53 protein-coding genes, 3 tRNA genes and 1 pseudogene (1 of these 57 cut by a window edge) are annotated in these 55,675 nt (G+C 66.3%); 44 read left to right on the forward strand and 13 right to left on the reverse strand.

Annotated features, from left to right (window positions below; genetic code table 11):
* Positions 1-248 (forward strand): annotated as a pseudogene (locus tag RTW82_RS28920) (hypothetical protein); the annotation flags it as partial.
* A complete protein-coding gene (locus RTW82_RS28925) occupies positions 202-492 on the forward strand; it encodes a transposase (protein ID WP_316927323.1) in 291 nt (96 codons plus the stop codon). The pseudogene RTW82_RS28920 and the gene RTW82_RS28925, both read left to right, overlap by 47 nt.
* A gap of 479 nt (positions 493-971) precedes the next feature.
* On the opposite strand, the gene RTW82_RS28930 is transcribed toward RTW82_RS28925, so the two are convergent.
* A complete protein-coding gene (locus tag RTW82_RS28930) occupies positions 972-1,178 on the reverse strand; it encodes a DUF6316 family protein (RefSeq protein ID WP_184487874.1) in 207 nt (68 codons plus the stop codon).
* Positions 1,179-1,458: 280 nt separating this feature from the next.
* Here RTW82_RS28930 and RTW82_RS28935 point away from each other — a divergent pair, with 280 nt between their 5' ends.
* Complete coding sequence (locus RTW82_RS28935) at positions 1,459-2,412, forward strand: DMT family transporter (protein WP_316927253.1); 954 nt, start codon at positions 1,459-1,461, stop codon at positions 2,410-2,412.
* Between the two features lie 110 nt (positions 2,413-2,522).
* Here RTW82_RS28935 and RTW82_RS28940 read toward each other — a convergent pair whose 3' ends face one another.
* The 3 genes from RTW82_RS28940 to RTW82_RS28950 form a co-directional block, all read right to left on the reverse strand.
* A complete protein-coding gene (locus tag RTW82_RS28940) occupies positions 2,523-3,140 on the reverse strand; it encodes an NAD(P)H-dependent oxidoreductase (RefSeq protein ID WP_021218431.1) in 618 nt (205 codons plus the stop codon).
* On the reverse strand, positions 3,133-4,527 hold the full coding sequence (locus RTW82_RS28945) for a class II fumarate hydratase (RefSeq protein WP_021218432.1): 1,395 nt from the start codon (positions 4,525-4,527) through the stop codon (positions 3,133-3,135). Before RTW82_RS28945 ends, RTW82_RS28940 begins: the two co-directional genes overlap by 8 nt.
* A gap of 72 nt (positions 4,528-4,599) precedes the next feature.
* Positions 4,600-5,613, reverse strand: a complete 1,014-nt coding sequence (locus RTW82_RS28950; protein WP_021218433.1) for a DUF2804 domain-containing protein — start codon at positions 5,611-5,613, stop codon at positions 4,600-4,602.
* 303 nt (positions 5,614-5,916) lie between these two features.
* Between RTW82_RS28950 and RTW82_RS28955 the strand changes: the two genes are divergently transcribed.
* From RTW82_RS28955 to RTW82_RS28990, 8 genes are all read left to right on the forward strand, one after another.
* Complete coding sequence (locus RTW82_RS28955) at positions 5,917-6,426, forward strand: DUF2059 domain-containing protein (protein WP_021218434.1); 510 nt, start codon at positions 5,917-5,919, stop codon at positions 6,424-6,426.
* A gap of 12 nt (positions 6,427-6,438) precedes the next feature.
* Positions 6,439-6,744, forward strand: a complete 306-nt coding sequence (locus tag RTW82_RS28960) for a BolA family protein (RefSeq protein ID WP_316927254.1) — start codon at positions 6,439-6,441, stop codon at positions 6,742-6,744.
* Between the two features lie 406 nt (positions 6,745-7,150).
* Positions 7,151-8,086: a rhodanese-related sulfurtransferase gene (locus RTW82_RS28965; protein ID WP_316927255.1), complete on the forward strand. Its 936-nt coding sequence runs from the start codon at positions 7,151-7,153 to the stop codon at positions 8,084-8,086.
* A gap of 45 nt (positions 8,087-8,131) precedes the next feature.
* Positions 8,132-8,734: a DsbA family protein gene (locus RTW82_RS28970; protein ID WP_316927324.1), complete on the forward strand. Its 603-nt coding sequence runs from the start codon at positions 8,132-8,134 to the stop codon at positions 8,732-8,734.
* Positions 8,727-10,505 carry an ABC transporter ATP-binding protein gene (locus tag RTW82_RS28975; RefSeq protein ID WP_184487878.1) on the forward strand — a complete coding sequence of 593 codons (1,779 nt, stop codon included), beginning with the start codon at positions 8,727-8,729 and terminating at the stop codon, positions 10,503-10,505. The genes RTW82_RS28970 and RTW82_RS28975 overlap by 8 nt, the downstream gene beginning before the upstream one ends.
* Positions 10,506-10,992: 487 nt before the next feature.
* The gene (locus RTW82_RS28980; RefSeq protein WP_021218439.1) at positions 10,993-12,402 is read left to right on the forward strand and encodes an amino acid permease; all 1,410 of its coding nucleotides are present in this window, start codon (positions 10,993-10,995) and stop codon (positions 12,400-12,402) included.
* Positions 12,403-12,531: 129 nt separating this feature from the next.
* Entirely contained in the window at positions 12,532-13,539 is a 1,008-nt protein-coding gene (locus RTW82_RS28985) for a hypothetical protein (RefSeq protein ID WP_316927256.1), read from the forward strand.
* Between the two features lie 142 nt (positions 13,540-13,681).
* On the forward strand, positions 13,682-14,788 hold the full coding sequence (locus RTW82_RS28990) for a hypothetical protein (RefSeq protein WP_316927257.1): 1,107 nt from the start codon (positions 13,682-13,684) through the stop codon (positions 14,786-14,788).
* Positions 14,789-15,163: 375 nt separating this feature from the next.
* Here the strand turns inward: RTW82_RS28990 and RTW82_RS28995 are convergent, their stop codons facing one another.
* Both RTW82_RS28995 and RTW82_RS29000 read right to left on the reverse strand, forming a co-directional pair.
* Entirely contained in the window at positions 15,164-16,771 is a 1,608-nt protein-coding gene (locus RTW82_RS28995) for a methyl-accepting chemotaxis protein (RefSeq protein WP_316927258.1), read from the reverse strand.
* Positions 16,772-16,831: 60 nt separating this feature from the next.
* Entirely contained in the window at positions 16,832-17,875 is a 1,044-nt protein-coding gene (locus RTW82_RS29000) for a metal-dependent hydrolase (RefSeq protein ID WP_316927259.1), read from the reverse strand.
* A 180-nt stretch (positions 17,876-18,055) separates the two neighbouring features.
* Between RTW82_RS29000 and arfB the strand changes: the two genes are divergently transcribed.
* A complete protein-coding gene (gene arfB / locus RTW82_RS29005) occupies positions 18,056-18,469 on the forward strand; it encodes an alternative ribosome rescue aminoacyl-tRNA hydrolase ArfB (RefSeq protein ID WP_021218451.1) in 414 nt (137 codons plus the stop codon).
* A gap of 125 nt (positions 18,470-18,594) precedes the next feature.
* Positions 18,595-19,527: an AEC family transporter gene (locus RTW82_RS29010; protein WP_316927260.1), complete on the forward strand. Its 933-nt coding sequence runs from the start codon at positions 18,595-18,597 to the stop codon at positions 19,525-19,527.
* A gap of 64 nt (positions 19,528-19,591) precedes the next feature.
* Here the strand turns inward: RTW82_RS29010 and RTW82_RS29015 are convergent, their stop codons facing one another.
* The 3 genes from RTW82_RS29015 to phhA all read right to left on the reverse strand — a co-directional run bounded on the left by RTW82_RS29015 (position 19,592) and on the right by phhA (position 21,995).
* On the reverse strand, positions 19,592-20,785 hold the full coding sequence (locus tag RTW82_RS29015; protein WP_316927261.1) for an amino acid aminotransferase: 1,194 nt from the start codon (positions 20,783-20,785) through the stop codon (positions 19,592-19,594).
* Entirely contained in the window at positions 20,782-21,138 is a 357-nt protein-coding gene (locus RTW82_RS29020) for a 4a-hydroxytetrahydrobiopterin dehydratase (RefSeq protein WP_271658571.1), read from the reverse strand. The genes RTW82_RS29015 and RTW82_RS29020 overlap by 4 nt, the downstream gene beginning before the upstream one ends.
* 65 nt (positions 21,139-21,203) lie before the next feature.
* Positions 21,204-21,995 carry a phenylalanine 4-monooxygenase gene (gene phhA, locus RTW82_RS29025; protein WP_021218455.1) on the reverse strand — a complete coding sequence of 264 codons (792 nt, stop codon included), beginning with the start codon at positions 21,993-21,995 and terminating at the stop codon, positions 21,204-21,206.
* Positions 21,996-22,253: 258 nt separating this feature from the next.
* Between phhA and RTW82_RS29030 the strand changes: the two genes are divergently transcribed.
* Positions 22,254-23,813, forward strand: coding sequence for a sigma-54-dependent transcriptional regulator (locus RTW82_RS29030; RefSeq protein ID WP_316927262.1), 1,560 nt, complete (start codon positions 22,254-22,256; stop codon positions 23,811-23,813).
* A 217-nt stretch (positions 23,814-24,030) separates the two neighbouring features.
* On the opposite strand, the gene mdtI is transcribed toward RTW82_RS29030, so the two are convergent.
* Both mdtI and RTW82_RS29040 read right to left on the reverse strand, forming a co-directional pair.
* Positions 24,031-24,360 (reverse strand): multidrug/spermidine efflux SMR transporter subunit MdtI, encoded by a 330-nt coding sequence (mdtI, locus tag RTW82_RS29035; protein WP_316927263.1) that lies wholly within the window; start codon positions 24,358-24,360, stop codon positions 24,031-24,033.
* On the reverse strand, positions 24,357-24,713 hold the full coding sequence (locus tag RTW82_RS29040) for a multidrug/spermidine efflux SMR transporter subunit MdtJ (RefSeq protein ID WP_043242026.1): 357 nt from the start codon (positions 24,711-24,713) through the stop codon (positions 24,357-24,359). Before RTW82_RS29040 ends, mdtI begins: the two co-directional genes overlap by 4 nt.
* Before the next feature lie 572 nt (positions 24,714-25,285).
* On the opposite strand from RTW82_RS29040, the gene acs reads away from it, so the two are divergent.
* From acs to argR, 7 genes are all read left to right on the forward strand, one after another.
* Positions 25,286-27,241: an acetate--CoA ligase gene (acs, locus tag RTW82_RS29045; protein ID WP_316927264.1), complete on the forward strand. Its 1,956-nt coding sequence runs from the start codon at positions 25,286-25,288 to the stop codon at positions 27,239-27,241.
* 848 nt (positions 27,242-28,089) lie between these two features.
* Positions 28,090-28,872, forward strand: coding sequence for an ABC transporter substrate-binding protein (locus tag RTW82_RS29050; protein WP_021218460.1), 783 nt, complete (start codon positions 28,090-28,092; stop codon positions 28,870-28,872).
* A 221-nt stretch (positions 28,873-29,093) separates the two neighbouring features.
* Positions 29,094-29,783: an ABC transporter permease gene (locus tag RTW82_RS29055; protein WP_021218461.1), complete on the forward strand. Its 690-nt coding sequence runs from the start codon at positions 29,094-29,096 to the stop codon at positions 29,781-29,783.
* A gap of 16 nt (positions 29,784-29,799) precedes the next feature.
* Positions 29,800-30,498 (forward strand): ABC transporter permease, encoded by a 699-nt coding sequence (locus RTW82_RS29060; protein ID WP_021218462.1) that lies wholly within the window; start codon positions 29,800-29,802, stop codon positions 30,496-30,498.
* Between the two features lie 4 nt (positions 30,499-30,502).
* Positions 30,503-31,615 carry a succinylglutamate desuccinylase/aspartoacylase family protein gene (locus RTW82_RS29065; RefSeq protein ID WP_043242022.1) on the forward strand — a complete coding sequence of 371 codons (1,113 nt, stop codon included), beginning with the start codon at positions 30,503-30,505 and terminating at the stop codon, positions 31,613-31,615.
* Positions 31,616-31,639: 24 nt separating this feature from the next.
* Entirely contained in the window at positions 31,640-32,404 is a 765-nt protein-coding gene (locus tag RTW82_RS29070) for an ABC transporter ATP-binding protein (RefSeq protein WP_021218464.1), read from the forward strand.
* A gap of 30 nt (positions 32,405-32,434) precedes the next feature.
* Positions 32,435-33,415: a transcriptional regulator ArgR gene (argR, locus tag RTW82_RS29075; protein WP_031287378.1), complete on the forward strand. Its 981-nt coding sequence runs from the start codon at positions 32,435-32,437 to the stop codon at positions 33,413-33,415.
* Positions 33,416-33,682: 267 nt separating this feature from the next.
* On the opposite strand, the gene RTW82_RS29080 is transcribed toward argR, so the two are convergent.
* Positions 33,683-35,182, reverse strand: a complete 1,500-nt coding sequence (locus tag RTW82_RS29080) for a PLP-dependent aminotransferase family protein (RefSeq protein ID WP_316927265.1) — start codon at positions 35,180-35,182, stop codon at positions 33,683-33,685.
* 164 nt (positions 35,183-35,346) lie between these two features.
* On the opposite strand from RTW82_RS29080, the gene RTW82_RS29085 reads away from it, so the two are divergent.
* The 15 genes from RTW82_RS29085 to RTW82_RS29155 all read left to right on the forward strand — a co-directional run bounded on the left by RTW82_RS29085 (position 35,347) and on the right by RTW82_RS29155 (position 49,926).
* Positions 35,347-35,805: a GNAT family N-acetyltransferase gene (locus tag RTW82_RS29085; protein ID WP_184487893.1), complete on the forward strand. Its 459-nt coding sequence runs from the start codon at positions 35,347-35,349 to the stop codon at positions 35,803-35,805.
* Positions 35,806-36,151: 346 nt separating this feature from the next.
* On the forward strand, positions 36,152-37,372 hold the full coding sequence (locus RTW82_RS29090) for an aspartate aminotransferase family protein (RefSeq protein ID WP_021218468.1): 1,221 nt from the start codon (positions 36,152-36,154) through the stop codon (positions 37,370-37,372).
* A 148-nt stretch (positions 37,373-37,520) separates the two neighbouring features.
* Entirely contained in the window at positions 37,521-38,537 is a 1,017-nt protein-coding gene (gene aruF, locus RTW82_RS29095) for an arginine/ornithine succinyltransferase subunit alpha (protein WP_184487894.1), read from the forward strand.
* Positions 38,538-38,614: 77 nt separating this feature from the next.
* The gene (astA, locus tag RTW82_RS29100) at positions 38,615-39,640 is read left to right on the forward strand and encodes an arginine N-succinyltransferase (RefSeq protein WP_316927266.1); all 1,026 of its coding nucleotides are present in this window, start codon (positions 38,615-38,617) and stop codon (positions 39,638-39,640) included.
* On the forward strand, positions 39,637-41,100 hold the full coding sequence (gene astD, locus RTW82_RS29105) for a succinylglutamate-semialdehyde dehydrogenase (RefSeq protein ID WP_021218471.1): 1,464 nt from the start codon (positions 39,637-39,639) through the stop codon (positions 41,098-41,100). The genes astA and astD overlap by 4 nt, the downstream gene beginning before the upstream one ends.
* Positions 41,097-42,443: an N-succinylarginine dihydrolase gene (astB, locus tag RTW82_RS29110; protein ID WP_316927267.1), complete on the forward strand. Its 1,347-nt coding sequence runs from the start codon at positions 41,097-41,099 to the stop codon at positions 42,441-42,443. The genes astD and astB overlap by 4 nt, the downstream gene beginning before the upstream one ends.
* 104 nt (positions 42,444-42,547) lie before the next feature.
* On the forward strand, positions 42,548-42,844 hold the full coding sequence (locus RTW82_RS29115) for a hypothetical protein (protein WP_021218473.1): 297 nt from the start codon (positions 42,548-42,550) through the stop codon (positions 42,842-42,844).
* Positions 42,845-42,854: 10 nt separating this feature from the next.
* Positions 42,855-43,856 carry a succinylglutamate desuccinylase gene (astE, locus tag RTW82_RS29120; RefSeq protein ID WP_316927268.1) on the forward strand — a complete coding sequence of 334 codons (1,002 nt, stop codon included), beginning with the start codon at positions 42,855-42,857 and terminating at the stop codon, positions 43,854-43,856.
* 127 nt (positions 43,857-43,983) lie between these two features.
* Complete coding sequence (gene ltaE / locus RTW82_RS29125; RefSeq protein ID WP_316927269.1) at positions 43,984-44,988, forward strand: low-specificity L-threonine aldolase; 1,005 nt, start codon at positions 43,984-43,986, stop codon at positions 44,986-44,988.
* A gap of 121 nt (positions 44,989-45,109) precedes the next feature.
* On the forward strand, positions 45,110-47,731 hold the full coding sequence (gene alaS, locus RTW82_RS29130; protein WP_316927270.1) for an alanine--tRNA ligase: 2,622 nt from the start codon (positions 45,110-45,112) through the stop codon (positions 47,729-47,731).
* A 101-nt stretch (positions 47,732-47,832) separates the two neighbouring features.
* Positions 47,833-49,068: an aspartate kinase gene (locus RTW82_RS29135; RefSeq protein ID WP_021218477.1), complete on the forward strand. Its 1,236-nt coding sequence runs from the start codon at positions 47,833-47,835 to the stop codon at positions 49,066-49,068.
* Between the two features lie 186 nt (positions 49,069-49,254).
* Complete coding sequence (gene csrA, locus RTW82_RS29140) at positions 49,255-49,440, forward strand: carbon storage regulator CsrA (protein ID WP_003283978.1); 186 nt, start codon at positions 49,255-49,257, stop codon at positions 49,438-49,440.
* A 61-nt stretch (positions 49,441-49,501) separates the two neighbouring features.
* Positions 49,502-49,592 (forward strand) — tRNA-Ser (locus RTW82_RS29145).
* A gap of 107 nt (positions 49,593-49,699) precedes the next feature.
* Positions 49,700-49,776 (forward strand) — tRNA-Arg (locus RTW82_RS29150).
* Between the two features lie 73 nt (positions 49,777-49,849).
* A tRNA-Arg gene (locus RTW82_RS29155) sits at positions 49,850-49,926 on the forward strand.
* Between the two features lie 221 nt (positions 49,927-50,147).
* Here RTW82_RS29155 and RTW82_RS29160 read toward each other — a convergent pair.
* Entirely contained in the window at positions 50,148-50,858 is a 711-nt protein-coding gene (locus RTW82_RS29160) for an XRE family transcriptional regulator (RefSeq protein WP_043242015.1), read from the reverse strand.
* Between the two features lie 190 nt (positions 50,859-51,048).
* Here RTW82_RS29160 and RTW82_RS29165 point away from each other — a divergent pair, with 190 nt between their 5' ends.
* The 8 genes from RTW82_RS29165 to RTW82_RS29200 form a co-directional block, all read left to right on the forward strand.
* The gene (locus RTW82_RS29165; protein WP_316927271.1) at positions 51,049-51,579 is read left to right on the forward strand and encodes a hypothetical protein; all 531 of its coding nucleotides are present in this window, start codon (positions 51,049-51,051) and stop codon (positions 51,577-51,579) included.
* A 169-nt stretch (positions 51,580-51,748) separates the two neighbouring features.
* Positions 51,749-52,123, forward strand: a complete 375-nt coding sequence (locus tag RTW82_RS29170) for a putative holin (protein ID WP_043242013.1) — start codon at positions 51,749-51,751, stop codon at positions 52,121-52,123.
* Entirely contained in the window at positions 52,116-52,391 is a 276-nt protein-coding gene (locus tag RTW82_RS29175) for a phage holin family protein (RefSeq protein ID WP_031287380.1), read from the forward strand. Before RTW82_RS29170 ends, RTW82_RS29175 begins: the two co-directional genes overlap by 8 nt.
* Before the next feature lie 102 nt (positions 52,392-52,493).
* The gene (locus RTW82_RS29180; RefSeq protein ID WP_316927272.1) at positions 52,494-53,027 is read left to right on the forward strand and encodes an LIC_12616 family protein; all 534 of its coding nucleotides are present in this window, start codon (positions 52,494-52,496) and stop codon (positions 53,025-53,027) included.
* Position 53,028: 1 nt separating this feature from the next.
* The gene (locus tag RTW82_RS29185) at positions 53,029-54,528 is read left to right on the forward strand and encodes a DUF3383 domain-containing protein (RefSeq protein WP_316927273.1); all 1,500 of its coding nucleotides are present in this window, start codon (positions 53,029-53,031) and stop codon (positions 54,526-54,528) included.
* 62 nt (positions 54,529-54,590) lie between these two features.
* Entirely contained in the window at positions 54,591-55,022 is a 432-nt protein-coding gene (locus tag RTW82_RS29190; RefSeq protein WP_021218484.1) for a phage structural protein, read from the forward strand.
* Between the two features lie 2 nt (positions 55,023-55,024).
* Entirely contained in the window at positions 55,025-55,432 is a 408-nt protein-coding gene (locus RTW82_RS29195; RefSeq protein ID WP_021218485.1) for a phage tail assembly chaperone, read from the forward strand.
* A gap of 114 nt (positions 55,433-55,546) precedes the next feature.
* Positions 55,547-55,675, forward strand: the 5' end (the start) of a protein-coding gene (locus RTW82_RS29200) for a hypothetical protein (RefSeq protein ID WP_316927274.1). Its footprint extends 1,311 nt past the window's final position; 129 of the gene's 1,440 nt are visible here — the first part of the coding sequence; the start codon lies at positions 55,547-55,549; the stop codon falls past the right edge of the window.

Consider the following 55,675-nt stretch of genomic DNA (forward strand, 5'->3'; position numbering starts at 1 on the left):
AGGAGTCGATCCGCTCAGTGTTGCGGCACATCGAGCAACAGATCGAGGAAACCCTCAAGGCCATCAACGACCACATCGACAATGACCCGGATCTGCGCGGCAAACGTGATCTGTTGACCAGCATCGATGGCATCGCGGACAAGACAGCCGCTGATCCTGGCGGAGCTGGGCGACCCTCATCGCTTCACCAGCAGCCGCGCGATTACCGCCTTTGCCGGGCTCAATCCGCGTTTGCAGGAGTCTGGTAAGTACCGGGGGCAGACCCGCATTTCCAAGATGGGCTCATCGCGGCTGCGCGCTGGGCTGTACATGCCTGCCGTTTGCGCACTGCAGCACAACGGGGCGATCAAAGCGATGAGAGAACGCCTCAGAGCCAAGGGCAAGACCGGCATGCAGATCATCTGTGCAGCGATGCGTAAGCTGCTGAACATCGCTTATGGCGTCTTGAAATCAGGCCAGCCGTACGACGTAAAACTGGCCCTTGCTCACTAGGGATCAAGACGGTATCTACGCCCGTTGATAGTCGGTGCCACGGCAAGAGCGGGCAAATGAATTGGCTCTGTCTGCGTTAGCTGTTGTGGTTTTAATGCAAGAGCTCAAGCACGACCCTTTCCGGGCGCCCAAGGGTTCGTGCCACCTCCGCCGCATGGGTTTCGCTTCGCTCTACACCATCCTACGAAAGCCTGTGCGCACCACGTGGTGATGCGCTGGACGAAGAAAGTTGGAGCAGCCGCCAACGCCCCTCCAGGAGGCCGAACGCAGTCGTTGCGCCGGGGGACGAGCGGAGCCCTTTTGGTTTCTTTTGGGGCGACTGCCAAAAGAGACTCGCCCGGGGGGGCGAAACCAGAAACATCACCAGAGCTCGGCAATCAGCTGGACTCAAATCCTCTAGCAACACTTAACGCAGACAGAGCCAATTCATTCGCGATGAGAAGCCGCCGGGGCTGCGCTTGCGGTCGTATGTGCGGCGCTCAGAGGCGGCTGGCGATGATGTCGTCGCCCTGCACCATGCGGCGGATGTAGAAGGCGATCTCGCGCTCGGCGTCGGCGCGGGTGAAGTAGGGGCCTTCCAGGGTGCCTTCGCGGGTAGCGAAGAAGTATTGCCCATTCACCGCGCTGACGCGGTCGCTGCGGTAATGGGTGCTGGCTGCGGCGTCCACGGTGCGTTGCCCGAACATGCTGATTACTCCGGGGTGAATGGGTCGGATATTTTTGAGTCTAATGCGCGTTTCCGGGGCTGCGCAGGGAGACGATAAACGGTAGCAATCGCTACCTGATCGTGAACGTTCGCGACTTTTTCAGAAAAATGGCGCTGGAAAACCGGCGCTTGGCCGCGCGCTGACCGGTACAGTTGCGCGCCAGCTGCGAGGCCAGGTGTTGCTGTGTGTACGGCGGGCCAGGTTCTAGAATGACCGGCCCGTGCCGTGTAGGCCGGGTCCTGCCTGCTTCGAGGTCTGCATGCACATTTCTTCTGGCCGTTGGCTGTACGGCCTGTTTCTCGCCCTGGTCACCGCCGTGCTCTGGGGCATCCTGCCGATCAAGCTCAAGGAAGTGCTGAAGGTGATGGACCCGGTGACCGTCACCTGGTTTCGCCTGCTGGTGTCCGGCTCGCTGCTGTTCGTCTGGCTCGCGGCGACCCGCCGCCTGCCGCGCTTTCGTCCGCTGGGGCGCAAGGGGGGAGGGCTGGTGGCGCTGGCCATCGCCGGGCTGCTGGGCAACTACGTGCTCTACCTGATCGGCCTGAAGATGCTCAGCCCCGGCACCACGCAACTGGTGATCCAGGTGGCGCCCATCCTCTTCCTGATCGGCAGCCTGTTCATCTTCAAGGAGAGTTTCAGCATCGGCCAGGCGCTTGGCCTGGCGGTGCTGGTGCTGGGCTTCGGCCTGTTCTTCAACCAGCGCCTGGACGAGTTACTCACCTCCCTGGGCACCTACACCACCGGCGTGCTCATCGTGCTGGCGGCGGCCTTCGTCTGGACCTTCTACGGCCTGGCGCAGAAGCAGCTGCTGACGGTGTGGAACTCCATGCAGGTGATGATGGTGATCTACCTCGGCTGCGCAGCCTTGCTGACGCCCTGGGTGTCGCCCCTGGAAGCGCTGCAGCTGTCGCCGTTGCAGGGCTGGCTGCTGCTGGCCTGCTGCCTGAACACCCTGGTGGCCTATGGCGCCTTCGCCGAAGCCCTGGCCCACTGGGAAGCCTCGCGGGTCAGCGCCACCCTGGCCATCACCCCGCTGGTGACCTTCGCCTCGGTGGCGGTCGCCGCCAGCTTATGGCCCGACCACGTGGTGCCCGAACAGCTCAATGGCATCGCCTACGGCGGCGCCTTGCTGGTGGTGCTGGGCTCTGCGCTCACCGCCCTCGCGCCCTCGCTGGTGCGCAGCTGGAGGGCGCGCCAGGTTCGCGCGCTGTAGAGGGGGCTGGCGGGGGCGCTCCGTGCCGCCGCTTTCCCGGGCTGAAGCCCGGGCTACAGCCTACCTCCGTGTCGGGTTGCACCCGACCTACAGGGTCGACGCCCGTGTCGCTAGTTACGGGTGCCCAGGGTTTCCGCCTTGCGCAGCCAGGCCTGGCGCTGTTCCTCGGTGGAGGGGCGCACCGGGGCGAATTCGGCGAGGCGGCGGGTCTTGATGCCGCAGAAGCCGAGGATGGTGCGGGTCATCTGCCGGTGCCCGGGGGCGCCGTAGATCCAGCGGAAGTACCAGGGCGGCGTGTCCAGGGTCACCAGCAGGTCGGCGGTGCGGCCTTCGAGCAGCTTGTCCCAGGAGCGCACGCCGCGGTAGCGGAAGGCGAAGCCGGGGAGGAACACGCGATCGAAGAAGCCCTTGAGCAGCGCCGGCACGCCACCCCACCAGACCGGGTAGACGAACACCAGGTGCTCGGCCCAGTGGATCTGCCGCTGGGCCTCCAGCAGGTCCGGCTCCAGCGCCTGGCTCTGGTCGTAACCCTGGTGCAGCACCGGGTCGAATTCCATCTCGCCGAGCTTGAGCAGGCGCACCACGTGGCCTTCGCTGCGGGCGCCCTGGGCATAGGCTTCGCCCAGGGCATTGCACAGGCTGTTGCCCTTGGGCGAGCCGAAGATCATCAGGATGCGCTTGCCGTCGCCTTCCAGGGGCGTGGCGCCGTGCTTGGCGGTATCAACCATGTTGGCCGGCCTCCAGCATGGTTTCCGGGCGCACCCAGGCGTCGAAATCCGCCTCGCTGACGAAGCCCAGCGCCAGCGCCGCCTCGCGCAGGGTGGTGCCTTCGCTGTAGGCCTTCTTGGCGATCTGCGCGGCCTTGTCGTAGCCGATATGCGTATTGAGGGCGGTGACCAGCATCAGCCCGCGCTCCAGGTGCTCGGCCATGCGTGTGGCGTCCGGCTCCATGCCGGCCACGCAATGGCGCTGGAAGTTGCGCGCGCCATCGGCCAGCAGGCGGATGGATTGCAGCAGGTTGTGGGCGATCACCGGTTTGAACACGTTGAGCTGCAGGTGGCCCTGGCTGGCGGCGAGGCTGATGGTGGTGTCGTTGCCGATCACCTGGCAGGCGAGCATGGACAGCGCCTCGCACTGGGTCGGGTTGACCTTGCCGGGCATGATCGAGCTGCCCGGCTCGTTGGCCGGCAGCCTCACCTCGGCCAGGCCGCCACGGGGGCCGGAGCCCAGCAGGCGCAGGTCGTTGGCGATCTTCATCAGTGCCACCGCCAGGGTCTTCAGGGCGCCGGAGAGGGTCACCAGGGGCTCGTGCCCGGCCAGGGCGGCGAACTTGTTGGGCGCGGAGACGAAGGGCAGGCCGGCCAGGGCGGCCAGTTCCGCCGCCATGGCTTCGGCGAAGCCGTGGGGCGCGTTGAGCCCGGTGCCGACGGCGGTGCCGCCCTGGGCCAGTTGGTAGACCGCCGGCAGGGCATTGCGGATGGCGCGTTCGGCGTAGTCGAGCTGGGCGACGAAGGCCGACAGTTCCTGGCCGAAGGTGATAGGGGTGGCATCCATCATGTGGGTGCGCCCGGTCTTCACCAGGCGCGCATGGCGGGCGGCCTGCTCGGCGAGGCCGCCGCTGAGTTCGGCCAGGGCCGGCAGCAGTTCCTGATGGACTGCCTGTGCGGCCGCGATGTGCATGGCCGTGGGGAAGCTGTCGTTGGAGCTTTGGGCATGGTTGACGTGGTCGTTCGGGTGCACCGGGCTCTTGCCGCCGCGTGTGCCGCCGGCCAGCTCGTTGGCGCGGCCGGCGATCACTTCGTTGACGTTCATGTTGCTCTGGGTGCCGCTGCCGGTCTGCCAGACCACCAGGGGGAATTGCTCGTCGTGACGGTGGGCGAGCACTTCGTCCGCGGCCTGCTCGATGAGGCGGGCGATGTCCGGGGCGAGGGTGCCGTTGCGGCCGTTGACCCGCGCCGCGGCCTTCTTGATCAGCGCCAGGCCGTGCACCACCGCCAGCGGCATGCGCTCGACGCCGATGGCGAAGTTTTCCAGCGAGCGCTGGGTCTGGGCGCCCCAATAGGCGTCTTCAGCGACTTCCACCGGGCCCAGGCTGTCAGTTTCGGTACGGCTCATTGCGCATGCTCCAGAAGGTATTTTCCGCAGTTTAGGCCGCAGATGGAGCATGGGGTTCAACGGGGGGTGCTATTACCAGCGTGCGTGGGTGGAGCCGAGCCAGCCCAGGGCGTTGTCCACCGGTACGCGTTCGCCGGTGGGGCCGCGCAGCACGCCGTCGAAGCGGCCGAACCACTGGCGGGTATCGGCGAAGAGCGGCCCGAGGCGCGGGTTGGCCTGGTGCAGCTGGCGCGGGGTGAAGGTGAGCTGCACACGGTTGCATTCGGTGCTCAGCTGCCAGGGCGCGAGGGGGTTGTTCTGCGCCTGTTCGATGCGCACCGGGCGGTCCAGCTTGGACAGCTCGCCACCGAACCACAGGGCGTTCTCGGTGAGGCCACTGGCGTCGGTCCAGCCGGCGCCGAAGTTGCCGGCGATGCCGCCGCTGGTGGCGAAGGCGGCGCGGGTCCAGTGGCTGTGCAGCGGCCAGACGCCGCGACCGAAGTCGAGGGCGGCGAAGCTCTGGCCGGGCTGGCAGTCGAAATGGCGATTGCCCAGCTGCACGCTGCCGCTGGCGGGCAGGCCGAGCTGGCGGCTGCTGGCGTGGAAGCCGCGGCCGGGGAAGGGCGCCACCAGGTTCACCGAATCCAGGTGCAGGGGGCGCAGGATATCGAGGGCGGCCTGCATCGGCTGGCCGCCGATATCCGGCACGGCGACGGTGATGCGGGCGCGGCCGGGGTGTTCGTCCACCTTCAGGTGCAGGCGCGGGTGCTGGAATTCATAGCCTTCGAGCGGTGTATCGGGGAGGCGGCAGCCACGGCCGAACAGGCGCAGCTGGGAGTGGTTGACCGCCAGGCCCGTCTCCAGGTCGAGGAAGTAGGCGCCGCAGTAGCCCAGGTAGTCGAGGTCGGCCAGGGTCAGCGACAGCACCCATTGCGGGGTGGTGATGCACCAGTGGTTCCAGCGTTTGCGCCGGCCGACGTTGCCGGGGATGGCGCAGTTCAGGCGTGGGCGGTTCGACCAGCCGATGGCCAGTGGCTCCAATCGGCCCTGGGCATCGCACAGCGCGGCCGGCCCGGGCGGCGCCAGTGCAGTGATATGGCTAGTCATCGGACACGTCCATGTGGGGTGCAGCTTCCATTTTTGAAGAGGCGGGGAACATTGCGCGCGACCCATGGCCCAAAGGGGCGTTGTGTCGGCGGGCTGACAGCGTTTTATTGACGCGGAAGGATGCCCAGAGGCCGCTAGCATGAGCAAGTGATGGCATTTTGACAATAGACCGTTGGAGTGCACCGATCCACAGTTTGGCCGTGATCCGGCACACGTCCCCATCGCTTGAGCTCCCCATGGGCTCGGGCGCAGAATGACCCGCCCTCGGGGAACCCCCGTAACCGCTCAGACCAAGGAATACCGATGACCAAGCTTCGCGTACTTTGCACCGCCGTCCTGCTCGCTTGCGCCAGTGGCCAGGCGCTGGCCGATGCCGCCAGTCATGCCGCCAACGCTGAGCGCTTCCTCAAGCTCGCCCACGCCGACAAGCTCACCGTGCCGGTCTACGGCCAGGTGCAGCAGATGTTCGCCCAGCGCTTCGAGCAAAGCGGCGCGCCGGCGGACAAGAAAGCCGCCCTGGAGAGCTACCAGGCCAAGGCCAACACCGCCCTCGACAAGGCCGTGGGCTGGGACAAGCTGAAGCCCGAGCTGGTGAAGATCTACACCACCAACTTCACCGAGCCGGAGCTGAAGGACCTGATCGCCTTCTACGAATCGCCCCTGGGCAAGAAAGTCCTGGAGAAGATGCCGACCCTGACCGCGCAATCCGCCCAGCTGACCCAGTCGCGCCTGGAAGCGGCCGTGCCGGAAGTGAACAAGCTGCTGGCCGACATGACCAGCGAACTGGCCCCCAAGGACCAGAAGAAGAAGTAAGCGGAGTCCTGCATGAGCATGCGTGATCGAATCCTCGCCGCCTTTGCGGCCCTCGAGCCCCAGCACCTGGAGGTGCTGGACGAGAGCCATATGCACAGTCGCGGCCTGGAGACCCACTACAAGGCGGTGATCGTCAGCCCCGCGTTCGCCGGTCTCAATGCGGTCAAGCGCCACCAGAAGGCCTACGCCACCCTGGGTGAGCTGATGGGGCAGTTCCATGCCCTGGCCCTGCACACCTACACCCCCGAGGAGTGGGTCGCGCAAGGCGCCGCACCGGATTCGCCCACCTGCAAGGGCGGCAGCAAGCACGATCTCTGATCGATGTTTCCCGGGCACGGCTCCGTGCCCGGGTGCCTTTCTTCAGCCCACCGCCCTCCCGGTTTGAGCCCCGCTTGAAGCTGCCTGGTTCGGTGCGTGCACCCTGCGCGGCACACCCCCTGGCATGAGCGCGTGCCTCGCTCGACTCCGCCTGGTGGAGGTAAAGAGCGACCTCCACCCTACAGGTCATGTCCAGCCGGAGGCTTGGCGGGACTCGTGCCTTCCGTGAAGCCTTTCTCCCCTGGCTGAAGACGCCGTCCCGCACCACAAGTCGCCTGAGACCTTTTCACGCAGTTTCCCGGCTGCGCTTTTTGCTAGAATCCGCCCCCAGCGCCGGCCTTGCCGGCGCTGTCGTTTTTGTCACCCGGTCCGCCCTTTGCGTGGGCGACCACTGGAGGAAATCACCATGTCCCGGATCGTCGTCGCGGCGCTCTACAAGTTCGTCTCCCTGAAAGACTACGTCGCCCTGCGCGAACCCCTGCTCAAGACCCTGCTCGAGAACGACATCAAGGGCACGCTGCTGCTGGCGGAGGAGGGCATCAACGGCACCGTCTCCGGCACGCGCGAGGGCATCGATGCGCTGCTTGCCTGGCTCAAGGTCGACCCGCGCTTCATCGACCTCGACCACAAGGAGTCCTACTGCGACGAGCAGCCCTTCTACCGCACCAAGGTCAAGCTGAAGAAGGAGATCGTCACCCTGGGCGTGCCCGGCGTCGATCCCAACCAGCGCGTCGGCACCTACGTCGAGCCGCAGGACTGGAACGCCCTGATCAGCGACCCCGAGGTGCTGCTGATCGACACCCGCAACGACTACGAAGTGGCCATCGGCACCTTCGAGGGCGCGGTCGATCCCAAGACCAAGTCGTTCCGCGAATTCCCCGAGTACGTGCGCGAGCACTACGACCCGGCGGTGCACAAGAAGGTCGCGATGTTCTGCACCGGCGGCATCCGCTGCGAGAAAGCCTCGGCCTACATGCTGGGCGAAGGCTTCGAGGAGGTCTTCCACCTCAAGGGCGGCATCCTCAAGTACCTGGAAGAGGTGCCCGAGGCGGACACCCTCTGGCGCGGCGACTGCTTCGTCTTCGACAACCGCGTCACCGTGCGCCACGATCTGACCGAGGGCGACTTCGACCAGTGCCACGCCTGCCGCAACCCGATCTCGGTCGAGGATCGCCAATCGCCCCATTACGCCCCCGGCATCAGCTGCCCCCATTGCTGGGACAGCCTCAGCGAGAAGACCCGCGCCGGCGCCCGTGAGCGGCAGAAACAGATCGAGCTGGCCAAGGAACGCAACCTGCCGCACCCGATAGGTCGCAACCCACGCCAGCCCATGGAGAGTTGAGAGAGCCCGATGCCCAAGACCCGCCTGCTCTACGTGATGGACCCGATGTGTTCCTGGTGCTGGGGCTTCGCCCCGGTGGCCGATGCCCTCGCAGAGCAGGCCCGTGCGGCCGGCGTCCCCATGCACCTGGTGGCGGGCGGCCTGCGCACCGGCCAGGGCGCCTCGCTCGACCCCAATACCCGGCGCTACATCCTCGAACACTGGCATGCGGTGCATGACGCCACCGGCCAGCCCTTCCGCTTCGAGGACGCGTTGCCGGACGGTTTCGTCTACGACACCGAGCCGGTCTGCCGCGCCCTGGTGGTGACCCGCTCGTTGCACGAGGAGGCCACCTGGCCGCTGGTCAAGCTGATCCAGCATGCCTTCTACGCCGAGGGCCGCGACGTGACCCAGGCGGCGGTGCTGGTGGAGCTGGCCGAGGCGGCCGGCATCCCGCGTATCGAGTTCGCCGAGGCCTTCGATGGTGCCGCCGCGCACCAGGCCACCGCCGAGGATTTCACCTGGGTGCAGGACCTGGGCATCGCCGGCTTCCCCACGCTGCTCGCCGAGCGCGATGGCCAACTGGCGCTGCTGACCAACGGCTACCAGAGCCTGGATGAACTCGCGCCGCTGCTGGCCCGCTGGCTGGAGCGTGCGACCCATGCCTGATCGCCTCAGCTGGGCGGAGATCCGCCGTCTCGCCCTGCGTCACAAGAAGGCCCTGTGGCTGGCCAACCTGGTGGCCGTCTTCGCCACCCTGTGCAGCGTGCCCATCCCCCTGCTGTTGCCGCTGCTGGTGGACGAGGTGCTGCTCAAGCAGGGCGACGCCGCGCTGAAATTCATGGACCGCTTCCTGCCCGACGGCTGGCAGGTGGCCGCCGGCTACATCGGCCTGATGCTGGTCACCACCCTGTTACTGCGCAGCCTGGCGCTGGTGTTCAACGTGCTGCAGGCGCGGCTCTTCGCGCGGCTGTCGAAGGACATCGTCTACCGCCTGCGCGTGCGCCTGATCGAGCGCCTCAAGCGCATCTCCCTGGGTGAATACGAAAGCCTGGGCGGCGGCACCGTCTCCGCTCACCTGGTCACCGACCTGGACACCCTGGACAAATTCATCGGCGAGACCCTCAGCCGCTTCCTCGTGGCCATGCTCACCCTTGCCGGTACCGCCGGCATCCTGGTGTGGATGCACTGGAAGCTGGCGCTGCTGATCCTGCTGTTCAACCCACTGGTGATCTGGTCCACGGTGCAGTTGGGCAAGCGGGTCAAGCACCTGAAGAAGCTGGAGAACGACAGCACTTCGCGCTTCACCCAGGCGCTGACCGAAACCCTGGAAGCCATCCAGGAAGTGCGCGCCGGCAATCGCCAGGGTTTCTTCCTCGGCCGCCTCGGCCTGCGTGCCAAGGAAGTGCGTGACTACGCCGTCGCTTCGCAATGGAAGAGCGACGCCGCCGGGCGCACCAGCGGCCTGCTGTTCCAGTTCGGCATCGACGTGTTCCGCGCCGCGGCCATGCTCACCGTGCTGTTCTCGGACCTGTCCATCGGCCAGATGCTGGCGGTGTTCAGCTACCTCTGGTTCATGATCGGCCCGGTGGAGCAATTGCTCGGCCTGCAGTACTCCTACTACGCCGCAGGTGGCGCCCTGACGCGCATCAACGAGCTATTGGCCCGCGCCGACGAGCCGCAATATGCCAGCCGCGTCGACCCCTTCACCGGCCGCGAGACGGTGGGCGTGCAGGTGGAAGGGCTGCGTTTCGCCTATGGCGACGAGCCGGTGCTGGATGGCCTCGACCTGTCCATCGCCCCTGGCGAGAAGGTGGCCATAGTCGGCGCCAGCGGCGGTGGCAAGAGCACCCTGGTGCAGCTGCTGCTGGGCCTCTATACCGCCCAGGCCGGGACCATCCGCTTCGGCGGCGCCAGCCTGGAGGAGATCGGCCTGGAGCGCGTGCGCGAGCATGTGGCGGTGGTGCTGCAGCACCCGGCGCTGTTCAACGACAGCGTGCGCGCCAACCTCACCCTGGGCCGCGAGCGCAGTGACGAGGCCTGCTGGCGCGCGCTGGAGATCGCCCAGCTGGCCGACACCATCCGCGCCTTGCCGCAAGGGCTGGACAGCATCGTCGGCCGCTCCGGCGTGCGCCTTTCCGGTGGGCAGCGCCAGCGCCTGGCGGTGGCGCGCATGGTGCTGGCCGACCCGCGCGTGGTGATCCTCGACGAAGCCACCTCGGCCCTCGACGCCGCCACCGAATACGCCCTGCACCAGGCCCTGGCGCGCTTCCTCGAAGGGCGCACCACGCTGATCATCGCCCACCGCCTGTCTGCGGTTAAGCAGGCGGACCGGGTGCTGGTGTTCGACGGCGGGCGCATCGCCGAGGACGGCGACCACCAGCGCCTGATCGCCGACGGCGGGCTCTACGCCAAGCTCTACGGCCACCTGCAGCACTGACCGGGCAGGCGTGGCGTCACGTTGGCACACCGCTCCGTCAACTTTTCATTACGCCATCGCCCGCCGGCCCCGCGCGGGCCGTGGGCGTCTGCCCGGCGTAAGGAAAAGCTGCCGCCGGGCCAGGCGGCCATCACAGTTTCCCTGCGTATCTGTGCCTTGTTTCCGCGCCTCCGGGCGGGTGTGATGGCCCCCGCCACGCGTGCCGGCCCCCGGTCACGCCCATGACAACAAAACCCGGAGGTCCCCGATGACCCCAGCCTTGCAGCCCGGCGCCCGTGCGCCTGGATTCCCCTTCGTCGCCTGCGCCTGTGACCCGTCGGCTTCGGCGCGCATCCCTGTCAACGCGAATTGTCGTGCCCGACCGCTCCCTGCCTGGGGGGAGGTGCCGCCCGACGCCCGCTGAAAGGTTCACCCGCCTTGCCATTCCGTCGCGCCACAAGCGCCGCGGGTCCGATTTCCGTCACGACAACAATCAAAAGGTGACGCCATGCACGACACGCAATCCCAGGGCACGCTCAAGCGCGGCCTGAAGAATCGCCATATCCAGCTGATCGCCCTCGGCGGCGCCATCGGCACCGGCCTGTTCCTCGGCTCGGCCGGGGTGCTCAAGTCCGCCGGGCCGTCGATGATCCTCGGCTACGCCATCTGCGGCTTCATCGCCTTCCTGATCATGCGCCAGCTCGGCGAGATGATCGTCGACGAGCCGGTGGCCGGCTCCTTCAGCCATTTCGCCCACAAGTACTGGGGCGGCTTCGCCGGCTTCCTCTCCGGCTGGAACTGCTGGGTGCTGTACATACTGGTGGGCATGTCCGAGCTCACCGCGGTGGGCAAGTACATCCACTTCTGGTGGCCGGAGGTGCCCACCTGGGCGACGGCTGCGGTGTTCTTCGTGGTGGTCAACGCCATCAACCTGGCCAACGTGAAGCTGTTCGGCGAGGCCGAGTTCTGGTTCGCCATGATCAAGGTGGTGGCCATCGTCGGGATGATCGTGCTTGGTTGCTGGCTGCTGTTCAGCGGCTCCGGCGGCGAGCAGGCGACCGTGTCCAACCTCTGGGCCCACGGCGGCTTCTTCCCCAATGGCATCGGCGGCCTGGTGATGGCGATGGCCTTCATCATGTTCTCCTTCGGGGGCCTGGAGATGCTCGGCTTCACCGCTGCCGAGGCCGAGAAGCCCGGCCAGGTGATCCCCAAGGCGATCAACCAGGTGATCTGGCGCATTCTCATCTTCTATGTCGGTGCTCTGGTGGTGCTGCTCTCCCTGAGCCCCTGGGATGCGCTGCTGGCCAGCATCAACAGCGCCGGCGACCCCTACAGCGGCAGCCCCTTCGTGAAGATCTTCGCGCTGATCGGCAGCGACGCCGCCGCGCACCTGCTGAACTTCGTGGTACTCACCGCCGCGCTCTCGGTCTACAACAGCGGCACCTACTGCAACGGCCGCATGCTGGTGGGCCTGGCGGAGCAGGGTGATGCGCCGAAATCCCTGGCCCGCGTGGACAAGCGCGGCGTGCCGGTGCGCGCCCTGGTGGTCTCGGCGCTGGTGACCTTCCTCGCCGTGGTGGTGAACTACGTGGTGCCGCACAACGCCCTGGAGCTGCTGATGTCGCTGGTGGTGGCGGCGCTGGTGATCAACTGGGCGATGATCAGCTACTCGCACCTGAAGTTCCGCCAGCACAAGGACCGCGAAGGCATTCCCACCGCCTTCCGCGCCTTCTGGTCGCCCTTCGGCAACTGGCTGTGCCTGGCCTTCGTGGTGTTCATCCTCGGCGTAATGCTGCTGATCCCCGGTATCAAGGTGTCGGTCTATGCGATCCCGGTGTGGTTGCTGGTGATGTGGGGCTGCTACCGCCTGAAACTCTCCAGCGCGGCCCGCGCCAAGCAGGCCTACGCCGCGGGCTGATCCCGCCTCGCGTCATCCGGGCCCGGCCTCAGCGCCGGGCCTTTTTGCGGGTGCCGAACGCCGCCGTGGCGCCGCGCGGGGCGATCTGCGAGCATGTCGCGCCGCCTGTCCATGGAGGGCGCATCCGCAATGATCTTCGGTCCCGATCCCACCTTCATCCTGATCTTCGGCATCGCCGTGTTGCTGGCCGTACTGTCCGTGCCCGGCCTGCTGGCGCTCGGGCTGGCGCTGGCCCTGCCGCGCTCGCGGCGCCACGTGCTGGCGCGGCCCTGGCGCTATGGGGTGCTGGGCGTGCTGCTGTTGGGGTTCGCCGCCCTGGGCGTGCTGATGCTCTGCGAGGAGCGGCGCATGGAGGCGGAGAGGCAGGCCGAGCACGATGCCCTCAACCCGCGCCTGGAGCGTGACCTGCAGCTGGGTGAGCTGGTCTTCCCGGCGGGCAGCCAGGTGCGCCTGGACACCTTCGAGCCGCTGGACTGGCAGGACCAGCCGCAGCCCCACGGGCTGGAGAGCCTGATCGAGGCCTGGCTGCCCAAACCACAACAGGTGCTGGGGCTGGAGGTGGACGCCCTGGAGCTGCCGCTGCACTACTCGTTCTCGCGCATGCGCCTGGTGCGCGACAGCGTTGTTGAGGGCTGGCCCTGCGCGGGCAACGACTGGGTGGAGTACCGCCGCGAGGTCGAGGAGCGTTTGCAGCCGTCGCGCTGGCACTTCGACCGTTGCCCGCTGGTGCCTGGCAGCCGGCTGTTCGGGCTGGAGTGGCCGCTGGGCAGCCTTGTCTACGGCAACGGTTACGGCTGGACCCTGCGGGTGTCCGACAGCGCCGGGCCGCTGCCGCTGGAGGGCATGAGCCTGCTGGAGCTGAACCTGATGCTCGACGGCGACCGCCACCTGCTGCGCTGGGACGGGCGCTTGGCCGAGCCCCACGCCCTGGGCGACTGGGACTACCCCGCCGGCACCCGCGTGCGCCACCTCGATGACCAGCGCCTGTTGCTGAGCCCCACCCGCGACGCGCCGGCGCGCAACCGCGTGAGTGGCGAGCAGGTGATGTTCGGACAGTCGCTGGTGCAAGCGCGCGATGGGCGTGAACTGGGGCGTGAGAGCAACGAGCGGATGGGGGTGAATGACGTCTGGGAGTGACGGCCTACGGTCGACGCCCCAAGGGACGTCGGCACTATCCGAATCCCCCCTCGCACCCTGTGTATCTCCCGGCCTTGTCCCGCCGGGCACGGCCTGTATGGTGGTCCGTCGCCCCGGGGAGGAAGCCAAAAGGAGTACTCACATGAAGCTTGCTCTGCAATTCGACGCATCCGTCGGCATCAACGTCCTGCGCCAGGTGATCCAGGCTGCTGGCGACAACACCACCATTACCTTTAACGCCGCCCATGGCCTGGACGTCGGTGACCTGCTGTCGGTGGTCAGCGCGGCCGGCAGCGACAAGCAGCTGGTGCTGGCCTTCGATGGCGCCCGCCTGACGCCGCGCAACCTGCAGCAGGCCACCAGCTTCGCCGGCGAGAAGACCGCCATCCAGATCGGCAAGGGCCAGGAGGTCAACACCAGCGCCTTGCTCGCGGTGATCAACGCCGCCGGTGACGGCAAGCAGGTACGGGTGGCCTTCAACGGCGCCCAGGCCGACGACGAGGCGCTGCGCCAACTGGTGGACGCGGCGGGTCGCCAGGTCGGCATCGACATCAACGCCGGGCACGCGGTGCCCATCGATCGCCTGCTGGGCATCATCGACGCGGCGGCCAAGGAGGGTGGGCTGGGCGTCGAGTTCAACGGCGCGCAACTGCTGGAGGCCAACATCCTCCAGGCCGTCGAGCGTGCCGGTGGCAGCACCGGCATCGGCATCAACTCCGCCCAGGCGATGAGCGAGGGCACCCTGCAGGCGGTGATGCAGGCGGCGGGCGACGGCACCCACCTGGGCCTGTCCTTCCACGGTGGGCAGCTCGATGACAAGGGCTTGCTGGCGGCCATCGAGGCGGCGGGCACCAACACCCATATCCAGGTCAACACGGCTCAGGCGATGGGGGCGGGCGCGCTGCTGCTGAGCATCAACGCCACCGGCAACACCAAGCGCTTCAGCGTCGAGTTCAACGGCGCCGAGCTGCCCTTCGGCAACCTGCAGCAGGCGGTGGAGGCGGCGGGGATCAACACCGCCATCAGCGTCAACACCGCCCAGGCCATGGACCAGAAGGCGCTGCACGCGGCCATCGAAGCCGCCGGCGACCTGAAGCGCCTGGACGCGCAGTTCAACGCCATGCAGATGCCGGTGGAAAGCCTCGGCCAGTTGGTGGACGCATCCGGCAGCCGCATCGCGCTAACCGTCGCCGCCGCCCAGGCGCTGCCGCTGCCCGCCCTGCTGGAGGTGGTGCAGGCCGCCGGCTAAGCCCTCTTCACGCAGCCCCTCAACGACCAGGCCGCCTTCGGGCGGCCTGGTCGTTTTCGGGGCCGTATGTCGGGTGTATCGGGCTCGCGGGTTTCACCCGCTGAACTATGCCAAACCCCATAGCAGCGGCACACATCGGTAGGTTGGCGCCGAGCGTAGCGAGGCCCAACTCGGCAAGGTCGACATCGGCACGTTGGGCTTCGTGCCTCAGCCCAACCTACAAGAGCGACGTATCGCCACCGGGCGGCCTCGTGCTTCGTAGGTCGGGTGCCACCCGGCAGCGGGGTGCATCGGGGCGCGCGGGTTTCACCCGCCCTACAAGGTTGTGCCTCGGCCCTTCGCGAATGAATTCGCTCCCACAGAAAGGAGGCTTGGTCACACCTGGAAGCGCGCCACCGATGTCTGCATGGCGGTGGCGACCTGATCGAGGCGCTGGGCGGAGTCGGCCAGCTCGTGCATGGCTTCGGTGTTCTGCCGCGACATGCGGGCGATCATCTCCACTCGGTGGGCCACCTCGCTGCTGGCCTTGGATTGTTCGCCGATGGTCTGGGAAATCTCTTCCACCACTTCGGCGGCGCGATGGGCGCCGTCGCGGATCTCGCTGATGGAGGAGCCAGCCTGGGTGGCCAGGGAGACGCCGTCGTTCACCCGCGTGACCCCGGTCTGCATGCTGCTCACCGCCTGTTCGGTGCTTTCGCGGATGCGTTCGATCATGCCGGTGATCTCCTGGGTGGATTGCGCCGTGCGCGCGGCCAGGTTGCGCACCTCGTCGGCCACCACGGCGAAGCCGCGACCCGCCTCGCCGGCCCGCGCGGCCTCGATGGCGGCGTTGAGCGCCAGCAGGTTGGTCTGCTCGGCGATGCTCTTGATCACCTGGATGATCGAGTGGATTTCCTCGGAGGAGCGGCCTAGCGCGGTAATGGTGCTGGACGAGCTGTTCACCGCGTCGGCGATACGGTTCATGCCATCGACGACGCCGAGGATCACCTGCCCGCCATTGCTGGCCAGGCCTTCGGAGTGGGCGGAGATGCCCTGGGCATTGCGCGCGTGGTCGGCGATCTGGGCGATGTTGGCCATCATTTCCTCCATCGCCGCGGCCATGCTGGTGGCGCTGTCGGCCTGCTCGCTGGCGCCGTCGACGATGCCGCGCGAGGTGTCGCTGAGGCTGTGGGCGGTGCCGTGCAGTTCTTCGCTCTCGTGGCGGATGGCGGTGATCATCTGGCGCAGGTTGTTCTGCATGTCCGCCAGCGCCTGTTGCAGTTGCCCGGCTTCGTCCTGGCTGTCGACACTGATGATGTTGCGCAGGTTGCCCTGGGCGATGGCGCGGGCCGCGGCGACGGTTTTTTCCAATGGGCGCAGCACGGCGCGCATCAGTTGCCCGGTGGCCAGGCAGAGCACCAGGCAGACCACCAGGATGCCGCCGACCAGCCACAAGGCGGCGCGGCTCACCGCGGCTTCGCTGTCCTTGCGCGCCTCGGTGGCGTGGGCTTCGATCATGCTGCTGAGGGCTTCGTTGCGCTCTTCCAGCTCGCCGAAGGTGGTGTTGAAGGCCGGCAGCTCGGCGCGCGCCGCGGCGGGGTCGCGCAGGGCGTGGTCGATGATCTTCTCGGCCGCGCCTATGTACGCCTCCAGGGCTGGCTGGGAGTCGGCTATGGCGCGTTTGATTTCGGCACTCAGGGGCAGGCGGGCGTTCTCGCCCATGGCCTTGCGGAACCAGTCGCTGTGTTCCTTGAGGTCCTGGCGCACCTGGTCGGCGGCAGCTGTGTCCCCGGGTTCGGCGACGAAGGCGGCGAGCACATCGGCGCGCAAGGCGTCGTGCATCATGTCGCCTTCCAGGTGGTTGCGCAGGGCGCTGACACTCAACTCGTTTTCCGCAAGGGCGTCGGCGAGGCGAGTCTGGCCCCAGAAGCCGATGCCGCCGAGCAGGGCGGCGGCGATGACGCTGATGGCTCCCGAAGCCACCATTTTCTGGCGAATGTTCATGCCGCTCCTCCCTTGGTGCTGGCTGGCTGCTAAAGCGTAGCCCAGCGCTGCCGGAAGGCATCAGGGTATGCGTTGCAGCCCGGCGGCCCACTCGGCCAGCGGCACCTCGCGGTCCTGGTGCCAGATGCGCTGCCAGAGCAGTTCCAGCTGTTCCAGGTCGCCGCGCCCGGCGGGCAGGCGCTCGGTGATCGCCGGCAGCACCCAGGCCCCGCCCTCGCGCCGGGCGAGGATGAAGCGGAACGGGTGGTAGCCGGTGAAGCCCAGGCGCAGGTCGGTCACCACCAGGGCGTCGCCCACCTGGTCGAAGCGCAGCACGCCGTCGGTGAACCAGGCCAGCCGCGCGTATTGCGGTGACGCCTTCAGGTGTTCAGCGAGGGCGGTGCCCCGAGGCAGGCTCACCAGTGTGGGCGGGGCCTGGTCGAACCAGCCCACCAGGGCTTCGTGGTAGCGCTCGCCGTCCAGCACCGTGACCCGCCAGAGCAGGCTGTTGAAGGGTGCCGGCGAGGCGAACAGCGCTTCGGCCTGGATGCCCTGGCGCGCCAGCTCGGCCTCGACCCGCTGTTCGGCCATCCATTTGCCGGCGACGGTGAAGGCCAGGTAGAGGCTGGACAGCGCCAGTGCCAGCAGCGGCCCGCGCGGCGCCTTGCCCTGTGGGCTGGAGACCATCCCGGCGAGCACCGCCAGCAGCAGGGGCAGGGTGTAGAGCGGGTCGATGATGAACACGCTGGACCAGGCCGTGGGCGGCGGCGTGAAGGGCCAGAACAGCTGGGTGCCGTAGCTGGTGAAGGCGTCGAGCAGCGGGTGGGTGGCCAGCACCAGCCACAGGGCGAGGAACAGTCGTCGCCCCGAATAGGCCGGGTTCGGCCGCCAGCGCCGCAGGGCCAGGGCGAGCACCAGCGCCAGCAGGGTGAGCACCGGCAGCGAGTGGCTGAAGCCGCGATGGCGGGTCATCACGTCCACGGCGTCCTGGTAGCGGATCAGCACGTCGAGGTCCGGCAGGGTCGCCAGGGCCGCGCCATAGAGCAGCGCCTTGCGCCCCTGCCAGCGGCCCAGCACCGCCGTCTGCACCGTCGCGCCCAACACCGCCTGGGTGATCGAATCCATCGCTGCTCCCCTTCGAGACAAGGCGCCTAAATTAGGGGCTCGCCACGGAGGCGGGAAGTGGCGGGGCAGGGCGATTGGTAAGTTTGTGTGAGCGCGGTGGCGGCCGGATCGGGCGCGGCGGCGAGCTTTCACCGGGCGGCGGCGCTATCCTGTCGCTCTTTCCGCTATCCGGCCCGTGCCATGTTGCTGATCTCCAACAGCGTCCACCTGCCCGACGATGAAATCGAGCTGACCGCCATCCGCGCCCAGGGCGCCGGTGGGCAGAACGTCAACAAGGTGTCCAGCGCCATGCACCTGCGCTTCGACATCAACGCCTCGTCGCTGCCGCCCTTCTACAAGGAGCGCCTGCTGGAACTGCGCGACAGCCGCATCACCAGCGAGGGTGTGATCGTGATCAAGGCCCAGCAGTACCGCACCCAGGAGCAGAACCGCGCCGATGCCCTGGAGCGCCTGGCGGAGCTGATCCGCAGCGCCGGCAAGGTGGAGAAGAAGCGCCGCCCGACCCGGCCGACCCTGGGCTCGAAGACCCGCCGCCTGGACGGCAAGTCCAAGCGCGGGGCGATCAAGGCCGGGCGCGGCAAGGTGGACTACTAGCCCGCAGGCCCCCCGGTTGGCGAAGCCGGGCGATTATCGGCGGGTTTCGCGCCTGGGCAGCACGCCTGGCGGGGCCCGCTGACGGATACTGGCGCCACTCCACCGCCATCGCCCCGAGGCCGCCGTTGCTCGACGTCATCACCATCACCGCCCCCGTGTTCCTGATCATCGGCCTGGGCTTCGCCGCCTCCCTGGGCGGGCTGGTCAGCCGCGAGCAGGTGCGCGGCATCGGCGCGTTCGTCCTCAACTTCGCGCTGCCGGCACTGGTGATCAAGGCGCTGGCCGAGCGCCCCATCGGCGAGGTGTTCAACCCCTGGTACCTGCTGGCCTACGGGCTGGGCTCGCTGGCCGTGTTCGGCCTCGGCCTGGCGTACTTCCGCCTGCTGCGCGGGCGTGGCCTGGCCGATGCCGCCATCGCCGGGCTGGGCATGTCGGCCTCCAACAGCGGCTTCGTCGGCTACCCGGTGGTGGTGATGGTGGCGGGGCCCACGGCGGTGCTCGGCCTGGCGTTGAACATGGTGGTGGAAAACCTGCTGATGATTCCCCTGGCGCTGGCCCTGGCCGAATCGGCGCAGCAGCGCGGCGAGGGGTTCTGGCACACCCTGCGCCTGACCTTCGGGCGCCTGGCGCGCAACCCGCTGATCATCGCCATGCTGGTGGGCGTCGGCCTGTCGCTGCTGGGGCTGCGCCTGCCGGCCGTGCCCGCGCGGGTGGTGGAGATGCTGGCCTCGGCCTCGGCACCGGCCGCGCTCTTCGTCATCGGCGGCACCCTGCACGGCGTGCGCCTCGGCGGCCTGCTGCCGGACATGGCGGCCATCAGCCTGGGCAAGCTGGCCCTGCACCCGCTTGCGGTGGCGGGTCTGTTCTGGCTGCTGCCGCCGGTGGAGCCCGCGCTGATGGCGGCGGGCATTCTCTTCGCCTGTGCGCCGATGATGAGCATCTACCCGCTGGTGGGCATGCGCTTCGGCCTGGAGGCGCGCTGTGCGGCGACCCTGGTGATGGCCACCGTGCTGTCGTTCTTCGGCCTCAGCCTGGCCATCGCGCTGTTGCAGCGCTGAGCGACCGACGCCAGGCCGCTCCGCCGCCCCCGTCAGGGGCGAGGGGCGGGGAGGGAAGGGCCTTTCAGCAGACCCGGGCGAACGCCTGGGCCAGGTCGCCCAGCCGCGAGGCATCCAGGCCGGCGACGTTGGCGCGGCCGCTGCTGACCATGTAGACGCTGGACTCGCTGCGCAGCCGTGCCACCTGATCGGCACTCAGGCCGGTGTAGGAGAACATGCCGCGTTGCTGGGCTATGTGGGCGAAGCGTTCGGCCAGGCCGTGGGGCGCCAGGGCCTCCACCAGGCCGGCGCGCAGTTCGGCGACGCGGCGGCGCATGGCTTCCAGCTCGTCCAGCCACACGGCCTTCAGCTCGGCGTCACCGAGGATGGTGGCGACCACGGCGGCTCCATGGTCCGGCGGGGTGGACCAGAGGTTGCGGGCGATGAAGGCCAGCTGGCTGCGCACGTCGACGAGGGTGTCGGGCGTGGCGGCGCAGACGACCAAGGCGCCGGTGCGTTCGCAATACAGGCCGAAGTTCTTCGAGCAGGAGCTGGTGATCAGCACGTCCGGCAGCGACTCGGCGAACAGGCGCACGGCCCAGGCGTCCTGCTCCAGGCCGTCGCCGAAGCCCTGGTAGGCGAAGTCCAGCAGCGGCAGCAGGCGGCGCGCCTTGACGATTTCCAACACCCGTTGCCAGTCGTGGCGGCCCAGGTCGAAGCCGGTGGGGTTGTGGCAGCAGGCGTGCAGCAGCACCACGTCGCCTTCGGGCACCTGTTCCAGGGCGGCGAGCATGGCTTCCAGGTCGAGGCGGTTGTCGGCGCCGACATAGGGGTAGTGGTGCACGGCCAGGCCGCTGGCGGCGAACAGGGTCTCGTGGATCGGCCAGGTCGGGTCGCTGACCCAGATGTCGCGGCCCGGCAGGCAGCGGGCGATGAACTCCGCTGCCAGGCGCAGGGCGCCAGTGCCGCCCGGGGTCTGGGTGACGCCGGCACGCTGGCCGGCCAGCAGCGGCGAGCCGGCGCCCAGCACCAGCTCGCCCAGCAGGCGGCCGAAGGCGGCATCACCGTGGCCGCCGATGTAGGTCTTGGTGCGCTGCACCTCCACCAGGCGCTGCTCGGCGAGCTTTACTGCGCGGGGGATGGGGGTCAGGCCCTGGCTATCCTTGTAGACGCCCACGCCCAGGTCGATCTTGGCCGGGTTGGGGTCCTGGCGATGGGCTTCGATCAGGCCGAGGATGGGGTCGCCAGGCACGCGCCCGACCGGGGCGAAATGGCTCATTTGCGGCCCTCGGCGCCAGCGGCCACTCCGTCGGTGCGGGCGGCCATGATGAAGTCGTTGCGGTGCAGGCCCTTGGCCTCGTGGCTCCACCAGGTGACGGTGACCTTGCCCCACTCGGTGAGCAGGCCCGGGTGGTGGCCTTCTTCCTCGGCGATGGCGCCCACGGCGTTGGTGAAGGCCAGGGCGTAGCGGAAGTTCTTGAAGCGGTAGACCTTCTCCAGCTGCATGATTCCGTCGCGGACTTCGATGTTCCAGTCGGGGATCTGCTTGAGCAGTTCGGCCAGTTCGGCCTCGGGAACCTTGGGCGCGTCGGCGCGGCAGGCTTCGCAATGGGCTTGGGACAGTGCGGTCATGGGGTTCTCCAGATAGAGGGCAGGTCGGCTGGCGCGGCGGGTGGCGCCAACCGGCGAATAAGGGCTCAGGCCGCCTTGGGCTTGGGCGGGAACTTGGGCGCGTGCAGGCCGAGGGTCATGGCCTGGCGCACCAGCGCCATGATGTCCTCGTGGGCCAGCTCGAACAGGCGCTTGAGGTCCGGCAGCACGAAGTAGAGCGGCTGCAGGATATCGATGCGGTACGGCGTGCGCATGCACTCCAGCGGGTCGAATGCCTGGTGTTCGGGCGCGTCGGAAAGACTGTAGACGGTCTCCTTCGGCGAGGAGAGGATGCCGCCGCCATAGATGCGCCGGCCCTGGGCGGTTTCCACCAGGCCGAACTCGATGGTCATCCAGTACAGGCGGGCGAGGTAGACGCGCTCTTCCTTGGTGGCCTTGAGACCGAGCTTGCCGTAGGTGTGGGTGAACTCGGCGAACCAGGGGTTGGTCAGCAGCGGGCAGTGGCCGAAGATCTCGTGGAAGATGTCCGGCTCCTGCAGGTAGTCCAGCTCTTCCGGGGTGCGGATGAAGGTGGCCACCGGGAACTGCTGGCTGGCCAGCAGCTCGAAAAAGGTCTGGAAGGGGATCAGGGCCGGTACCCGGGCGACACGCCAGCCGGTGGCGGCCTGCAGCACCTGGTTGATCTCGCCCAGCTGGGGGATGCGGTCATGGGGGAGGGCGAGGCGTTCGATGCCGTCCAGGTACTCCTGGCAGGCGCGCCCTTCAATCACCTTCAATTGGCGGGTGATCAGGGTGTTCCATACCCGGTGCTCGCTGTCCGGGTAGTGGATAAAGTCGTTCTCATCCGGCTCGCGGGCCACGTATTGCGAGGTTTTCATTCGGCCTCCTGGGGCGGGGCTTTGTTGTTGTGTTAGGCCATGGATAACCCGGTTCGTTGCGCTGTGCAGCCGGGCGGCAAGGCGCGGCAGGGGAACAGTGGCGGCGTTTCCGTAAAGAAATGTTTACGATTTTGCGAGGGCTAGGCGGAGTCATCTTGCTGGTGGATGGATTCGTCACATATTCTTGACGGAAAAATCGGGCAGGATGCTGATTTTCAGCACCGAGCCCCAGACAAGAACCCGTTTCCGGGGTGCCGCATGCGTATCAAAGTCCATTGCCAGAATCGCGTAGGCATCCTGCGCGACATCCTCAACCTGCTCGTCGACTACGGCATCAACGTCAACCGTGGCGAAGTCGGCGGCGACCAGGGCAACGCCATCTACCTGCTCTGCCCGAACCTGATCAACCTGCAACTGCAGTCCCTGCGGCCGAAGCTGGAGGACATCCCTGGCGTGTTCGGCGTCAAGCGCGTGGGCCTGATGCCCAGCGAGCGCCGCCACCTGGAGCTGAATGCGCTGCTCGGCGCGCTGGAGTTCCCGGTGCTGTCCATCGACATGGGCGGCTCCATCGTCGCCGCCAACCGCGCCGCTGCGCAGCTGCTGGGCGTGCGGGTGGACGAGGTGCCGGGCATCCCGCTGTCGCGCTACACCGAGGATTTCGACCTGCCGGAGCTGGTGCGGGCCAACAAGGCGCGCATCAACGGCCTGCGGGTGAAGGTGCGGGGCGATGTGTTCCTCGCCGATATCGCGCCGCTGCAATCCGAACACGACGAGAGCGAGGCCCTGGCCGGTGCGGTGCTCACCCTGCACCGCGCCGACCGCGTGGGCGAGCGTATCTACCATGTGCGCAAGCAGGAGCTGCGTGGCTTCGACAGTATCTTCCAGAGCTCGCGGGTGATGGCCGCCGTGGTGCGTGAGGCGAGGCGCATGGCGCCCCTGGACGCCCCGCTGCTGATCGAGGGCGAGACCGGCACCGGCAAGGAGCTGCTGGCCCGCGCCTGCCACCTGGCCAGCCCGCGCGGGCAGTCGCCCTTCATGGCGCTGAACTGTGCCGGCCTGCCGGAATCCATGGCCGAGACCGAGCTGTTCGGCTACGGCCCGGGGGCCTTCGAGGGCGCGCGGCCGGAGGGCAAGCTGGGGCTGTTGGAGCTGACCGCCGGCGGCACGCTGTTCCTCGACGGCGTGGGCGAGATGAGCCCGCGCCTGCAGGCCAAGCTGCTGCGCTTCCTCCAGGACGGCTGCTTCCGCCGCGTGGGCAGCGACGAGGAGGTGTACCTGGATGTGCGGGTGATCTGCGCAACACAGGTGGACCTGTCCGAGCTCTGCGCGCGGGGCGAATTCCGCCAGGACCTGTACCACCGCCTCAATGTGCTGTCGCTGCACATCCCGCCGCTGCGCGAATGCCGGGACGGGTTGCCGCCGCTGGTGGAGCACTTCCTCGACTCGGCCAGCCGGCAGATCGGCTGTGCCTTGCCGCGGCTGGCACCCCAGGCCCTGGAGCGCCTCGGCCAATACCACTGGCCGGGCAACGTGCGGCAACTGGAGAACGTGCTGTTCCAGGCGGTTTCCCTGTGCGAGGGCGGCACGGTCAAGCCCGAGCACATCCGCCTGCCGCACTACGGCGCGCCGCAGCCCCTGGGGGATTTCTCCCTCGACGGCGGGCTGGACGCCATTCTCGGGCGCTTCGAGAAGGCGGTTCTGGAATGCCTGTTCGCCGACCACCCCAGCAGCCGCCAACTGGGCAAGCGCCTGGGGGTGTCCCACACCACCATTGCCAATAAGCTGCGCCAGCATGGCCTGGGTCGCGAGGACGTTTAGGAAAAGCCAACGGCGTTGCCTCGCCTACGTTTTTAACAGGCCTGTTAGACCTTGGTGCAATGGCTGGCACGGAGACGGGAGCGTAAAAAGGGCGCTGTCTGAATCTTGCGTGATGCGGACACAAGCGTTTCTACATTCCTCTCCCGGAATGATTGATAGGGCGACCCTGAGGTCGCCCATTTTTTTGCCTGCGATTTGCCCTTCCGCAGAGGGCTGGTCACGCCATTTTCAGCAGGCCCATCCCCAGCACCAGCATGACCAGGCCGACCCAGCCCTGCCAGGCCAGGCGCTGGCCGAACAGCGCCCAGCCCAGGGCGACCGTGGCGAGGATGCCGAAGCCGCCCCAGATGGCGTACGCCAGGGACAGGTCGATGCCATGCACCGCTTGGGCCAGGGCGGTGAAGGCGGCGAGTATGCAGAGGATGGAGACGGCGCCGAGTACACGGCGGCGGAAGCCGTCGGAGTACTTCAGCAATACGTTGGCCAACACTTCCAGGGCGATGGCCAGGCCCAGCCAGGCGAAGTGGATCCAGGTCACGCCGTTCATGCCATCACCTCCTGGCCGCGGGTCGTCGGCGTGGCACGGGTGCCGGACTTGATCAGCAGGATGCCGACGATCATCACGCCCAGGCCGAGGGCCTTGGCCAGGCCCAGGCTTTCCCCCAGCCAGGCGACGCTGACGGCGGTGATCAGGACGATGCCGATGCCTTCCCACAGCGCATAGGCGACGCCCACCGGGACGCGCTTCACCGCCAGGGCGAGGAAGAAATAGGACAGGCCGATGAGCGCGTACATCAGCAGGTAGCCGAGCAGGGGCGCCTGTTCGGTGGCGAATTTCATCGAGGTGGTGCCGACGACTTCGAAGAAGATCGCCGTGAGCAGGTAAATCCAGGAACGCATGGTGCCCTCCCATGGGCGTGCAAAAGCGCCGTCATTCGTTGGACGGGCGCGGGGAATCTTGGTGGATGGCCAGCGCGGGGAGATCCCGGTGTGGCCTTCGATGGAAGAGGGGAGGGCTAGAGGTCGCCGGTCCAGTGGCCTTCACGGGACACCAGACGGGAAAAGTGCAGGGAGTAGGGTTTTGTGTTCGACATAATGAACGGAAAATTACCATTTGGAATCGACTTAAGGCAATCGATAGGATTTGGCTAAATATTTCCGCCTGAATTGGCCGGATGTGGCGCTTTTGTCGATTTTTCTGCTGGATGAGTGTTCGTTTTAATGCGCATGCGTCAGCCATTTCGCACTGCGGGGAACGTTCGTAGCGCTGTTGGCCGATTCGGCCTGCTGGGGTGAGCGTTGTGCGGCTGGGCGCGCGATGCATGCCCGCCCGGGCGGGCCTTGCTACCAGAGCTTTGCAGCGGTCTTAGACCATAGTCCGTATGCGGTAAGACCATGGTCGAATGGCCCTACAGGGAGGCGGGGGATACAAAAGGCGGCATACAAAAACAACTGCCCGTCGAGGTATGAACATGAGTGCTGCTTCACTGTATCCGGTGCGTCCCGAGGTGGCTGAAAAGTCGCTGACCAACGAGGCGACCTACAAGGCCATGTACCAGCAGTCGGTGATCAACCCCGACGGCTTCTGGCGCGAGCAGGCTCAGCGCATCGACTGGATCAAGCCGTTCACCAAGGTCAAGCAGACCTCCTTCGACGACCACCACGTCGACATCAAGTGGTTCGCCGACGGCACCCTCAACCTGTCCGCCAACTGCCTGGACCGTCACCTCGCCGAGCGCGGCGACCAGCTGGCGATCATCTGGGAAGGCGACGACCCGTCCGAGCACCGCAACATCACCTACCGCGAACTGCACGAAGAAGTGTGCAAGTTCGCCAACGCCCTGCGCGGCCAGGATGTGCACCGTGGTGACGTGGTCACCATTTACATGCCGATGATCCCCGAGGCGGTGGTGGCCATGCTCGCCTGTACCCGTATCGGCGCGATCCACTCCGTGGTCTTCGGTGGCTTCTCTCCTGAAGCCCTGGCCGGTCGCATCATCGACTGCAAGTCCAAGGTGGTGATCACCGCCGACGAAGGCCTGCGCGGCGGCAAGAAGACAGCGCTGAAAGCCAATGTCGACGACGCCCTGACCAACCCCGAGACCAGCAGCGTGCAGAAGCTGATCGTGGTCAAGCGCACCGGTTCGGACATCAAGTGGAACCCGCACCGCGACGTCTGGTACGAGGACCTGATGAAGGTCGCCTCCAGCCAGTGCCTGCCGAAGGAAATGGGCGCCGAGGACCCGCTGTTCATCCTCTACACCTCCGGCTCCACCGGTAAGCCCAAGGGCGTGCTGCACACCACCGGCGGCTACCTGGTCTACGCCTCGTTGACCCATGAGCGCGTGTTCGACTACCGTCCGGGCGAAGTCTTCTGGTGCACCGCCGACATCGGCTGGGTCACCGGCCACACCTACCTGGTCTATGGGCCGCTTTCCAACGGTGCCACGACCCTGATGTTCGAAGGCGTGCCGAACTACCCGGATGTTTCCCGCGTCGCCAAGATCATCGACAAGCACAAGGTCAACATCCTCTACACCGCCCCCACCGCCATCCGCGCGATGATGGCCGAGGGCAAGGCCGCCGTGGCCGGTGCCGATGGCTCCAGCCTGCGCCTGCTGGGTTCGGTGGGCGAGCCGATCAACCCGGAGGCCTGGCACTGGTACTACGAGAACGTCGGCCAGTCCCGCTGCCCGATCGTCGACACCTGGTGGCAGACCGAGACCGGCGCCTGCCTGATGACCCCGCTGCCGGGTGCCCACGCCCTCAAGCCGGGCTCCGCCGCGCGCCCCTTCTTTGGTGTGCAGCCGGCCCTGGTGGACAACCTGGGCAACCTCATCGAGGGCGCCGCCGAAGGCAACCTGGTGATCATCGACTCCTGGCCGGGCCAGGCCCGTACCCTGTACGGCGACCACGACCGTTTCGTCGACACCTACTTCAAGACTTTCAAGGGCATGTACTTCACCGGTGACGGTGCCCGTCGCGACGAAGACGGCTACTACTGGATCACCGGCCGCGTCGACGACGTGCTCAACGTCTCCGGCCACCGCATGGGCACCGCCGAGATCGAAAGCGCCATGGTCGCCCACCCGAAAGTCGCCGAGGCCGCCGTGGTCGGCGTCCCCCACGACATCAAGGGGCAGGGCATCTACGTCTACGTCACCCTCAACGCCGGGGTGGAGTCCTCCGAGGCATTGCGCCAGGAACTCAAGCAGTGGGTGCGCCGCGAGATCGGCCCCATCGCCACGCCGGACGTCATCCAGTGGGCACCGGGCTTGCCCAAGACCCGCTCGGGCAAGATCATGCGCCGCATCCTGCGCAAGATCGCCGTGGCCGAGTACGACACCCTCGGCGATATCTCCACGCTGGCCGATCCCGGCGTGGTGCAGCACCTCATCGATACCCACCGCACCATGCAGGCCGCCTGACCCGGCGCCTGCGCGCAACACCCACGCCCCGCCCCGGCCACAAGCCGCGGCGGGGCGTTTTCGTTTGAATTTGTGAAACCACGTCCTTAGGGCGTGGTCATCGGTTCTTCCTGTGACGATTTGAATGGAGAGCCCAGCAGGATGAACGCGTGTCGTTGGGTGTGCCGTGCGCACCTCCGTGCGGTGCTTCCGGCGAGTCCGAGGTGCGCGCAGCACACCCTACGTCCGGAGTGAGCGGCGGCTGCATGTTCCGAGGTCTGATTGCCCCCTTCTAGGGGGCCAAAAGCAAAGCCGCGTTCTAAGAACGTGGATTTTTACTTGCGGGGGGCTTGGTCACTGGGTCGTGTCGGCGACGACGCCAAGCAACTGATTTATATCGGCGAAAGAAGTTTGTGCGGCCAAGTGCCGGACTGCCCGGTCAGGGTAACGCTGGCGCTGTTACGCGTTGCGCCGAAACGGGGCGACAGGGAACACCCTGCCTCGAATGAGGGCGGGAAAGTCCGCTCGGGAAAAATCGATCCAAGGCTGCAAGCCTTGTGGATAAAGGGGGATCTATTTATTGGCGCGGTAATTGCTGTTTCATTCGGTTTAACGTCTTTCTGGCTCTTGCATATCGGCAAGAGACTGTCAACCCGCCCGCCCTGGCCGTCCTGGCCTTTTGTAATTTGTTGTCGCATTGAAGAAATATCGACTTTAGGGCTGTCGCTAGAATGCCGCTCACCCGGCCACGGCCATTTTCCCTGAGATCGATCAAGGTAAACCCGGCGCCTCTTTCTACAATTCATCGAAGGCCTGGGCACTTTCTCACTCTGCCAGCAGAAGCCATACCCATTCGTAGGAGTCAAAAGATGAAGAAGATCGCACTTCTCGGCGCCATGGCGCTTTCCCTGTTGTCGCCGCTGGCTGCTGTGGCCGATGAAGCCAAACCCCTGCGCATCGGTATCGAAGCGGCCTACCCGCCCTTCGCCTACAAGACTCCGGACGGCAAGATCACCGGCTTCGACTACGACATCGGCAACGCCCTGTGCGCCGAGATGAAGGTCGAGTGCAAATGGATCGAGCAGGAATTCGACGGTCTGATCCCGGCCCTCAAGGTGCGCAAGTTCGACGCCATCCTGTCCTCGATGACCATCACCGACGAGCGCAAGAAGTCCGTGGACTTCACCGGCAAGTACTACCAGACCCCGATCAAGCTGGCGATGAAGGCCGGCACCGTGATCAACGACCCGCTGGTGGACCTGAAGGGCAAGAAGGTTGGCGTGCAGCGCGCCAGCACCTACGACCGTTTCGCCACCGAGGTCTATGCCCCGGCCGGCATCGAAGTGGTGCGCTACAGCTCGCAGAACGAAGTCTTCCTCGACATGACCTCCGGCCGCCTCGACGCGACCCTGGCCGATGCCGTGAACATCGACGACGGTTTCCTCAAGACCGAAGCCGGCAAGGGCTTCGCCCTGGTAGGCCCGGACTACACCGATCCGAAGTACTTCGGTGAGGGCGCCGGTATCGCCGTGCGCAAGGGCGACAAAGCCCTGGCCGACAAGATCACTGCCGCCATCGCCGCCATCCGCGCCAACGGCAAGTACAAGGAAGTGCAGGACAAGTACTTCCAGTTCGACGTTTACGGCAACTGATAGAACGCTGAAGACCGGCGCCTCGCCCAGGTTTCAGTGACATATCGAAAAGGCTGCCTTTCCCCGGAAGTGGCACAACCAGGATGTTGAGGTCGCCAGCAGGCGACCACAGCGGCGCGACACCAGGCTCCACGGTTCGCGGCTAACCTGCAGGTTGTGCCACTTTTTCGTTGCAGCGGTGCTGTCCGGTTCCAGCCGGGGCGCTGCATGAGGACCTGAACATGCTCAACGGCTACGGCTCGACCATTCTCGATGGTGCCTGGCTCACCCTTCTGCTGGCCCTGTCGTCCATGTCGATGGCCATCGTCCTGGGCCTGGTCGGCGCGGCGTTCCGCCTGTCGCCGGTGCGCTGGCTGGCGCTGCTGGGCGAGACCTATGCCACGGTGATCCGCGGCATTCCCGACCTGGTGCTGATCCTGCTGATCTTCTACGGCGGCCAGCAGGTGGTGAACATGGTCGCGCCCCTGGTCGGCTATGAGGATTACATCGATCTCGATCCGTTCTGGTCCGGGGTCTTCACCCTCGGCTTCATCTTCGGTGCCTACCTGTCCGAGACCTTCCGTGGCGCCTTCATGGCGATCCCGAAAGGGCAGGGCGAGGCCGGCTTCGCCTACGGCATGAGCGGCCGCCAGGTGTTCTTCCGCGTGCTGGTGCCGCAGATGATCCGCCTGGCCATTCCCGGCTTCACCAACAACTGGCTGGTGCTGACCAAGGCCACCGCGCTGGTTTCGGTGGTCGGCCTGCAAGACATGATGTTCAAGGCCAAGAGCGCTGCGGACGCGACCCGCGAGCCCTTCACCTTCTACCTGGCCGTGGCTGCGCTCTACCTGGTGCTGACCAGCGTTTCCCTGCTGGCCCTGCGCTTCCTGGAAAAACGCTATTCCGCCGGCATCAAAGCCGCCGAGCTGTGATCAAGAGGGCGCACGCGTGATCTTCGACTACAACGTCATTCTGGAAAACCTGCCGCTCTACTTCGGTGGCGTGCTGGTTACCCTCAAGCTCCTGGCGATCTCCCTCGCCCTGGGCCTGCTGGCGGCCGTGCCGCTGGCGCTGATGCGGGTCTCCAAGCAGCCGGCGGTGAACTTCCCGGCCTGGCTCTACACCTATGTCATCCGCGGCACCCCGATGCTGGTGCAGCTGTTCCTCATCTACTACGGCCTGGCCCAGTTCGCCTGGGTGCGCGAGAGCGTGCTCTGGCCCTACCTGTCCAATGCCACCTTCTGTGCCTGCCTGGCGTTCGCCGTGAACACCAGCGCCTACACCGCCGAGATCCTCGCGGGCAGCATCAAGGCCACGCCCCATGGCGAGATCGAGGCCGCCAAGGCCATCGGCATGTCGCGGGCCAAGCTGTACCGCCGCATCCTGCTGCCTTCGGCGCTGCGCCGCGCGCTGCCGCAGTACAGCAACGAGGTGATCATGATGCTGCACACCACCAGCCTCGCCTCCATCGTCACCCTGATCGACATCACCGGCGCCGCGCGCACCGTGAACTCGCAGTACTACCTGCCGTTCGAGGCCTTCATCACCGCCGGCCTGTTCTACCTGTGCCTGACCTTCATCCTGGTGCGCCTGTTCAAGCTGGCCGAGCGCCGCTGGCTGGCCTACATGGCCCCGCGCAAGGCCTGACCCCATGCAGCGCATCGACCACCTGTTGCCCTGGGGCGCCCCCGGTACCCGCCGCGAGCTGACGGTTTTCCGTTTCGGCAGCGGCGCGCGCAAGGCCTATATCCAGGCCTCGCTGCATGCCGATGAGTTGCCGGGCATGCGGGTGGCGGTGGCGCTGAAGAAGCGCCTCGCCGAGCTGGAAGCCGAAGGGCGCCTGGCCGGCGTGGTCGAACTGGTGCCGGTGGCCAACCCCATCGGCCTGGGGCAGGTGCTCCAGGCCAGCCACCAGGGCCGTTTCGAGTTCGCCAGCGGTAAGAACTTCAACCGTGATTTCGCCGACCTCGCCGAGCTGGTGGCGCCCGCCCTCGATGGGCGCCTGGGCAGCGACGTGGCGGCCAACGTGCAATTGATCCGCAGTGCCATGCACCAGGCTCTCGATGGCCTGGCGCCGGCCGCCTCCGAGCTCCAGGGCCTGCAGCGCCTGCTGCTGCGCCATGCCTGCGACGCCGACCTGGTGCTCGACCTGCATTGCGACTTCGACGCGGTGATGCACCTCTACATGATTCCCCAGCAGGCGGACGCCTTCGGCCCGCTGGGCGCGCGCCTGGGGGCCGGCGCCATGCTGGTGGCCGAGGATTCCGGCGCCAGCTCGTTCGACGAGGCCTGCTCCATGGCCTGGCTGCGCCTGCAGCGTCGCTTCCCCGAATGCGCCATCCCGCTGGCCTGTGTGGCGGCGACCGTGGAGCTGGGCGGCATGGCCGACACCGAGCGCGAGCGCGCCGAAGCCAGCTGCGAGGCCATCCTCGCCTTCCTCGCCGGGCAGGGGCTGATCAGCGGCGAATGGCCACCGGCACCCGCGCCCCGTTGCGAGGTGACGCCCTTCGAGGGCGCCGAATATGCCTATGCCCCCCATGCCGGGGTGGTGAGTTTCCTGCAGCCGGTGGGGGCGATGGTCGAGGCGGGTGATCCGCTGTTCGAAGTCATCGACCCCCTGGATGACCGCCACAGCGTGGTGCGTGCCTCCACCGGTGGTGTGCTGTATGTGCGCGAACGCCTGCGTTTTGCGCAGCCCGGACTGTGGCTGGCCAAGGTGGCCGGCCATGTACCTATTCGTCAGGGACGCTTGTTGAGCGACTGATCCATTCGCATCGAGACCGAGACCATGTACAAACTGGAAGTCCAAGACCTGCACAAGCGTTACGGCAGCCATGAAGTCCTCAAGGGCGTATCCCTGGCGGCCAAGGCGGGTGACGTGATCAGCATCATCGGCTCGAGCGGCTCGGGCAAGAGCACCTTTCTGCGCTGCATCAACATGCTCGAGCAGCCCCACGGCGGCAAGATCCTGCTCAACGGCGAAGAGCTGAAGCTGGTGGCCAACCGCGACGGCGGCCTCAAGGCGGCCGAGCCCAAGCAGCTGCAGCGCATGCGCTCGCGTCTGGCGATGGTGTTCCAGCACTTCAACCTGTGGTCGCACATGAGCGCCCTGGAGAACGTCATCGAAGCGCCCGTGCACGTGCTCGGGGTACCGAAGAAGGAAGCCATCGAGAAGGCCGAGCACTACCTGGCCAAGGTGGGTGTGGCGCACCGCAAGGACGCCTACCCGGCGCACATGTCCGGTGGCGAGCAGCAGCGCGTGGCCATCGCCCGTGCCCTGGCCGTGGAGCCCGAGGTGATGCTGTTCGACGAACCCACCTCCGCCCTCGACCCCGAGCTGGTGGGCGAGGTGCTCAAGGTGATGAAGGACCTGGCCACCGAAGGCCGCACCATGGTGGTGGTGACCCACGAGATGGGCTTCGCCCGCGAGGTTTCCAACCAGTTGATCTTCCTGCACAAGGGCGTGGTCGAAGAGACCGGCTGCCCACGCGAAGTGCTGGCCAATCCGCAATCCGAGCGCCTCAAGCAGTTCCTCTCGGGGAGCCTGAAGTAATTAATGCCAACTGCGGCTAAGCTGCCTGCCATGACTGCCCATCGAATCGGTTTTCTCCTCTGGCCCGGCACCAAGGCCATGACCCTGGCGCTGGCCGAGGAAGCACTTCGCGTTGCTCAACGCCTGCACTCCGACGTGGTTTACGAGCTGCACTTCCTCCAGGCCGAAACACCTGCCGAGGGCGCCTGGCGCCTGCCCGGCGAAGCCTGGACCGGCAAGCTCGAAGGCCTCACGCGGCTGTTCCTGCTGGCCGACGAGCCGCCGGCGCCGATGTCGGCTGCGCTGTCGGCGGCGATCAAGCAGCTGGTGCGTTCCGGCTGCGTGATCGGCGGCCTCTCCGCGGGTGTCTATCCGCTGGCCCAGCTCGGCCTGCTCGACGGTTACCGCGCGGCGGTGCACTGGCGCTGGCAGGACGATTTCACCGAGCGCTTCCCCAAGGTCATCGCCACCAGCCACCTGTTCGACTGGGACCGTGATCGCCTCAGTGCCTGTGGCGGCCTTTCGGTTCTCGACCTGCTGCTGGCGGTGCTGGCCCGTGACCACGGCGCCGAGCTGGCGGGCGCGGTATCCGAGGAGCTGGTGGTGGAGCGCATCCGCGAAGGCGGCGAGCGCCAGCGCATTCCGCTGCAGAACCGCCTCGGCTCCAGCCACCCGAAGCTCACCCAGGCGGTGCTGCTGATGGAGGCCAATATCGAGGAGCCGCTGACCACCGACGAGATCGCCCAGCACGTGTGCGTGTCGCGTCGTCAGTTGGAGCGCATCTTCAAGCAGTACCTCAACCGGGTGCCCAGCCAGTACTACCTTGAGCTGCGCCTGAACAAGGCCCGGCAGATGCTGATGCAGACCAGCAAGTCGATCATCCAGATCGGCCTGTCCTGCGGCTTCTCCTCCGGCCCGCACTTCTCCAGCGCCTACCGCAATTTCTTCGGCGTCACCCCCCGCGAAGACCGCAACCAGCGCCGCAGCAGCGGCCCCTTCGACAACCAGCCGGCCCTCGCCGAGCGCGGTTGATCGCCCGCACCGGGTGGGCGTCGTGCCTGCCCGGTGTCTGGCCTGTCCCTTTCCTTCACTTGAACCTGAGAAATTACGTCCTCAGGGCGTGGTCATGAGTCATCGGCGCTGCCTGTGAAGGTTTGAATTGAGCGCTCAGCAGGATGAACTCGTGCCGTAGGGTGTGCCGTGCGCACCGCCACACGGTGTTTCCGGCAGGCTCCCCAGGTGCGCGTGGCACGCCCGTCCATACACCGCCCGCTGGGCCGCGCTGCGCTTGGCGCCAACCTACGGAGCCCGTTTCCTGCTGGCCGCGTCCAGGCAGCGTTCCAGCGTGGCGACCGCACGCGTGAGCTCTTCCGGGGTGTAGGCGGCGAAGCCCATGAGGAAGCCCGGCTGCGCCGGGCGCTCGACATACAGCCCGCTCAGCCCCAGCAGCTCGATGCCCGTGTTGCGCGCGGCGGTGACGGCGGTGGCTTCGGGCAGGTCCCCGGTGAGCAGGCAGGGCATCTGTAATCCTCCGGCCGGAACATGGGGTTCGATCAGCGTGCCCAGTCTCTTTTCCAGCAGCTCCGCGAGGAGGGCCAGTCGCTCAGCGTAGAGGGTGCGCATGCTGCGGACGTAGGCGCCGAAGTGCCCGCCGCTGATGAAGCGCGCCAGGGTCAGCTGGGAGATGGACGCGGTGTGGCCGTCCAGCAGGGTGCGGGCGACGGTCATGGGCTCCACCAGCGCCGGCGGCAGCACCAGGTAGCCGATGCGCAATCCCGGAAACAGCGATTTGGTGAAGGTGCCTATATAGAGCGTCCGCTCGTGCGCATCCAGGCCCTGGACGCAGGCGGTCGGCCGGCCGGCGTAGTGGAATTCGCTGTCGTAGTCGTCCTCGATGATCCAGGCCTGTTCCCGCTTGGCCCATTCGATCAGGGCCAGGCGCCGCTCCAGGGAAAGCGTCGCGCCCGTCGGGAACTGGTGTGACGGCGTCAGGTACACCGCCTTGGCGGGATGGGGGTGAGCCAGGAGTCGGTCCACCTGCAGGCCCTCTGCGTCGACGGGGATGGCCTGGCAGGCGAGCCCTGCGGCTTCGAAGGCCTTGCGGGCACCGTAGTAGGCCGGGTCTTCGATGAATATCCGCTCGCCCGCGTCCAGCAACACGGTGGCGCACAGCCCGAGCGCCTGCTGGGAACTGGTGAGCACCAGCACCTGGTCTGCCGAGGTGCGGGCGCCACGTTCCAGGTTGACGTAGTCGGCGATGGCCCGGCGCAGCGGCTCCAGGCCCTGGGGGTCGCCATGCAGCAGGGCTTTCGAACCGAACTCCTTCAGCGCCTGGCGTTGCAGGCGCTCCCAGGTTTGCAACGGAAAGGTGCGCGTCTCGGGCACGCCATGGGCGAAGGGGCGGGGGGCGAGGTGCTCGCGCACGCCGCCCTGGCGCAGCATGGCCTGGCCGCGCCTGCTCAGCCCGGGCCCTTCCTCCGTTGTCTTGCGTGTGCGCCGCGCGGCGGGCCTGCCGGGCAACAAGCGGGTGGCTTCGGCCACGAAGCTGCCGCTGCCGACCCGGCGTTCGATGAAGCCTTCGGCATGCAGTTGGCCGTAGGCGGACTCGATGGTGTCCCGGGAGACTCCGAGGGAGCTGGCCAGCAGGCGCGAAGCGGGCAGTGGCGTGCCCGTCGCCAGGGCGCCATCCAGTATCAGCTGGCGGAGGGCGCGCTGGATCCGTGCGTGCAGCGGCAATGGCAGGAGTTCCGGATGAACCAGCCGGGCCTTGACCGATTCCAGCAGGGAGTTCTTGAACAATTGGTCTGCTCTTGATGCATATATTGGCGGGGAAAATCAGGCCAATAGGGCGCTATAAAACGGCCACGGTCAAGCCTGGTGGAGCTGGCGCAGGAGCGCGGGCCCGCGCTTGATCGGCAGTTCCGGGAGGGAGGGCCTCCCGGATGGAAAACAGGAGCATTTCCATGACAGCAGTGCAGCAACTCATCTCGGTTCGCCCGGTGAAGCCGGAAGATTTCGACAAATGGGCCGAGTATTGGGGCAAGTACCAAGAGTTCTATGGCGTGGACCTGAGCCCGGAGGTCACCCGGATGACCTGGGCGCGGTTCTTCGATGAGCGCGAGCCGGTCCAGGCCGCCGTCGCCACGGATGGCGAGCACATCTTCGGCTTCGTCAACTTCGTCTTCCATCGCTCGACCTGGGCCGTGAACGACTTCTGCTACCTGGAGGACCTCTACGTCTCCCCCAGCGTGCGTGGCCAGAAGATCGGCAAGAGGCTGATCGAGTACGTGCAGGGGCAGGCCCGGGAAAGGCAGTGCGACCGGCTGTACTGGCATACCCAGGAGAGCAACCACACCGCCCAGCGGCTGTATGACTGGATCGCCGAGCGGCCGGGGGTGATCGAGTACCGGATGCCGCTTTAGCGGGTGGATGGTGCCTTTCGCGGAGTCCGCTCGGGCTCCGCTCCACGGGCCTGCGCGAGCGGCCCTTGCAAGGACGCCGGAACCGCCCGGTTCCGGCAGTCGCCGATCGCCATTCGCGTCGTCATCGAAGCCTCGCCGGTCATCCGCTGACCGATGCGCTGCGCCCCGTGCGTCCCGTGGCGATCCGCGTTTAAACTGCGCCTTCCCGAAGCTTTCTGTCGCATTTACGAAAGCCTCGGTTTTTCACGGGTTGGCGCTGTAAGAAGTTGTCGCTTGGCGGCAATGCCAACCCCTAATCTGTCCCTACAATCCTTTCATCACTAGCCGTTCATGGCAGGAGAAACTGATGTCCGTTGAGCATGCGCAGGTCGAGCGCGCCGATTTCGATCAGGTGATGGTTCCCAACTACGCCCCCGCCGCTTTCATTCCGGTACGCGGTGAGGGTTCGCGAGTCTGGGACCAGAGTGGCCGCGAATTGATCGATTTCGCCGGCGGTATCGCCGTGAACTCCCTCGGCCATGCTCACCCGGCGCTGGTCAAGGCACTGACCGACCAGGCCAACAAGATCTGGCACGTGTCCAACGTCTTCACCAACGAGCCGGCCCTGCGCCTGGCCAAGAAGCTGGTGGCCGCCACCTTCGCCGAGCGCGTGTTCCTCGCCAACTCCGGCGCCGAGGCCAACGAGGCCGCCTTCAAGCTGGCCCGTCGCTACGCCCATGACGTCTATGGCCCGCAGAAGCACGAGATCATCTCGGCCACCAACAGCTTCCACGGCCGCACCCTGTTCACCGTGACCGTCGGTGGCCAGCCCAAGTATTCCGACGGCTTCGGCCCCAAGGTCGAGGGCATCACCCATGTGCCCTTCAATGACCTGGAAGCGCTGAAGGCCGCCATCTCCGACAAGACCTGCGCCGTGGTGCTCGAGCCCGTGCAGGGCGAGGGCGGTGTACTGCCGGCCACCCAGGCTTACCTGGAAGGCGCGCGCAAGCTGTGCGACGAGCACAACGCGCTGCTGGTGTTCGACGAAGTGCAGAGCGGCATGGGCCGCAGCGGCAAGCTGTTCGCCTACCAGAACTACGGCGTGACCCCGGACATCCTCTCCAGCGCCAAGAGCCTGGGCGGCGGTTTCCCCATCGGCGCCATGCTGACCACCACCGAGATCGCCAAGCACCTGGTGGTGGGCACCCACGGCACCACCTATGGCGGCAACCCGCTGGCCAGCGCCGTGGCCGAAGCGGTACTGGACGTGATCAACACCCCGGAAGTGCTGAGCGGCATCAACGCCAAGCACGACCGCTTCAAGACCCGCCTCGAGGCGATCGGCAAGAAGTACGGCATCTTCACCGAAGTACGCGGCCTCGGCCTGCTGCTGGGCGCGGCCCTGTCCGATGCCTGGAAGGGCAAGGCCAAGGACGTGCTCAACGCCGCCGAGAAGGAAGCCGTGATGGTGCTGCAGGCTGGCCCGGATGTGGTGCGCTTCGCGCCCAGCCTGGTGATCCCGGATGCCGACATCGACGAGGGCCTGGATCGCTTCGAGCGCGCCGTGGCCAAGCTGACCCAGGCCTGAGGCCCGGGTGATACGCGGCACAGGGCTGTGCCGCGGTTCCGATTCCAGGGATGAACGTTTTCATGCGTGATCGGCGGCCTTTTGGCCGCCGTTTTCTCCGGCCGACCTCGCATGGGTTGCCCGGAGCCTTTATTGAAGGAGTGACACCATGCTGGTGATGCGCCCCGCGCAAATGGCCGACCTTGCCGATGTTCAGCGCCTGGCTGCGGACAGCCCCGTTGGTGTCACTTCGCTGCCGGACGACGCCGAGCGCCTCGGCGAGAAGATCGCCGCCTCGGAAGCCTCGTTCGCCGCCGAAGTCAGCTTCAACGGCGAGGAGAGCTATTTCTTCGTCCTGGAAGACACCGAGACCGGCCGCCTGGTCGGCTGCTCGGCCATCGTCGCCTCGGCGGGCTTCTCCGAGCCCTTCTACAGCTTCCGCAACGAGACCTTCGTCCACGCCTCGCGCGAGCTGAAGATCCACAACAAGATCCACGTCCTCTCGCTGTGCCACGACCTCACCGGCAACAGCCTGCTGACCAGCTTCTACGTGCAGCGCGAGCTGGTGGGCACCGCCAGCGCTGAGCTCAACTCCCGGGCGCGCCTGATGTTCATGGCCAGCCACCCGGAGCGCTTCGCCGATGCGGTGGTGGTGGAGATCGTCGGCTACAGCGACGACGAGGGCGAATCGCCGTTCTGGAACGCCGTGGGGCGCAACTTCTTCGACCTGAACTACATCGAGGCCGAGCGCCTCTCGGGCCTGAAGAGCCGCACTTTCCTCGCCGAGCTGATGCCCAACTACCCCATCTACGTGCCGCTGCTGCCGGACGAGGCACAGGAATCCATGGGCCAGGTGCACCCGCGCGCGCAGATCACCTTCGACATCCTGATGCGTGAAGGCTTCGAGACCGACAACTACATCGACATCTTCGATGGCGGCCCGACCCTGCACGCCCGCACCTCCGGCATCCGTTCCATCGCCCAGAGCCGCGTCGTGCCCGTGCGCATCGGCGAGCAGCAGAAGGGTGGCCGCCAGTACCTGGTGAGCAACGGCCTGCTGCAGGACTTCCGCGCCGTGGTGGCGGACCTCGACTGGGTGCCCGGCAAGCCGGTGGAACTCAGCCTGGAGATCGCCGAAGCCCTCGGCGTGGGTGAAGGCGCCAGCGTGCGCCTGGTAGCGATTTAAACCGAAACGCCAAGCGGCGGCCGTTGCCGCCGGCTTGCAGCGTGCCGCTTGAAGCATGCAGCTCTAACGGAGTCACTATGATCGTTCGTCCCGTACGCAGCGCCGACCTGCCTGCCCTGATCGACCTGGCGCGCAGCACCGGTGCCGGCCTCACCACCCTCCCGGCCAACGAGGAGCGCCTGTCGCACCGAGTCGGCTGGGCGGAGAAGGCCTTCCACGGCGAAGCCGAACGGGGCGACGCGGACTACCTGTTCGTGCTCGAGGACGACGACGGCAAGGTGGTCGGCATCTCCGCCGTGGCCGGCGCCGTGGGCCTGCGCGAGCCCTGGTACAACTACCGGGTCGGGCTCACCGTCAGCGCCTCCCAGGAGCTGAACATCCACCGGCAGATCCCCACGCTGTTCCTGGCCAACGACCTGACCGGCAACTCCGAGCTCTGCTCGCTGTTCCTTCACGCCGGTTACCGCAGCGGCCTCAACGGCCGGCTGTTGTCCAAGGCGCGCTTCCTGTTCATCGCCGAGTTCCCCGAGCTGTTCGGTGACAAGGTGATCGCCGAGATGCGCGGCATGTCCGACGAGAACGGCGTCTCGCCCTTCTGGGACAGCCTCGGCCGCCACTTCTTCAAAATGGAATTCTCCCGCGCGGACTACCTCACCGGCGTCGGCAACAAGGCCTTCATCGCCGAGCTGATGCCCAAGTTCCCGCTCTACACCTGCTTCCTCTCCGAGGCGGCCCGTGACGTGATCGGCCGCGTGCACGCCGACACCGAGCCGGCGCTGGCCATGCTCAAGGGCGAGGGCTTCAGCTTCCAGGGCTACGTCGACATCTTCGACGCCGGCCCGGCCATCGAGTGCCAGACCGCGAAGATCCGCGCCGTGCAGGACAGCCAGACGCTGGTGCTGGCCGTGGGTACGCCGGGCGACGATGCCACGCCGTACCTGATCCACAACCGCAAGCGCGAGGATTGCCGCGTCACCGCCGCCCCGGCCCGTCTGGCCGCTGGCACGCTGGTGGTCGATGCGGATACCGCCAAGCGTCTGAAACTCTCGGCTGGCGCCTCGGTCCGCGCCGTGCCGCTGTCGGCCAAGGAGTCCGTCAAATGAGCACCCATTACATCGCAGGCGCCTGGCAGGCGGGGCAGGGCGAGGCCTTCGACTCGCTGAACCCGGTGACCCAGGAATCCGTCTGGAACGGCCAGGGCGCCAGCGCCGAACAGGTCGAGGCCGCCGTGGCCGCCGCCCGTGTCGCCTTCCCGGCCTGGGCCCGGCTGAGCCTGGAGGAGCGCATCGGTGTTCTGGAGCGCTTCGCCCTCACCCTCAAGGCCCACGCCGACGAACTCGCCCGCTGCATCGGCGAGGAGACCGGCAAGCCGCTGTGGGAGTCGGCCACCGAAGTGACCACCATGGTCAACAAGGTCGCCATCTCCATCCAGAGCTACCGCGAACGCACCGGCGAGAAGAGCGGCCCCCTGGCCGACGCCACCGCCGTGCTTCGCCACAAGCCCCATGGCGTGGTGGCGGTGTTCGGCCCCTACAACTTCCCTGGCCACCTGCCCAATGGCCACATCGTGCCGGCGCTGCTGGCCGGTAACGCGGTGATCTTCAAGCCCAGCGAGCTGACCCCCAAGGTCGCCGAGCTGACGGTCAAGTGCTGGATCGAAGCGGGCCTGCCCGCTGGCGTGCTGAACCTGGTGCAGGGCGCCCGCGAGACCGGCATCGCCCTGGCCGCGAGCGCCGGCATCGATGGCCTGTTCTTCACCGGTTCCAGCCGCACCGGCAACCTGCTGCACCAGCAGTTCGCCGGCCGCCCGGACAAGATCCTGGCGCTGGAGATGGGCGGCAACAACCCGCTGGTGGTGGACGAGCTCGCCGATGTCGACGCCGCCGTGTACACCATCATCCAGTCCGCCTTCATCTCCGCTGGCCAGCGCTGCACCTGCGCCCGCCGCCTGCTGGTGCCGCAAGGTGCCTGGGGCGACGCGCTGCTGGCTCGCCTGGTGGCGGTGGCGGCGAGCATCCAGGTCGGCGCCTTCGACGCCCAGCCGGCGCCCTTCATGGGCTCGGTGATTTCCCTGGACGCCGCGCGCCACCTGCTCAAGGCTCAGGAGCAACTGATCGCCAAGGGCGCCAATGTGCTGCTGGCCATGTCCCAGCCGCTGGAAACCGCTGCGCTGCTGACCCCCGGCATCATCGACGTCACCGCCGTGGCCGAGCGCCCGGACGAGGAGTTCTTCGGCCCGCTGCTGCAGGTGATCCGCTACGCCGATTTCGATGCCGCCATCGCCGAAGCCAACGCCACCCAGTACGGCCTGGCCGCCGGGCTACTGTCGGATTCCCGCGAGCTGTACCAGCGCTTCTTCATCGAGAGCCGCGCCGGCATCGTCAACTGGAACAAACAACTGACCGGGGCCGCGAGCAGTGCGCCCTTCGGGGGCATCGGCGCGTCGGGCAACCACCGCGCCAGCGCCTACTACGCCGCTGACTATTGCGCTTACCCGGTCGCTTCGCTGGAAAGTGAAACCCTTGCCCTGCCTGCAACCCTGACGCCTGGAGTCAGCCTATGAGCGCCCATGAAGTGAACTTCGACGGTCTGGTCGGCCCGACCCACAACTACGGCGGCCTGTCGTACGGCAACGTGGCGTCGCAGAGCAACAGCCAGGCCGCTTCCAGCCCCAAGGAAGCCGCCCTGCAGGGCCTGGCGAAGATGAAGGCGCTGATGGACATGGGCTTCAAGCAGGGCGTACTGGCCCCGCAGGAGCGCCCCAACGTCGCCGCGCTGCGCAGCCTCGGCTTCGCCGGCACCGACGCCCAGGTGATCGAGAAGGCCGCCAAGGAGGCCATGCCGCTGTTGGCCGCCTGCAGCTCGGCCTCGAGCATGTGGACCGCCAACGCCTGCACCGTAAGCCCCAGCGCCGACACCGCCGATGGCCGCGTGCACTTCACCGCCGCCAACCTCAATTGCAAGTTCCACCGCAGCATCGAGCACCCCACCACCAGCCGCGTGCTGGGGGCGATGTTCGCCAACGAGCGCCACTTCGCCCACCACGCCGCGCTGCCGGCAGTGGCGCAGTTCGGTGACGAAGGTGCGGCCAACCACACCCGTTTCTGCAAGGGCTATGGCGAGGCGGGCGTGGAGTTCTTCGTGTTCGGCCGCAGCGCCTTCGACAGCCGCTTCCCGGCACCGGCGCGCTACCCGGCGCGGCAGACCCTGGAGGCCAGCCAGGCCGTCGCACGCCTGCACGGGCTGAGCGAGGCCGGCGTGGTCTATGCCCAGCAGAACCCGGCGGTGATCGACCAGGGCGTGTTCCACAACGACGTGATCGCGGTGGGTAACGGCGAAGTGCTGTTCCACCACGAGGACGCTTTCCTCGACACCGACAAGGTGCTGGCCGAGCTGCACGACAAGCTGGGCCGCGTCGGTGGCCGCTTCCAGGCCGTGTGCGTGCCCCGTGATGCGGTGACGGTGGAGGACGCGGTGCGTTCCTACCTGTTCAACAGCCAGCTGTTGAGTCGCGCCGACGGCAGCATGCTGCTGATCGTGCCGGAGGAATGCCGCAACAACGCGCGGGTGTGGAATTACCTGCAGACCCTGACCGCCGAGGACGGCCCGATCCGCGAGGTGAAGGTCTTCGACCTCAAGCAGAGCATGCAGAACGGCGGCGGCCCCGCCTGCCTGCGCCTGCGCGTGGCGCTGAAGGACGACGAGCTGGCGGCGGTGAACCAGGGCGTGATCCTCACCCCTTCGCTCTACGACAGCCTGACCGGTTGGGTGGAGAAGCACTACCGCGATCGCCTGAGCGAAACCGACCTGGCTGATCCACAATTGCTCACTGAATGCCGCACGGCATTGGATGAGCTGACGCAGATCCTTAAACTGGGCGCCGTTTATCCGTTTCAACTAACTTGAGCCGGTAGCTGGAAGCGTGAAGCTGGACGTAGGTACGCCGTCTGCCGGTGAGCTACTTCCGGCTTCCAGCTTTTAGCTTCCAGCTTCCCTTTAGGAGTTCAAAGATGTCCGACGCCCTGCAACTCATCCTCGAAGATACCGATGGCACCCAGCTCGAAACCTCCTGCACCCGCTTCGCGGTGATGTGGCAGGGCAAGGAGGTCTGGATCCAGACCGCTGGCAATGGCCAGCTGCTGATCGGCGTCGATGTCGAGGAAGGCGATACCGAGTACGCCAACCTGCTGCTGCGTCCGCTGGCCACCAACCTGGTCAGCCTGCAGCTGGAGATGGAGCCGGCCGACGCCGGTGATGACGACGAGGACGGCCACGTGCATGGCCCGGACTGCAACCACGATCATTGAGGAATAGCGGATGTTGGCCCTTGGCAAACTGCTTGAACTGACCCTGGCCGGCCGCGAGCCGACCGAGAAGATTCAACTGACCGCCGAGGGCACCCGCCTGCACTGGCTGGGCGAGGGGGCGCTTGAGGTCACCCCGCCCGTCAACGCCGACAATGGCATGGACCTGCTGCTCTCCGCCGGCATCCATGGCAACGAGACGGCGCCGATCGAGCTGCTGGACCGCCTCCTGCAAGGCGTGGCCCGCGGCGAGCTGAAGCCCCGCTCGCGGATTCTCTTCCTGCTCGGCAACCCCGAGGCCATGCGCCGCGGTGAGCGCTACCTGGAGCAGGACATCAACCGCCTTTTCAACGGCCGCCACGAGCAGACCAGCGGCGTCGAGGCGATGCGCGCCAACGAGCTGGAGCGCCTGGCTGCGGCCTTCTTCATCAAGCCGGGCCGTACCCGCCTGCACTACGACCTGCACACCGCCATCCGTGGCTCGAAGATCGAGCAGTTCGCCCTCTATCCGTACAAGGAAGGGCGCGAACATTCCCGCCGCGAACTGGCACGCCTGGGCGCTGCCGGCATCGAAGCGGTGCTGCTGCAGAACAAGACCGGCATCACCTTCAGCTCCTACACCTACGCCAGCTTGGAGGCCGAAGCCTTCACCCTGGAGCTGGGCAAGGCGCGCCCGTTCGGCGAGAACGGCCAGGTCAACCTCGACCTGCTGGAAGCACGCCTGCGCCTGCTGGTGGAAGGCGCCGAGCCGGAAGACGAGGGCGAGGACCTCGGCGCGCTGCAGCTGTTCTCCGTGTCCCGCGAGGTGATCAAGCACAGCGATGCCTTCCAGCTGCACCTGCCGGCGGACATCGAGAACTTCAGCGAGCTGCCGGTCGGCTACCTGCTGGCCGACGACATCGCCGGCACCCGCTGGGTGATCGAGGAGGAGGGCGCGCGCATCATCTTCCCCAACCCCAAGGTGAAGAACGGCCTGCGCGCGGGCATCCTCATCGTCCCCGCCGAAGTCGACTGATCCGACGCGCGTCTCGTTCCCGGGCTGATGCCCGGGCTACGGCTTGCCGAAGGACGTTTCGCTCCCCCTTGCTCCTCTCGTCGCGCTCCTTTAGGGTCGTTCCCTTACCCAGCCAAGGAGCCCCGAGATGGCCGTCATAGACCTGCGCAGCGATACCGTCACCCAACCCACGCCCGGCATGCGCGACGCCATGCAGGCGGCGCCGCTGGGTGATGACGTCTATGGCGAAGACCCCACCGTCAACCGCCTGGAAGCCACGCTCGCGGAGCGCCTGGGCTTCGAGGCGGCGCTCTTCGTGCCCACCGGCACCATGAGCAACCTGCTGGGGCTGATGGCCCATTGCGAACGCGGTGACGAGTACATCGTCGGCCAGCAGGCCCACACCTATAAATACGAAGGCGGCGGCGCGGCGGTGCTCGGCTCGATCCAGCCGCAGCCCGTCGATGGCGAAGCCGATGGCTCGCTGGACCTGGCCAAGGTCGAGGCGGCGATCAAGCAGGACGACTTCCACTTCGCCCGCACCCGCCTGCTGGCGCTGGAAAACACCATGCAGGGCAAGGTGCTGCCCCTGGCGTACCTGGCGGCGGCGCGGGAAATGACCCGTCGTCGCGGCCTGGCGCTGCACCTGGACGGCGCGCGCCTGTACAACGCGGCGGTGAAGCTGGGCGTGGACGCCGGCGAGATCACCCAGCATTTCGATTCGGTTTCCGTGTGCCTGTCCAAGGGCCTGGGCGCCCCGGTGGGCTCGGTGCTGTGCGGCAGCGCGGCGCTGATCGCCAAGGCCCGGCGCCTGCGCAAGATGGTCGGCGGCGGCATGCGCCAGGCCGGCCTGCTGGCCGCTGCGGGCCTGTACGCCCTGGATCACCAGGTGCAGCGCCTGGCGGACGACCACGCCAACGCTACGCGCCTGGGCGCCGGGCTGTCGGAACTGGGCTACAGCGTGGAGCCGGTGCAGAGCAACATGGTCTATGTTGACCTGGGTTCGCAGGCGCCGGCCGTCAAGGCGTTCATGGCCGAGCGGGGCATCGTCCTGAGTGCCGCGCCGCGCTTGCGCATGGTGACCCACCTGGACGTCGACGCCGCCGGTATCGAGCGGGTAATCGAGGCGTTCGCCGAGTTCCGCCGCCGTTGATCACCTGATAGCCTCCGATAGCCGTTTTCTATCGCATAAAGGCACTATCCCGCAGGCACAGGGCCTATATAATGCGGCCCTTTGCCGGCGATTCGTGGCCGCAGTTTCCGTGGAAGAACCTATGAAAAGCGCTCAAATCCGTGAAGCCTTCCTGAGCTTCTTCGAAGAGAAGGGGCACACTCGCGTCGCCTCCAGCTCCCTGATCCCGGGCAACGACCCGACCCTGCTGTTCACCAACGCCGGCATGAACCAGTTCAAGGACTGCTTCCTGGGCCTGGAAAAGCGCGCCTACACCCGCGCCACCACCAGCCAGAAGTGCGTGCGTGCCGGTGGCAAGCACAACGACCTGGACAACGTGGGCTACACCGCGCGCCACCACACCTTCTTCGAGATGCTGGGCAACTTCAGCTTCGGCGACTATTTCAAGCGCGATGCCATTACCTACGCCTGGGAATTCCTCACCTCGGACAAATGGCTGAACCTGCCCAAGGACAAGCTCTGGGTCACCGTCTACGCCAGCGATGACGAGGCCTACGACATCTGGACCAAGGAAGTCGGCATCCCCGCCGAGCGCATGGTTCGCATTGGCGACAACAAGGGCGCGCCTTACGCCTCCGACAACTTCTGGGCGATGGGCGACACCGGCCCGTGCGGCCCTTGCACCGAGATCTTCTACGACCACGGCCCGGACATCTGGGGCGGCCCGCCCGGCTCCCCGGAAGAGGACGGCGACCGTTACATCGAGATCTGGAACAACGTCTTCATGCAGTTCAACCGCACCGCGGACGGCGTGATGCACCCGCTGCCGGCGCCGAGCGTGGACACCGGCATGGGCCTGGAGCGCGTCAGCGCCGTGCTGCAGCACGTCAACTCGAACTACGAGATCGACCTGTTCCAGAGCCTGCTCAACGCCGCTGCCAAGGCCATCGGCTGCGCCAACGAAGGCCAGGCCTCGCTGAAGGTGGTTGCCGACCACATCCGCTCCTGCTCCTTCCTGATCGCCGACGGCGTGCTGCCTTCCAACGAAGGCCGTGGCTACGTGTTGCGCCGCATCATTCGCCGCGCCTGCCGTCACGGCAACAAGCTGGGTGCCAAGGGCAGCTTCTTCCACCAGATCGTTGCCGCGCTGGTTGGCGAGATGGGCGAAGCCTTCCCCGAGCTCAAGCAGCAGCAGGAACACATCGAGCGCGTACTGAAGACCGAGGAAGAGCAGTTCGCCAAGACCCTGGAGAACGGCCTGAAGATCCTCGAGCAGGACCTGGCCGGCCTCTCCGGCAGCGTCATCCCGGGCGACGTGGTGTTCAAGCTGTACGACACCTACGGCTTCCCTGCCGACCTCACCGCCGACATCGCCCGCGAGCGCGAGCTGACCATCGACGAGGAAGGCTTCGAGCGCGAAATGGAAGCCCAGCGCCAGCGCGCCCGTGCTTCCAGCGCCTTCGGCATGGACTACAACAGCCTGGTCAAGGTTGACGGTGATACCCGCTTCCTCGGCTACCAGGGTTACTCCGGCGCCGGCCAGATCGTCGCGCTGTTCAAGGATGGCCAGGCGGTCGACAGCCTGCTGGAAGGCGAGGAGGGCGTTGTCGTCCTCGACCAGACCCCGTTCTACGCCGAATCCGGCGGCCAGATCGGTGACTGTGGCTACCTCGAAGGCGCCGGTGTGCGCTTCGACGTGCGCGATACCACCAAGGCCGGCGGTGCCTTCCTGCACCACGGCGTGGTCGCCAAGGGCAGCCTGAGCGCCGGTGCTTCGGTCAAGGCGGAAGTGGAAGGCGAAGTGCGCCAGGCCACCGCGCTCAACCATTCGGCCACCCACCTGCTGCACGCTGCGCTGCGCCAGGTACTGGGCGAGCACGTACAACAGAAGGGCTCCCTGGTGGACAGCCAGCGCCTGCGCTTCGACTTCAGCCACTTCGAGGCGATCAAGCCCGAGCAGTTGAAGGCGCTGGAAGACATCGTCAACGCCGAGATCCGCAAGAACAGCGCGGTCGATACCGAGGAAACCGATATCGAGACCGCCAAGGCCAAGGGCGCCATGGCGCTGTTCGGCGAGAAGTACGGTGACCAGGTGCGCGTGCTGAGCATGGGCGACGGCTTCTCCGTCGAGCTGTGCGGCGGCACCCACGTGTCCCGTACCGGCGACATCGGCCTGTTCAAGATCACCAGCGAAGGCGGCGTGGCCGCTGGCGTGCGTCGTATCGAGGCAGTGACCGGCGCAGCGGCGCTGGCCTACCTGAATGGCGCCGAGGAACAGCTCAAGGAAGCGGCCGGCCTGGTCAAGGGCAGCCGTGACAACCTGCTGGACAAGCTCTCCGCCCTGGTGGAACGCAACCGCCAGCTGGAGAAGGAGCTGGAGCAGCTCAAGGCCAAGGCGGCCAGCGCCGCCGGCAACGACCTCGCGGCCTCGGCCGTGGACGTCAAGGGTGTGAAGGTCCTGGCCGCGCGCCTGGACCTGGACGGCGATGCGCTGCTGGCGCTGGTCGACCAACTGAAGAACAAGCTCGGCCGCGCAGTGATCCTGCTCGGCGGCGCGCTGGAGGGCAAGGTGACACTGGTCGCCGGCGTCACCCAGGACCTGACCGGCCAACTCAAAGCCGGCGATCTGATGAAGCAGGCCGCGGCTGCGGTCGGCGGCAAGGGTGGTGGACGTCCTGACATGGCCCGTGGCGGTGGCACCGATGCCGCGGCCCTGGAGCAGGCTCTGGCCCTGGCCGTACCGTTCGTCGAGCAGGGTCTGTAAGACCCCGCCGCCAACGGCCCGCCCCACGCCCGGCGGGCCTTGGCAGTGTTCTGCGTTGATTGTTTAATGGGCGCCCTTCACGGGATTAGGCGGCTTTTGAAATGGCTTTGATCGTACAGAAGTTTGGGGGGACCTCGGTCGGCACCGTCGAGCGCATCGAGCAGGTGGCCGAGAAGGTCAAGAAATTCCGCGAAGGCGGCGACGACATCGTGGTGGTGGTTTCCGCCATGAGCGGCGAAACCAACCGTCTCATCGACCTGGCCAAGCAGATCAGCGATAAGCCGGTGCCGCGCGAGCTGGACGTGATGGTCTCCACCGGTGAGCAGGTGACCATCGCCCTGCTCTCCATGGCGCTGATCAAGCGTGGCGTGCCGGCGGTTTCCTATACCGGCAACCAGGTGCGCATCCTCACCGACAGCGCCCACAACAAGGCGCGCATCCTGCAGATCGACGACCAGAAGATCCGCAGCGACCTCAAGGCGGGTCGCGTGGTCGTGGTCGCCGGCTTCCAGGGCGTGGACGAGCACGGCAACATCACCACCCTCGGCCGTGGCGGCTCCGACACCACCGGCGTGGCCCTGGCGGCGGCGCTGAAGGCCGACGAGTGCCAGATCTATACCGATGTAGATGGCGTCTACACCACCGACCCGCGCGTGGTGCCCCAGGCCCAGCGCCTGGACAAGATCACCTTCGAGGAGATGCTGGAAATGGCCAGCCTCGGCTCCAAGGTGCTGCAGATCCGCTCGGTGGAGTTCGCCGGCAAGTACAACGTCCCGCTGCGCGTGCTGCACAGCTTCCAGGAGGGTCCGGGCACCCTCATTACCCTTGATGAAGAGGAATCCATGGAACAGCCGATCATCTCCGGCATCGCCTTCAATCGCGACGAGGCCAAGCTGACCATCCGTGGCGTACCGGATACCCCCGGCGTTGCCTTCAAGATCCTCGGGCCGATCAGTGCCGCCAATATCGAAGTGGACATGATCGTGCAGAACGTCGCGCACGATAACACCACCGACTTCACCTTCACCGTGCACCGCAACGACTACCAGAACGCGCTGCAGGTGCTGGAACAGACCGCTCGCGAGATCGGTGCCCGTGAAGTCAGCGGCGACACCAAGATCGCCAAGGTCTCCATCGTCGGTGTCGGCATGCGCTCCCACGCGGGCGTGGCCAGCCGTATGTTCGAGGCCCTGGCCAAGGAGAGCATCAACATCCAGATGATCTCCACGTCCGAGATCAAGGTGTCCGTGGTCATCGAGGAGAAGTACCTCGAGCTGGCCGTGCGCGCCCTTCACACCGCTTTCGAGCTGGACGCCCCCGCCCGACAGGGTGAGTGAGGCTTATAGCGAAAGGCGCGGCTAACCCCGCGCCTTTTGTCGTTTTTGGCCGGTACTGTTGGAACTTTCCTTTTGCCAGTGCTGGTCAATACTTGGGTGGAGACCCCTTGATATCCTGAGGGGGCGATGCCATTTCTTTTTTGCAGACTGTTTTGTCCCTGAACTTAAATCCGTGAGGAGAAAGGAATGCTGATTCTGACTCGCCGGGTCGGAGAGACCCTGATGGTGGGTGACGACGTCACTGTCACCGTGTTAGGCGTGAAAGGTAATCAGGTGCGCATTGGCGTTAACGCGCCGAAGGAGGTTGCCGTGCACCGTGAAGAGATTTACCAACGCATACAGAAAGAGAAAGACCAAGAACCAAGCCACTAATTTTTCTGCATTTTTTGCTTTGCAAACGGGGAAAACATGGATATCATGCGCCCCGTGTTGCGGAGAGGTGGCCGAGTGGCCGAAGGCGCTCCCCTGCTAAGGGAGTACACCTCAAAAGGGTGTCGGGGGTTCGAATCCCCCCTTCTCCGCCATTATTCAGTGTTATAGAGACGTCAGCGGTTAGTTCGATAAGTTGTTGAAAAATATCGAAAAAGCAGTTGACGAAGATTGAAGGATCTCTATAATGCGCGCCCTACACGCACTCATAGCTCAGCTGGATAGAGTACCCGGCTACGAACCGGGCGGTCGGAGGTTCGAATCCTCCTGAGTGCGCCATATCAGATGCGACGATCGAGGTCGGCGTATCTTGGGGACAACCAGTGGTGACCTGGTCTAAAACCACCGAAACGCACTCATAGCTCAGCTGGATAGAGTACCCGGCTACGAACCGGGCGGTCGGAGGTTCGAATCCTCCTGAGTGCGCCATACAAGAGAAGGGCCTGCAGAAATGCAGGCCCTTTTTCTTTGTGTCTGAAAAAGTGAGACGGCAGTGGCAAGGCTCAAGCTGCAAGCCGAAAGCCAAAAGCCTTCCCTTCTCGCTGTCTCCAGGGGGCTCCGTGGCGCGTTGCTGTGTGGGGTGGTGGAGGGTAGGGGCTGTAATGAAAAAGCCCGGCAATGGGCCGGGCTTTGCGTTTGGAAGGGTGGGTTCAGAGCAGGACGGAGTACCAGAACACCCGGCCGATGATCTGGATGTGTTCGGCGGCCTCGCCGGGCTCGTAGCGCTCGTCGGGGTGCTCGTCGCTGTTGAAGCTGCGCACGCGCAGGCCGCCCCCTGGGAGGCGGTAGAGCAGCTTCACGCGCAGCTGGCCGTCGTGGTCGAAGGCGTACATGTCGCCGTCCTTGATGGTGCGCGCGCTGGTGTCCACGCCCACCGTGCTGCCGTCGGGCAGCACCGGCTCCATGCTGTTGCCGTTCACCGTCACGCAGGCCGCGCTGGCGGCATCGATGTTCTTCTTGCGCAGCGAATACTTGCCGAAGCGCAGCTTGCGCCCGGTGGTCTGCAGCACCACCGTGCTGCCCTTGCCGCCGGACAGCTCCACTTCCTTATAGAAGGGTAGCTCGATCTCGTCGGCATCCAGCGGCGTTTCATCGTCCCAGGACTCCACGCCACCGAACCAGTCGGCATTGCCTGGCTGGCGGCTCATGCGGCCCTCCAGCATCTCGCCATGGCCTTCTGCGAGCCAGCGCGGGCTGACCCCGCAGATGGTTGCGATCTGGGTGGCGAAGCTGGTCGCGCGGGATTTGCCGCGTTCCAGGTCGGATATAGAGGTCTGTGTCATGCCGGCAGCGCTGGCGAGCTGAACCTGACTCAGGTTGGCGTGCTTGCGCGCGGCCTTGATGCGGTCTTTGAGTTCCATGGGCGCAGAATAAGGGCGGACCTATGTCAATGCAAGTGCAAAAATATAGGTACTACTATATAATCCGTACCAGAAATTCTGCCGTCCCATGGCGCCTTCCCCGGTCCGTTGATGACCTGGGGAGCGGCGAAATGGGGCGGCTTTCATCGTTCAGCCGGCCAGGGGGTCGGCCCATGGGAAGGGGAAATACATGTTCCAGACTACAGAACAGGCGCTGGCGGTTGCTTACTGGATGGCTGAGCACAAGGCCGGCCCGCGCTCGTCGACGGCGATGGCCATCGATGTGCTGCGCGAGCGTTTCGACACCAGCTTCGTCAGCAAGCTGCCCAGCGGTTTGAGCCCGCACGAGTGGCAGGCGCAGTCGATAATGACCATCCGTTTCGCCCAGCGTCTGCTGGCCGATCACCCGCTGGAGCTGGCGGTGGTGCAGGCCGAGTACGCGCATGGGCGTGATTTCGTGGTGGCGATCGCGGCCCTGCGCGACTGGCTGCGCCCGCAGGCCGACTCGGCCGAGCAGCGTGCGGCGCTTGCACTATTGATGCGCATGTTCCGTCGCCCGCCGCACAGCATCCGCGAAGTCGAGCGGCTCACCGGGCTGTCCAAAAGCACCCTGCATCGCTGGGACCAGGACTGGCGCACCAAGGTATCGGGCAAGCTGCGTGATGCCGTGGCGCGCCTCGAAGTGCCCATGTCCAGCGCGGGGATCGTTATTGCACATTGATAAGGAAAAATTTCTTTTAAAAAACGGCTTTTCCCATATTGACGATATGGGACGATAAAGGTAAGATAGCTCCAAGATCGAAATCAAACCAACCGAAGCCCGCGCACTGCGGGCTTTGGCGTTTCTGGGCCTGGCGAAATCCGCCGGGCCTTCTTGCAAGGAGTCTTCCATGACCGAGCCCAGCATTGCGGTCGCCATGGCAGGCGGAGTGGCTGGCGCCGGGGTCGCGATGATCGTGCCCGGTGTCGATGGCAATGCACTGATCGGCGGCTTCGGCGGCGCGATCTTCTTCGTGGTGTTCGCCCGTGACTATGGCGCCCTCACTCGTGTGGGCTACCTGTTGGTGTCCTGGGTCGGCGGTTACTACACCGCCGTCGAGGCGGTCAGTCGCGGTATTTCGCAAACCAGCGGGGCAGTGGCGTTCGTCGCTGCGACGCTCTGCGTGACAGCAGGCGTCGGCCTGCTGGAATGGATGCGCGGCGGCCAGCTGCCTTCCTGGTTGCGGACGATCCTGCGGCGTGGAGCGGGAGGCAAGGATGGATGACCCATTGGCCACCGGCACCCTCGTTGTTTGCGCAGCGATCTGCTTCCGACTGCTGATCTACCGGCGGCGTGGCTCACGCTTCCGCCCCGGCGTTTCACTCTGCGCCTACCTCCTGGCGCTGTGCACGGGATGCCAGGCACTGACCATCGCCCTCGGGCGTTACCAGGGCGAACACCTCTCGCCCTGGATGCTCGGCGTCCTGCTGATCCTGTTGTTCCTGGTGCTTCGGGCCCGCGGCAATCTCGCGCGGATCCTGCACCTGGGCTGATCGCCCACTTCGCTTCCAACTTATCCACCGCGACCCGAAAGGCAGCGGCGCGCACTCCTGCACGCCGCTTGCCTGGTCGCACCTATTTACCAGGAGGACTCAATGACCATCACCGCCACTCGGCTGGATGTCGTCGCCCTGCGCGAGGCATTGCGCGGCCTGCTCGAACTGCCGGTCGGCGCGTTGATCGCGGCGGACCAGGCAGCAGCACCGCCGTCCGGGCTCTACGCCAGCCTGCGTGAAACGCAGTCGGCGGAGCAGGGCAAGTCCCGCCGCGAATTCAACGGCAACAACGAACGGGAAACCGTCGTCACCAGTTGCGAGACCACCTTCGGCCTCGTCGGCTACGGCGCCGGCGCCCTGAACCTGATCCATGACGCGCGCTCGGTGCTGCAGTCCAGCCTCGCCCAGGACCGCTTGCGGCGCCTCGGTGTCGCGCTGCTGCGCACGGCGCCGATCGAAAACCTGTCCAGCGTCGAGGCGGGCGTAGCCCGCGAACAGGCACGCATCGACCTCGTCCTCGGCCACGACCACCGCGTGACCCTGGAACAGAAACACATCGCTTCCTCGGTGGTGACCGCCCACACCGATACGGGCCTCACCGCCACCCTCACAGTGAATACATCGGAGACCTGATATGTCCCTTCCGCTTTCGCAGATCGTAAACGTACAACTCAACGTGCAGCCGGTATCCACCCCGCGCCGCGACTTCGGCCAACTGGCCCTGTTCACCCCCGAGGCCGGCAACGTCTTCATCGACGCTTCGACCCTGTACATCAGCTGCGCCAGCCAGGGCGAAGTCGAGGCCGCCTTCGGCAGCTCCTCGCAGACCGCCATCGCCGCCAGCGCCTTCTTCGCCCAGAGCCCGCGACCCAAGCAACTGCTGGTGGCACGCTGGCTGAAATCGACCCGCAACGTGCCGGCGGTCAAGGCCGCCATCAACGGCACCCCGCTGCTGGCCAACCTGGAGCAACTGAAGGCAGTGAGCGCCGGCCAGCTGTCCATCACCGTCGACGGCGTGCGCCAGGACGTGAGCGGCCTGAACTTCAGCGCCGCCGCCGATTTCGCCGCCATCGCCGCGCTGATCGACGCCAAGCTGACCGCCCAGGCCGTCAGCTGCCGTTATGACGCCGTCGCCAACCGCTTCATCCTCGACGCCGATGTCGCTGGCGCCGCCAAGGCCATCGGCTTCGCCCAGGACCTGGGCGCCACCGGCACCTACCTGGGTGGCCTGCTGCGCCTGGAGAACGGCATGGCGCAGAAGGTCGCCGGTGCCGATGCCCTGGTGCTTTCCGCGCAGACCCTGCCGCAGGCCTTCGCCGCGCTGCTGGACGTCAACGCCGGCTGGTACGCCGCCACCGTCGCCGCGTCCCTGACCGACGACGAGATCGAACAGGCCTCCGCCTGGGTGCTGGCCGCCGACAAGAAGGTGTTCGGTGTCACCACCCAGAACCCGAGCCACCTGGAGAACGTCGCCAGCAACCCCTTCAAGCGCCTGGTGGATCGCCAGAGCCATCGCACCGTCGCGGTCTTCGACAAGAACGACCCCTATGCGGTGAACAGCTGGCTGGCCCGTGCGCTGTCGGTGAACTTCGCCGCCAACAACTCCACCCTGACCATGAAGTTCAAGCAGCTGCCCGGCATCAGCGCGGACAACCTGACCCTCACCGAGGCCGACAAGTGCCGCAAGCTGGGCCTGAACTTCTACACCTACTTCGACGAGTCGGCGATGGTCGCCGAAGGCACCGTCATCGGCGGTCGCTTCTTCGATGAAGTGCACATCCTCGACTGGTACGTCGACGCCGTGCAGAAGGAAGTCTTCGCCACCCTGTACCGATCCCCGGGCAAGGTGCCGCTGACCGACGCGGGCGTCGCCCGTCTGCTCGCCTCGGTACGCAAGGTCTGCCGCGAAGGCGTGAACAACGGCGCCTTCGCCCCCGGCGTATGGAACGGCGACCCCTTCGGCAACCTCGTCAGCGGCGAGCGCCTCGACGAAGGCTTCTACGTCTGGGCTGACAGCGTCGACAACCTGTCCACCTCCGACCGTGAGCAGCGCAAGGCGCCGCCGATCCAGGTGGCCCTGAAGATGGCCGGCGCCGTGCACTCGGTGGACGTGCTGGTCAACTTCGATCGCTGATCCCATCGCCAACCTATTTTTCGGCCCCTTCGATGGGGCCTTTTCTTTTCCGGAGATTTTCCATGGCTATCTATGACCAGAACCAACTGTCCGTCCTGATCAACGGCTACGAGATCCGCGACTGGGCCAGCGGCGCCGACGCCCTCAAACTGGCCTTCAACAATGCCGCCGGCACCCTGAAGATGGGCAGCAACGGCAGCGGCGTCTTCGTCGCCAACAACGACCGTTCCGCAACCCTGACCCTGAAGCTCAAGCAGCACTCGGCGGACAACAAGTACCTCAATGGCCTGCGCGCCCTGCAGGACGGCAACCTCAAGGCCTTCGTGCCGCTGACCCTGGAAGTGCGCGACCTGCTCAACGAAGACCTGATCAGCGCCACCAAGGGCTACTTCACCACGCGTCCTGAAGTGACCCGTGGCAGCGAAGCCAACGACATCCAGTGGGTCATCGTCTTCGAACGCGCCAACGTCAGCCTGGAACAAGGGGTCGCCTGAACATGAACGCCGAACATCGCATCAACCTGGATGGCATCTCCTACGTCATGCGCCCGGCCAATGCCATGCCGGCCTGGAACGCCCTGAAGAAGGCCGCGCGCCTGCTGCAGGGCGTAAAGATCGAGCGCGGCGAGGGCAGTGAGTCCCTGGCCATCGGCGCCATCCTCGCCAACCTGGGCGATCCGGTGGTGGCGGAGATCGAGACGCTGGTGCTCCAGCACGTCAATGCGCAGCCGGAGGACGGTGCGGCTTTCCGCCTGGCCGACCGTGCCGACGCGCACTTCAACCAGCATCGCGGCCACCTGCTGCCGTTGCTGATCGAGGGGGTGAAATACCAGTTCGGTGATTTTTTCGCCGCCGCCATGCCCGCCCTGTCGGCGATTCTGCCGGGGCAGGCCAAGGCGGAGTAACCGACTGGTTCCTCTTCACCCCTGTCATGCGCCAGCTCTGCACCCTGCATGAGCTGCGCGCGCTCTACACCCTGGCTGACCTGTGCGACTTCCACGACGCGATAGCGGAGTGGGATGACGCACAGCGTCAGGCCCATGAGAGGCAGGCCAATGGCAGCAATTGAAATCGACAAACTCGGTATTGGCGTCGGCTTTTCGCTCGGCCTGGCGCGGATCACCAATAGCGTGAAGCAGGAGTTGAGC

Source organism: Pseudomonas sp. zfem005 (assembly GCF_032621735.1).
Classification (GTDB): Bacteria; Pseudomonadota; Gammaproteobacteria; order Pseudomonadales; family Pseudomonadaceae; genus Metapseudomonas; species Metapseudomonas solani.

Coding starts and splice junctions, on each gene's coding strand:
- RTW82_RS29040 (WP_043242026.1), bottom strand. CDS start 24,713: ATGCGTTCCTGGATTTACCTGCTCACGGCGATCTTCTTCGAAGTCGTC.
- RTW82_RS28980 (WP_021218439.1), top strand. CDS start 10,993: ATGCACGACACGCAATCCCAGGGCACGCTCAAGCGCGGCCTGAAGAAT.
- csrA (WP_003283978.1), top strand. CDS start 49,255: ATGCTGATTCTGACTCGCCGGGTCGGAGAGACCCTGATGGTGGGTGAC.
- RTW82_RS29055 (WP_021218461.1), top strand. CDS start 29,094: ATGCTCAACGGCTACGGCTCGACCATTCTCGATGGTGCCTGGCTCACC.
- RTW82_RS28985 (WP_316927256.1), top strand. CDS start 12,532: ATGATCTTCGGTCCCGATCCCACCTTCATCCTGATCTTCGGCATCGCC.
- RTW82_RS29015 (WP_316927261.1), bottom strand. CDS start 20,785: ATGAGCCATTTCGCCCCGGTCGGGCGCGTGCCTGGCGACCCCATCCTC.
- astA (WP_316927266.1), top strand. CDS start 38,615: ATGATCGTTCGTCCCGTACGCAGCGCCGACCTGCCTGCCCTGATCGAC.
- RTW82_RS29050 (WP_021218460.1), top strand. CDS start 28,090: ATGAAGAAGATCGCACTTCTCGGCGCCATGGCGCTTTCCCTGTTGTCG.
- RTW82_RS29195 (WP_021218485.1), top strand. CDS start 55,025: ATGAACGCCGAACATCGCATCAACCTGGATGGCATCTCCTACGTCATG.
- argR (WP_031287378.1), top strand. CDS start 32,435: ATGACTGCCCATCGAATCGGTTTTCTCCTCTGGCCCGGCACCAAGGCC.
- astE (WP_316927268.1), top strand. CDS start 42,855: ATGTTGGCCCTTGGCAAACTGCTTGAACTGACCCTGGCCGGCCGCGAG.
- RTW82_RS29135 (WP_021218477.1), top strand. CDS start 47,833: ATGGCTTTGATCGTACAGAAGTTTGGGGGGACCTCGGTCGGCACCGTC.
- astD (WP_021218471.1), top strand. CDS start 39,637: ATGAGCACCCATTACATCGCAGGCGCCTGGCAGGCGGGGCAGGGCGAG.
- RTW82_RS29185 (WP_316927273.1), top strand. CDS start 53,029: ATGTCCCTTCCGCTTTCGCAGATCGTAAACGTACAACTCAACGTGCAG.
- RTW82_RS29065 (WP_043242022.1), top strand. CDS start 30,503: ATGCAGCGCATCGACCACCTGTTGCCCTGGGGCGCCCCCGGTACCCGC.
- RTW82_RS29085 (WP_184487893.1), top strand. CDS start 35,347: ATGACAGCAGTGCAGCAACTCATCTCGGTTCGCCCGGTGAAGCCGGAA.
- ltaE (WP_316927269.1), top strand. CDS start 43,984: ATGGCCGTCATAGACCTGCGCAGCGATACCGTCACCCAACCCACGCCC.
- RTW82_RS28935 (WP_316927253.1), top strand. CDS start 1,459: ATGCACATTTCTTCTGGCCGTTGGCTGTACGGCCTGTTTCTCGCCCTG.
- RTW82_RS28960 (WP_316927254.1), top strand. CDS start 6,439: ATGAGCATGCGTGATCGAATCCTCGCCGCCTTTGCGGCCCTCGAGCCC.
- RTW82_RS29165 (WP_316927271.1), top strand. CDS start 51,049: ATGTTCCAGACTACAGAACAGGCGCTGGCGGTTGCTTACTGGATGGCT.
- RTW82_RS28940 (WP_021218431.1), bottom strand. CDS start 3,140: ATGGTTGATACCGCCAAGCACGGCGCCACGCCCCTGGAAGGCGACGGC.
- RTW82_RS29190 (WP_021218484.1), top strand. CDS start 54,591: ATGGCTATCTATGACCAGAACCAACTGTCCGTCCTGATCAACGGCTAC.
- phhA (WP_021218455.1), bottom strand. CDS start 21,995: ATGAAAACCTCGCAATACGTGGCCCGCGAGCCGGATGAGAACGACTTT.
- astB (WP_316927267.1), top strand. CDS start 41,097: ATGAGCGCCCATGAAGTGAACTTCGACGGTCTGGTCGGCCCGACCCAC.
- RTW82_RS28945 (WP_021218432.1), bottom strand. CDS start 4,527: ATGAGCCGTACCGAAACTGACAGCCTGGGCCCGGTGGAAGTCGCTGAA.
- RTW82_RS29160 (WP_043242015.1), bottom strand. CDS start 50,858: ATGGAACTCAAAGACCGCATCAAGGCCGCGCGCAAGCACGCCAACCTG.
- RTW82_RS29030 (WP_316927262.1), top strand. CDS start 22,254: ATGCGTATCAAAGTCCATTGCCAGAATCGCGTAGGCATCCTGCGCGAC.
- RTW82_RS29020 (WP_271658571.1), bottom strand. CDS start 21,138: ATGACCGCACTGTCCCAAGCCCATTGCGAAGCCTGCCGCGCCGACGCG.
- RTW82_RS28930 (WP_184487874.1), bottom strand. CDS start 1,178: ATGTTCGGGCAACGCACCGTGGACGCCGCAGCCAGCACCCATTACCGC.
- RTW82_RS28970 (WP_316927324.1), top strand. CDS start 8,132: ATGTGTTCCTGGTGCTGGGGCTTCGCCCCGGTGGCCGATGCCCTCGCA.
- RTW82_RS29115 (WP_021218473.1), top strand. CDS start 42,548: ATGTCCGACGCCCTGCAACTCATCCTCGAAGATACCGATGGCACCCAG.
- RTW82_RS28950 (WP_021218433.1), bottom strand. CDS start 5,613: ATGACTAGCCATATCACTGCACTGGCGCCGCCCGGGCCGGCCGCGCTG.
- RTW82_RS28990 (WP_316927257.1), top strand. CDS start 13,682: ATGAAGCTTGCTCTGCAATTCGACGCATCCGTCGGCATCAACGTCCTG.
- RTW82_RS28995 (WP_316927258.1), bottom strand. CDS start 16,771: ATGAACATTCGCCAGAAAATGGTGGCTTCGGGAGCCATCAGCGTCATC.
- RTW82_RS29000 (WP_316927259.1), bottom strand. CDS start 17,875: ATGGATTCGATCACCCAGGCGGTGTTGGGCGCGACGGTGCAGACGGCG.
- RTW82_RS28965 (WP_316927255.1), top strand. CDS start 7,151: ATGTCCCGGATCGTCGTCGCGGCGCTCTACAAGTTCGTCTCCCTGAAA.
- RTW82_RS29070 (WP_021218464.1), top strand. CDS start 31,640: ATGTACAAACTGGAAGTCCAAGACCTGCACAAGCGTTACGGCAGCCAT.
- mdtI (WP_316927263.1), bottom strand. CDS start 24,360: ATGAACGGCGTGACCTGGATCCACTTCGCCTGGCTGGGCCTGGCCATC.
- RTW82_RS29175 (WP_031287380.1), top strand. CDS start 52,116: ATGGATGACCCATTGGCCACCGGCACCCTCGTTGTTTGCGCAGCGATC.
- alaS (WP_316927270.1), top strand. CDS start 45,110: ATGAAAAGCGCTCAAATCCGTGAAGCCTTCCTGAGCTTCTTCGAAGAG.
- acs (WP_316927264.1), top strand. CDS start 25,286: ATGAGTGCTGCTTCACTGTATCCGGTGCGTCCCGAGGTGGCTGAAAAG.
- aruF (WP_184487894.1), top strand. CDS start 37,521: ATGCTGGTGATGCGCCCCGCGCAAATGGCCGACCTTGCCGATGTTCAG.
- RTW82_RS29180 (WP_316927272.1), top strand. CDS start 52,494: ATGACCATCACCGCCACTCGGCTGGATGTCGTCGCCCTGCGCGAGGCA.
- RTW82_RS28975 (WP_184487878.1), top strand. CDS start 8,727: ATGCCTGATCGCCTCAGCTGGGCGGAGATCCGCCGTCTCGCCCTGCGT.
- RTW82_RS29090 (WP_021218468.1), top strand. CDS start 36,152: ATGTCCGTTGAGCATGCGCAGGTCGAGCGCGCCGATTTCGATCAGGTG.
- RTW82_RS29170 (WP_043242013.1), top strand. CDS start 51,749: ATGACCGAGCCCAGCATTGCGGTCGCCATGGCAGGCGGAGTGGCTGGC.
- arfB (WP_021218451.1), top strand. CDS start 18,056: ATGTTGCTGATCTCCAACAGCGTCCACCTGCCCGACGATGAAATCGAG.
- RTW82_RS28955 (WP_021218434.1), top strand. CDS start 5,917: ATGACCAAGCTTCGCGTACTTTGCACCGCCGTCCTGCTCGCTTGCGCC.